Origin of the sequence: Sphingopyxis sp. Root1497, assembly GCF_001427085.1 — a bacterium.
In the GTDB taxonomy this organism is placed as follows: Bacteria; Pseudomonadota; Alphaproteobacteria; order Sphingomonadales; family Sphingomonadaceae; genus Sphingopyxis.
This window is the reverse complement of the sequence record NZ_LMGF01000004.1, coordinates 390,957-446,976: the sequence shown is the minus strand read 5'-3', so window position 1 is coordinate 446,976 and position 56,020 is coordinate 390,957. Positions and strand designations below refer to the sequence as shown.

Here is a 56,020-nt window from a genome sequence, read left to right as displayed (position 1 = left end):
GTCTCCCATCAGCGCTTCGCTGGTCACGATGGCTTCGGCGATTTCCGAAATCCGGCGGTTGGTGCGCATCGCCTGCCCACGCAGCAGCGCATAGGCGGCGGGCTCGTCCACCTCGCGACGCTTCATCAGGATCGCCTTGGCCTTGTCGATCACCGCGCGTTCGGCGAGCGCGTTCCTGGCATCGTCGAGTTCGCGCTGGAGCCGCGAGAAGGCCTGGAAGCGGCGGACGGCAAGCTCGACAACGGGCTTGATCCTTTGCTTCGACAGGCCGTCGACGACATAGGCCGAGACGCCGGCATCGATCGCCGCGCCCGTCACCTCGGCATCGCTCTGGTCGACGAACATCGCGATCGGGCGCGCAAGCGCGCGCGACATCGCGAAGAAATCCTCAAGCAGGTCACGGCTGGGGTTTTCGAGGTTGATCAGGACAACCTCGGGCTTCGCGGCCTCGACCTGCGCGACGAGCGGCCCGGCGGGATCGATCAGCACCAGATCGTCGAGTCCGGCCTCGCGCAGGCCATCCGAGATGATCGCGGCGCGCGTCGTGCTGGTGTCGATGATCGCGATCCTCATGGCCGCGCCTTTACGGTGCGGCGTTCGAATTCGCCAGAGCTAAGCCGATATGGCGACATATAGACGCTGTATCATGGCCGATATGCGGAGTTTTCGAACCTGCGCTTTGGTTTCGCGCCGCGTCAAGGTCTCCACATCGACCAAAAAAAGGGGAGCAACGCCGGCTCCCCTTTCTCCCTTGGTTGGATGCGCGTCAGTCCAGCTTGAACCGGACGCCGACGCGGTAGGTACGGCCCAGCAGGTCCGAAAAGGTGCTGTTCGCCGCGAGGCCCGTTTCGGGCAGCAGCAGCGGGTTGGCATCGAACAGATTGGTGACGTTGAAGAAGAACTCCGCCTCCGATGCGTTGCCGACCTTGATCTTCTGAGTCAGGTTGAGGTCGACGTAGAACGTCCCTTTGACGCGGTTGTTGTCATAGGTCGGGTTCTGGCTGGTCGAGGTCGGGCAGCCGCTTGTGCATTCGATCGCGTTCGCCAGATATTTGCCCGAGCTGACGCCGCGACCGGTCACGGTGCCCGAGAAGGTCGGGGTCGAATAATTGGCGTTGGCGCGGAAGATCCACTTCGGCGTACTCGCCTGACCGCCGTTCGCCCCCACCGTGTTGACCGGCGTGGTCCCGGCGATGCCCGTTTCCGCCAGATTCTCGATGTAGCGCGTCGCGGTCCCTTTCAGCGTGATACTGCTGCTTTCACCCACGGGCAGGCGATAGGCGGCGTCGAAGTCGATGCCGCGCACCAGCCGGCGCACATAGTTGAAGGGCTGGGTACGGATCAGCAGATAAGGCACCGTCGGGGTCGAGCGCGTCGGATCGGTGGTGATCGCGTCGCAGAACGCCTGGACCCCTTCGTCGCAGCGGTTGACCACTTCCTGCGCGCTGATCGTGTCGATCGCATCCTGCAGGTTGATACGGAAATAATCGACCGATGCGCTGAAGCCCGGCAGGAAGCGCGGCGTGATCACGCCGCCGATGTTCCACGAATCCGCCTTTTCGGGTTCCAGCGCGAGGTTGCCCGTCGTCAGGCCCGAATAGGGAAAGAATTGCGGACCGCTGTTCGGATCGGCCGAATTGAACTTGGGATTGCGTACCGAATCGCTGTTCGCGGTGCCGGCCTGGAACAACTCGTTCAGGTTCGGCGCGCGAATGTCGCGCGACCGCGTCACGCGGAGGCGGATGTCCTCGATCGGCGCCCAGGTCGCGCCGAGTTTCCAGGTGGTGACATAACCCGACGTCGAATAATCGGTCGCGCGCACCGCGCCATTGAATTCGAGGCCGAAACCCAGCGGGATCAGCGTTTCGAGATAGGCTTCCTTCACATTATAGCTGCCCTTGAACGGCAGATAGTTGCCGACCGACCAGGCGTTGCGGAAGCCGGGCCGGCCATTGGCGTCGACGGTCGCGATCGGCTGGAACTCGGTCGGCACGCTGCCGCGGATCTTCTCTTCGCGATATTCGCCGCCGATCGCGATGCTGACGTCGCCCGCCCAGGTGGCGAAGGGCGTCAGCGACAGGTTGGCGCCCGTGACATATTGTTCGAGCACCTGTTTGCGGAACGGATCGCCGAGCACATAGTCGATCGCCGCCGGATTGGCGACGCCGATGCCAAGGCGATTGAGCGGCACGCAGGTCGGGTCATTGTTGGTGGTGTCGGTGTCGACGTTGATCAGGCACTGGATCGATCCGACGGCGTAGCCGCCCGCATTGCCGGCGGGCGCAAACGCCGCATTCGTCGCATTCGCCATGCGCGTGACATGCATGATGTTACGGAGCTGTTCGCGCACATCCGAGCGGCCATATTGGCCGAAGATGTCCCAGCGTGCCGCCTTGCCGAAGGCGTCGAACTCGCCCTCGGCACCGATGACGTAGCGTTGGACCTGGCGCTTGTTATTGATGCCGCGGAACGGCAGGTCGGCCGCGGTGGTCGTGATGCTGATGCTGTTGACGCCGGTGAGCCGTGCCGCGCCCAGCGTCTGCAAGGCGAAGGCGTTACAGGTGGTCGGGACCGGGACGGTCGTGCAACCGACGGTGTTGAGAGTCGCCGACCCCAGGTTGGGGCCGGCGTTGAAGAAGACTTCCTGCTTGTTGTACGACCCTTCGGCGAACAGCGTGAGGCCATCCGATACGTCGAAGCTGGTGCGGCCATAGACGCCCCAGCGGTCGTCCTTTGGCGCGAGGCCGATGCGGCGGCCCGAATCGTTGACGCGCCAGTCGCCGCCGACCGTGCGCGTGACGGGGGAGCCAGTGCCGTTGGTGTTCAGCACCGGCGAGTTGAACGACCCATATTGAAACGGGATGACTTGGCCGTTCTGGCCGAAATAATTGCCGCGCAAAGCATTGGTCGAGGTCCCGGTCGATGCGGTGATGAAGCCGCCGGGGGCCTGATTGGTCTGACCAGCATTCTCGCGGAAGGTGATGAAGGCGGGCTGGCCATTGGTCGTCGTATATGCGGGGTTGGCAATGGCCAGATAGCCCTTGTGGTTCCACGGCCGATCCCCGGGGTCGATTTCGTAGATGCCGTCCTGATGTGCGATTTCGGCGTTGAAGACGATATGCCCGCGGCCGTCGGCGAAGGAGGTGCCGCCAGCGACGCTGCCCGAATAGTTGAAGCCGTCGCCCTTGTCGGTGAGCCCTATGTCGCCGCTGATGCGCAGCCCCTCCATCTTCTTGTTGAGGATGAAGTTCACCACGCCGGTGACGGCGTCCGAACCATAGGCCGACGATGCGCCGCCGGTCACCAGTTCGACGCGCTCGATCAGCGCCTGCGGGATAGTGTTGATATCAACCCAGCCGAAGATCGTCGAACCGACCGACCGGCGGCCATCGACGAGGACCAGCACGCGGCTCTCGCCCAGGTTGCGCAGGTTGAGCGCGTTGATGCCCGCCGAGCCGTTGGAGATGTTGAGGCGCGAGTTGCCGGGCTTCGTCGATCCGGCGAGTTGCGGCAGCTGGTTGACGAAGTCGGCGATGTTGTTCGACGGCGAGGTGTTCTGGATATCTTCCTTCGTCAGCACGATCACCGGGGTGGGGGCCTGGAACCCGTCGCGGGCGATGCGCGAGCCGGTGACGACGATCTGCTCGCTGGGGGCCGCTTCGCCGCTGTTCGGCGTGGCGGTGGTCTCCTGTGCCAACGCCGGCGCGCTGTGAACCAGCGCCAGCGCGGTCATCACCGCGCCGAAGCGGCATGTACGGCCCAGCGGCCGACGAATTCGTCCAAGATCACGCATGTAAACAGTCCCCTTATTTGCCCAAAAGCTGCGCCGCACACCGCCAGTGCGTGCCGCGGCTAGCCCCATTGTCCCACCTGATCGCGTGGCGGGCTCTTGGCTCCGCCTTCTTATGTTTTCGTGATATTCATCGTATCGGCCCGGCTATCGCCGCGTTCGAGGTGCGCGGATAGACCGTTCCGTGACGGGGAGGTTACAGGGTGGTTACCGCCGGTCAACAGCTTCGCGATTACCCTGGCGATATGGACCTATAGCCCCAAGGCATGGCGTCGCCGAAATCGATGAAGGCCGGGCGCGGAATAGCTTGCAGTTATAGGGCGCAGCCCGCTTGCTATGGCATGGCCGCACTCCGCTGCGATAGGGTCGCCTCGTCATCTTCAATCCTTATCGGGGAGGCTCTGTTGATCCAGCGCCGTGCGTTTCTGCTGGCTTCGGTTGCGCTTGTTGCGCTGCCCGGAACCCTTTTGGCGAAACCCGCGGTAAAGGGTGGCAAGAGCCCGCGCACCGTCAGGCTGTCCGGCGCGCGGGCGCCGGTCGAGGTTATCGAAGACGAACTGGGCGTGCCGCACGTCCGCGCCGCCTCGTTGCACGACGCCTTCTTCGGGCAGGGGTATCTGGTCGCGCGCGACCGTCTGTTCCAGATCGACATGGAGCATCGCCGCGACATGGGCCGGATGGCCGAGGCGTTCGGACCGCGCTTCGTCGCCGCCGATCGTGCGGCGCGGCTCTTCCTTTATCGCGGCGATATCGAGGCTGAGCTCGCGTCGCTGCCGCCCGATGTGCTCGAATGCGCCGAGGGTTATGTCGCGGGCGTCAACGCGCGCATCGACGAGCTGGCGGCCGATCCGTCGCAACTGCCGCTCGAATATGGCATATTGGGGATCGCTCCATTGCGTTGGGACGTGCGCGACCTGGTGCAGGGTCGCGGCATCGGCATGGGCGACGCCGACGACGAGGTGCGCCGCACGATGCTCCACGCGCGCGGGCTGCTCGATGCCGACCTGCTGATGGCGCCGCTGCGTCCGGCCTGGTCGTTCACCGTGCCCGAGGGACTCGACACCGCGGCGGTGAGCGAGGCCGACCTCGGCCTGCTCGACCCCGCCAACCGGCCGGGGGGCTTCGAGCCGCTGCAGGAAGCGTGGTTCGATCCCGAAACACGCCGCGAAGACCGCTTTGCGCTGGGCAGCAACGCCTGGACCGTCGCGCCGTCGCGCACCGCAACCGGGCGCCCGATCCTGGCCAACGATCCGCACCTCGGCATCGGGCGGTCGAGCCCGCGGCACATGTGCCACCTGTCGGCGCCGGGGCTCGACGTGATCGGCGCAGGTGCGCCGGGGCTGCCCGGGATCATGCAGGGGCACACCGACCGCTTCGCCTTTGGCCGCACCAATTTCCACATCGACCAGAGCGACCTGTTCATCCTGCGCACCAAGGAGGGCGACCCCGGCCGGTATTGGCACAAGGGCGAATGGAAGGCGTTCGAGAGTTTCGAGGACGAGATCCTCATCAAGGGCGCCGCGGCCGAGCGCGTGACGCTGCGCTATGCGGGTGGCCGCCCGATCGTGTCGTCGGACGCGGCGCGAAATCGCGCGGTCGCCTTTGCCACCGTCGCGATGCTCACCGGCGCCAATTCGCGCTTCGCGATGATCGCGATCAACCTGGCGACCGACTGGGCGTCGCTGCGCAAGGCGTTCAAGCTGCACGTCTCGCCGACCAATTTCCATTACGCCGATATCGACGGCAACACCGGTTGGCAGACGATCGGCTTTACGCCGCGGCGGCCGAAGCATGACGGGCTGTTCCCCGCGCCGGGCGACGGCGATTTCGACTGGACGGGAATTCTGCCTGTCGAGGATATGCCGCACGTCTATAACCCCGCCGAGGGCTGGTTCGCCTCGGCGAACCAGATGAACCTGCCGGCGGATTATCCCTATCGCGAGCGGATCATCAGCTTCGGCTGGAGCGATCCCTTCCGCTACGATCGCTGCGCCGAAGTGCTGCGCGCGCAGCCCAAGCACCGGATCGAGGACAGCATCGCGCTGCAGCACGACGTCCAGTCACTGCCGGCGCGGGCGCTCGTCAAGATGCTGCCCGCCACGCCGTCGGCCGAAGCGGCAGAGGCGGCGGCGCTGCTCAAGCGCTGGGATTGCGGGATCGATGCCGACAGCGCTGCGGCTTTGCTCTATGAGATGGTGCTGCCGTTGCTGTCGACTGCGGTCTATGATCGCGTCGTGCCCGCCGCCGCTCGCGATCTGGTGACTTCGCTCAACCTCGCCGAAATGCTGCGCATGCTCGCTGGTCCCGACAAGCGCCTCGGCGACGATACCGCCGTGGCGCGCGATGCGTTGGTCGATGGCGCATTGGCCGCGGGGTGGAAAAAGGCGGTTGAAGTCGGCGGACCCGATCCGGCGAGCTGGCGCTGGGGCGACCTGCACCGCGTGACGATCGAGCATCCGCTCGCGGCCTCGAACCGCGCGATTGCGGCGGCTTTCCCGAAGATCATGGGCGGGCGCTCGGGCGGCGACTGGAACACGCCGATGGCGCGCGGCTTCAATCCTCGGCGCGGCTTCGATGTGACGCATGGCGCTAGCTATTTGTTCGTCGCCGACGTCGGCGCGTGGGACAACAGCCGCTTCCTGCTGCTGCCTGGCCAGTCGGCCGATCCGCGCTCGCCGCGCTACCGCGACTTCTATCCCAAATGGCTCGCGGGCGAGATGCAGCCTATGTGGTTCAGCAAGGCGGCGGTCGACCGTCATGCCTCCACACGGCAGGTCCTCGCGCCCGCCTAGAGCGCTTCGGCGATCGCGACGAGGGCGCGGTCGACTGCGGCGGTGGCCTGGCTGTCCAGTTCGTCGGGTATGTCGTTGGCCAGCGCCGAGAAGATGAGCGTCTTGCCGCTGCGTGTTACGAGGTAGCCCGACACGGCGCGCGAGGCGTTGAGCGATCCGGTCTTGGCGAAGAGCTTGCCTTCGAGGATCGTGCCCTTGAAGCGGTTCTGCAGCGTGCCGTCGCGCCCGGCGATCGGCAGCGTTTCGCGCCACGCCATGCTCCACGGCTGGCGCGATATCCAGCTCAGCAGGCCGACCGCGCCGCGCGGGGTGATGCGGTTATAGCTCGACATGCCCGACCCGTCGGCGAAGAAATAGCTGGTGGCGGGCAGGCCCGCTTCGCCCATGACCTTGCGCATCACCGCCTGACCGTCGGCGATCGATCCGCTGCCGGCTTGCCGCGCGACGCGGCGCAGCATCAGTTCGGTATGGAGATTCTGGCTCTCCTTGTTGATGCGGATCATATTTTCGGCGAGCGACGGCGCGGGGAGTTCGGCGAGCATCGCCGGCTCGGCGGGCAGCGCGACCGGCGCGCCATCACGGGTCTTGGGATCGTCGGCGGCGGTCAGCGGCCGGTGGCGGGCCGCGATGTCGCCGTCGACGCGTACGCCGCGCGCGCGCAGCAATTCGCTGAGGCGCCACGCGGCATAATGCGCCGGATCGTCGATGCCGTAGCGCAGCGTCATCGGCGCGGCCTCGGCGCCGATGGTACCGGTCAGGCGCAGGATGCGGCTGTTAGGCATCCGGTCGGCGGCGACCTTGTCCTCCTTGCCCGCGACGGTCGTGACGTGATTTTCGATGCTGTAATAGCCCGGGGCCTGAATGGCGGGCGTCGCACCCAGCGCGCCCGGTGCGAGTTTGACCACCAGTTCATTGTCGTCGAGCGTCAGCGCCGAAATGCCGGTGCCGTAACGCGACTGGATATTGTTCCAGCTCATCCCCGGGCTCCAGCGTTCGTCGGGGAACCAGCTGTCGTCGCCGACGATGTTGCGGACATGGCGCGTCTTCGCGGCGACCGCGTCGGCGAGCGTCTGGAGGCAATCGGTCTTGCAGTCGTCGGCGCTGGAAAGCACCGCGTCGCCGCGGCCATGAAGCACGACGTCGACCTTGCCATCGGCGGCCGTTTCGAGCCGCACGCCCGCGCCTTTTGCGGTCTGCTGGAGCAGTGGCAGTTCGGCATAGGCGATGGCGGTCGTGAACATCTTGGTGTTCGACGCCGGAATGAAGCGCTGGTCGGGGGCGATCGACACGAGCGTTTCGCCGTCGAGCGTCGTGACGAGCAGGCCGTAGCGCGTGCCGGTGGGACCGGCGGCGAGCGTCTGTTCGACGGTGGTGAGCAGTGGTGCGGCCGGTGCCGTCTGGGCGTGGACCGTGGCAAGCGACAGCGCGAGGGCGGAGGCGAGGGCGAAGCTCTTGATCGTCATTTTCATCGGTCTGTCCGTTCGTCCCATGCAGTGATGAGGGCGTTGCCCGTGGCGGCGCGTAGCGCCACGATGCCGCTGTCGAAATGGCGGGTCGGATGGACCCGGTTGGTGAGCAGGGTCCAGGCGAGGCCGCGCTCGAAATCGATCCACAGGCCGGTGCCGGTGAAGCCGGTGTGGCCGATCGTTTCGGCCGAACAGGCATCGCCGCCGTGCCAGCCGGCAAAGGCGCGTTCCCAGCCGCAGGTCCGGTGGTTCTCGCCCGCCGTGCGGATCTCGGCCATCATCGCGGGCGACAGGATTTCGCCGCGCAGCATCGCGGCCGCGAAGCCCAGCACGCCGTCGACGGTGCCGAACAGCCCGGCATGGCCGGGCGCTCCGCCGAGGGCATAGGCGTTTTCGTCGTGGACCTCGCCCTTCATGACGCGCTCGCGCCAGCTGCAATGCTCGGTCGCGACCGCCGGGCCGGGCGGCGGGCCGAAAGCCAGTGCTTCGCCGAGCGGCCAGGCGGAGAGCGGCGCGCCGGTGATCCGCTCGATCGCGATGCCGAGCAGGATGAAATTGATGTCCGAATAGACGGGCGGCCCGTGGCGCCATTCGCGCTGGAGGACGAAGGCGCGCAGCCGCGCCGGATCGTCGCCATAGGTATAGATCGGCTCGACCGCAGGCAGGAAGCTGCGGTGCATCAGGCAGTCACGGAAGGTCAGCCGGCGCTCGGCGGCGCCCGCGACGTCATATTGGCGCAGGTCTGGGATCGCGTCGGTCAGCGGCCGGTCGAGGTCGAGGCGGCCCGCTTCGGCGAGGGTGAGGATGATCGTCGTCGTCGCGATCACCTTGCTGAGTGACGCTAGGTCGAACCAGTGGTCGCGGGTCAGTGCCTCGCGCTCGGGGACGAGCGCGGCCATGCCCGCAAAACGGACGGCGGTGCGGCCCTCGGCATCGACGACGCCGAGCGCCGCGCCGGGGATGCGGCCGCTTTCGACTGCTTCCAGCGCCGGGGCAAAGCCTGCCGCGCAAATCGTCTCGGCCGTCATGTCGCTACGCGTCCTTTCACGCGAACGATGACCGGCAGCAGGAAAATCGCGGCGAAGCTCAGCGCCCCCGACAGCAGGAAAAAGCCGTCATAGCCGATCTGCGTCTGCATCGACCCCGATGCACCCGCGAGCAGGCGTGGCAGCAGGAAGGCGAAGCCCGAGAGCAGCGCATATTGCGCCGCGGGATGGGCCGGGCTGACCAGCATCGACAGATAGATGACGAACACCGCACCCGCGAAACCATTGCCGAACTGGTCGATCGCAACCGAGGTATAGAGGACGAAGGCGGACGCTTCGCTGTGCCACAACCAAACATAGATCCAGTTGCCCGCCGCCGCCGTTACCGCGCCGATGCCCAGCGTCCAGCCGAGCGACAGCCGCGTCGACAGAAGGCCGCCGAGCGCGACCCCGGCCATGCTCGCCGAGAGCGCGACGACGCCGTCGGCAAAACCGATCTGTTCGAGGCTGTAGCCCGCTTCGTTCCACAGCGGGTGCGACAGGGTGAGCGTCAGCACGTCGCCCATGCGATAGAGCGAGACAAAGGCGAGCACCGCGAGCACCGCATAGCCATAGCGCCAGAACAGTTCGACATAGGGGGCAGCAAAACCCGATTTGCCCGCGAGCGCATCCGCGCTGAGGCGATTGATGCGGGGGAGCGCGAGTGCGAGCAGGACGAAGGGGAGCAGGGCGACGGCGAGGACGACCGGGGTGACATTGGTCTTGGCCGAGATGCCCGCGCCTTCGGCGGCTGACAGCAGCAGCCAGCCGGCGGCCGCCGTGACGAGCGCCGCGACAAGCAGGATCAGGAGGCTGGCGCCGATGCCGGCGAGGAGCGCCGGCACGCGGCCGGTCGCGCCGTCGCGTTCGGCGCGCATCGCGGCGAGGATCGGAAAGGGCAGGAAGGCGGCGAAGGCGATGACCAGATAGGCGATCGTCCAGTCGGCACGCGCCGCGACGAGGATCGCGCCGCTGCCCGCCGCGACCATCGCGCTGCGATATCCCCACAGATTGGCGGCGACGATCGGCGCCTGTTCGGCCTGCGTCGGCGCAAGCTCGATGCGCCAGCCGTCGGCGGCAACCTCCAATGTCGTCGTCCAGAAGGCGAGCAGGACTGCGAACAAGGCGGTCAGCGGCAGGCTCTTGTCGTTCGAGGTGAAGGCCATGGCGACCATCGCGGTGAAGATGCCGAGTTGCGACAACATGATCCACCCGCGCCGCCGCCCCCAAAAGCGCGCGAAACCCGGCACGTCATAGCGCTCGACCAACGGCGCCCACAGGAATTTGAAGGTCGGCAGCAGCGCGATCCAGGCGAAGAAACCGATGATGACGATATCGACGCCGTGCTTCGACAGGCGAAGCGTAAGCACCGCGTTGAACATGTAGAAGGGCAGCCCGGCGGCAAAGCCGAGCAGCAGGTAGAGGCCGAACAGACGCCGTGCGGAGGGCCTGGCGGGTAAGGGGAGCCCTTCGATCGGGCTGCCGGCCGCGAGCGTCGTCGTCATGGCGGGGGTCTTGTGTCAGCGGGCGGTGGTGTCTCATCCGCCTTCTCCCAGCGTGCGACGATGGTGGTGACGGTCAGGTTAGCGCTCGCACTCGCGACGGTGCGCGTCATGTCGAGCAGGCGGTCGAAGGGCAGGACGAAGCCGACGACGAGCGCGGTCTGTTCGGGCGACACGCCGACCGCCGAAAGAACCGCAGCGAGCATGAACAGCGAGGCCGAGGGGATGGGCGCCGTTCCGAAGGCCGCGAGTGCGCCGGTGAGCAGGACGACGAGCAGCATCTGCAGGTCGGGCTCGACCCCCACCGCCTGTAACGCGAAGATGCTGAGCAGGCCGACGTACATGGCAGTGCCGTCCTTGCCGATGCTGGCGCCGATGGGCAGGACGGTCTTGGCGACGCCGGGTGCGATCTTCAGATCCTCGAGCGCGATGCGCAGCGCCACGGGCAGGGTGGCGGCGGAGGAGGCGGTCGAGAAGGCGACCGCGAGGGCATCGACGATCGTGCGGTAGAAGAGCAGCACCGGCCGCCGCGCGACGAGGACGAGCAGCGGTATGTGCACGAGCAGGATTTGCAGCAGCACGCCGACGGCGACCCCCACCGCGAGCCAGCCGATGTTGGCGAAGACCGCGACGCCATTGTCCGCCACGGCCTTGGCGATCAGCGCGAGGACACCGAACGGCGTGACCTCCATGACGATCCGCACGACGTGGAACAGGGCCTTGCCCGCCGATTGCAGCAAGTCGGCCATAGGCTTCCCCTCGTCGCCCGCCAGGATGACGCCGAAGCCGAAGAGGATCGAGAAGAAGATGATCGCCAGCATGTCGCCGTCGACCAGCGACTGGACGATGTTGGTGGGGATGATGCCGACGAGCTGGTCGTGCAGCGATTTGGGTTCGCCCAGCGCATGCGGGACCGCACCGGCAAGCGCTGCGCCCTTTCCGGGTTCGAGCAACAGGCCGACGATGATGCCGATCGACACTGCGAAAAAGGTCGTCGCCGCGAACATCCCGACGGTGCGTGCGCCGACCGATCCAAGCTTGCGCGGGTCGGCGAGCGCAGTGACCCCCGATGCGATGCTGATGAAGACGATCGGGACGACGAGCATCCGGATCAGCCGGACGAAGAGTTCGCCGACGATGGCGATCGCTCCGGTTGCGGCGGGCCAGACGAGTCCCAGCACCACGCCGATCGCGAGCGCGCCAAGCACCCTTTGCCACAGCGGCACCGCGACCCAGCGGCGAAGCAGTCCCGTCATTCGCCCCTGTGCCCCGATCCTGTCAAATGCCACCCCAGAAGCCGGGCTGCGGCGGCGACATGATGCCGTGCGCCGCGCTGACCCCGCCCACGCGATCCTCTGCAAGCCAGAGCGGTCCGTCAAGGTCCGCGAAACTGCTGTTGGCCGCGATGGCCCAGGCGGGCGCGATCGACAGCGACGAACAGATCATGCAGCCCGTCATCACATCGAGCCCGCGCGCGCGCGCCGCCTGCGCCAGGTCGAGCGCGGCGGTCAGCCCGCCCGTCTTGTCGAGTTTGATGTTCACGACGCGGTAGCCGTCGGGCAGCGTATCGAGATCGGCCGCGACATGGACGGCTTCGTCGGCGGCGATCGGGATGGCGGACCGGAATCCGGAAAGATCGCTATCGGCGTCGGCGGGCAATGGCTGTTCGAGCAGGTCGATGCGCAGATCGGTCAGCAGTCCCTGCAAATCGCGCACCTCGGCGATCGTCCAGCTTTCATTGGGGTCGACGATCATCCGCGGCTTCGGCGCCGCGGCGCGGACGGCGGCGATCTGGGCTGCCGGGTCGGTGCGATCGACCTTGACCTTCACCAGCGGCGCGTCGGCAAGCGCCGCAGCGGCGGCGGCCATGCGATCGGGCGCGTCGAGACCGACCGTCATCGCGGTGACGATCGGGCGCAGCGGACGCTCGAGACCGAAGGTGGCTGCGAAATCGGCGCCCGACAATCGCAGTTCCAGATCCCACAGCGCGCAATCGATCGCGTTCCGCGCCGCGCCGGCGGGCATCAGTTGCAGCAGCTCCTGCCGGCCAGCTCCTTGCTCGATCGCGCCGCGCGCCGCTTCGATCGCCAGAATCGTGCTTTCGGCATTCTCGCCATAGCGCGGGTAGGGGACGCATTCGCCGCGTCCGGTCACGCGATCCTGCGCGATGGCGACGGTCACCACCTGCGCGGCGGTCCTGACCCCGCGTGATATGCGGAACGGCGTGTGCAGTGGCAGGATTTCGTCCGCGACGATCAGGGTGCGCATGGGGATCAGGCGGTTTCGGCGACGCTGTGTGTGGCGGCGTCGGTTTCCAGCAGCCGGTCGAGGATCGTCTCGACCCCGAAGCGATAGGGATCGCTGGTCGGCAGCCCGAATTCGGCCTCGGTCGCGGCGCACAGGGCACGTGCCTCGTTCTCGGGCATGGCCGAGGTGTTGAGCGCGATGCCCACAACCCGGACATTCGCGTTGGTCAGCCGGGCTACGCGCAGATTGGCTTCCAGTGTTTCGGCAATGCCGGGCAGCGGATAATGGGGCAGGCCGCGCATATGCGGGCGCGCCGGGTCATGGCACAGGACGAGCGCGTCGGGCTGCGCGCCGTGCAGCAGCCCCGTCGATACGCCGGCGAACGAGGGGTGATAGAGCGATCCCTGCCCCTCGATCAGGTCCCAGCCGTCATCGCTGCGTGCGGGCGAAACCTGTTCGATCGCGCCCGAGATGAAGTCGGCGACCACGGCGTCGAGCGGAACGCCGTCACCCGCGATCAAGATGCCCGTCTGTCCGGTCGCGCGGAAATCTGCCGCCACGCCGCGTTTGTCGAGCGCGCTGGCGAGGCAGAGCGTCGTGTACATCTTGCCGACCGAACAATCGGTGCCGACGGTGAGAAGCCTTTTGCCCGCGCGGGGCTTGCCGTTGCCGATCGGGATATCGGGTCGCGGGTCGCGCACATCGTGCAGCTGGCGGCCGCGCCGCGCTGCGGCCTCGATCAGCCGCGGTTCGGCGTTCAGCCGATGGTGCAGCCCCGAAGCGATGTCGAGCCCGGCCTCCATCGCGGCCAGCGCATCGACGATCAGATCCTCGCCCAGCCTGCCGCCGGCATTGGCGATGCCGAGCACCAGCGTCCGCGCACCGGCGGCGTAGGCTGCGGCGAAATCCATCCGCGGCAGGTCCAGGGTCAACGGGCAATCGTCGTGACGATATTCGCCGATGCAGATGTCGGGCCGGAACACGGCCAGTCCGCGCGAAGTCTTGATGTCAGCGGGGTCGCTGGAATGGCCGAGATAGAGAAGATAGGGCGTTTCGATCATGGATCCGGGAACCTGCCTGATGGTAATGGGGCCGATAATAGCTTCCCCTGTCGCAACGCCCCAATATCCAGCGCCCCATATCCTATAGCTTGACGCTATAGACCTTCGATCACCGTCGCGAGCACGGCGAGGAATGCCGACGCTGTCCGCGACGGCGGGCGATTCTGCAGATAGACCGCGTTGATGTCGAAAGTGATCGCGGGCTGCAGCGGCCGGCTCGCCAGCCCGGGCGGCAGCGCGGCGTGCGCCGTGAAATTGTCGACGATCGCCATGCCGACTCCCGCGCTGACCAGCGCTGCGGCGACATAATAGGTGCGGGCCGAAACAACCTCGTCCAGCACGACCTCCAGCCGATTGAGCTCGCTCGACAGCATCCGTCCGATCGGGCCGCTCTGCGCCGGGCTGATGAACTTGTGCCCGCACAGTTCGTCAAGGCGCAGGCGCGGGGGCGCGGCCGGCATATCCTCTTCGCGGTAGATGACCACCAGTTCGCCCTCGCCGATCACCTGATGGGCGACGGGAGCCGACAGCGGTACTTCGAAACTGATCGCGATGTCGGTTTCATGTTCGTACAGTTTACGCACCATTTCATCATGGTGCAGCGTCTGGAGATCGAACATGACGTCCGCATGATCGTCCAGAAACCGGGCGACAGCCGTCGGGATCGCGCCGAGCCCCAGCGACGGAAGCGCCGAAATGCGGAGCAGACCGCCGCGCCCGTGGCGCAGGTTCTGGCACGCCTGGCGCAGCGACCGCACCCGGTCCTGGATGTCGGATACTTCGGCGAACAGGGTGCGCGCGTCCTGCGTCGGGATCAGCCGTCCTTTTGACCGCTCGAACAAGGTCAGCCCGATCGAGCGTTCGGCGTGGCGCAGCACCTTCGTCACCGAGGGCTGCGAAACGTTGAGCGACCGGGCGGCGGCACTGACCGTGCCGTGCAGGAAGACCGCGTGAAATATCTCGATCTGGCGCAGGTTCATCGCGTGTTGGCTCCAAAGCTGCGGTTGTCGGGCAAGGATTTGCCGCTGTTTCGGCCGAATATCGACGCTGGTTTTCGATCTTATGCCATTGGGTTATAGGGGCTGCAACTACACTCTCTGGACGCGGGGCGCTTATTCGAGACATCCTCATCGCCGGAAAAAGCCGACCGAGGGTGCGCCCCGGCCGGCGGTCGCGACTGCCCACAAGAAGGATCACGCCGATGCCGTCGTCGCTTGCTTCGCTTTCCGTTCGCCGGACGATCGCTTCGCTGTCGGCCGCTGCGGCGCTGCTTTGCGTGGCCGGCGCCGCAGCGCGGCCGGACGAGGCGGTCGACGTGATCATCCGGGGCGGGACGATCTATGACGGCGGCGAGGGCGAACCCTTTGTCGGCGACGTCGCGATCCGCGGCGATCGGATCGTCCATGTTGGGCCGTCCGGCGGCTATTCGGCGCCTCGGATCATCGACGCGAAGGGGTTGATCGTCGCGCCCGGCTTCATCGATCCGCACACCCATGCCGACAGCTTCCTCCGCTCGCCCGACCCGACGGTGCGCGTCAATGCCGCCTGGCTGGCCCAAGGGGTCAGCACGGTGATGATCGGGGTCGATGGCTATGGCACGCCCGATGTCGCGGAGGATGCCGCCAGGCTGACGGGATCGGGGATCGGCACCAATATCGTGCCGTTCGTCGGCTTCGGACCAGTTCGCCAGCGGGTGCTGGGTCAGGATGCGCGCGCGCCGAACGCAGCCGAACTCGACGCGATGAAGGCGTTGGTCGCCAAGGGCATGTGCGAAGGTGCGGTAGGCCTTTCCACTGGACTCTTCTATGCGCCGCAAAGCTTCGCCACCACCGGCGAGGTCGTCGCGGTGGCGCGCGAGGCGGCGATCCGCGGCGGCCTTTACGACACCCACCAGCGCGACGAATCGAGTTACAGCATCGGCCTGCTCGGGTCGGTGGAGGAAGCGATCGAGATCGGCCGGCAGGCCGGAATGCCGGTCCATTTCGCCCATCTGAAAGCGCTCGGCGTCGATGTCCACGGACAGGCCGGCGCGGTGATCTCCGCGATCGACGCCGCGCGCAAGGCGGGGGTCGATGTGACCGCCGACCAATATCCCTGGCTGGCGTCGGGATCGAGTCTCGACGCGTCGCTGCTGCCGCGCTGGGCGGTCGATGGCGGCGGGGCGGCGTTGCTGAAGCGGCTCGACGATCCCGTCACGCTGGCGCGGATCCGGGTCGAAATGCAGGACAATCTGCGTCGGCGTGGCGGAGCCGGCGCGTTGCTCCTGATCGCGCAGGGCTTTCCCTGGACCGGCCGGACGCTGGAACAGGTTGCAGAGGAGTGGAAGGCGGATCCACGCGACGCGGCACTGCGGATCATCCGGCAGGGCATCGAGGCGAAGGATGAAGGACAGAAGGGCGGGGGCGCCGCCGTCGCGTCCTTCAATATGGCGCAAGCGGATGTCGACCTGTTGATGACGCAGCCGTGGATGGTGACATCGTCCGACGGGTCGGACGGCCATCCCCGCATGTTCGCGACCTTCCCCGAAAAATATGCGCGCTACGTTCGCGAGCGCAAGGTTATCGACCTGCGGACCTTCATCCGTCAATCGACCGGGCGTACCGCCGACATCTACAAGCTCGACGGGCGTGGTTACCTGCGTCCAGGCTTTTTCGCGGACGTGCTCGTCTTTGATCCCGTCCAATATGCGCCGCGCGCCGATTATATGCACCCGCGCGAACTGAGCGTCGGCGTCCGGAAACTCTTCGTCAACGGCGCATTGGCGGTCGATGACGGTCAAGCAACGGGCGCCGCTGGCGGTCGCGCTCTGCTGAGGCCCCGTCCGCCCGGCTGCACCGGGCGCGATTGAACGGTTAAAACGCCAAATCTGGATGCTTGCCCATGCGGGCAATGACCATCGCGCAAAGACGCTCGGTCTCGACACGATTTGCACACGCGATCCGCGCGAAACCCTTGCCGCCGTCGCGTCCGTCGTCGATTGCCTGAAACGATACGGGGTTCGTGGAAACCCTGCCCCTCTTGGCCCAGGCGTTGCTCAAGGCGTCGCAGGCGGATCAGCGCCGATGACAGCAAATTCATTCGACAGTCCGAACGGCCTTCGTCAGAAGGTCGGATGCGTCTGCCAATTCCTGGGTGATCGGATTGTTCCAAAATCTGCTTGAACATGTCGACACGATGCATGCGACCGCGGGTTTGCTGGTCGGCATCATGGTCGGGCTGACGGGCGTCGGGGGCGGGTCGCTGATGACGCCGCTGCTGGTGCTGATGTTCGGCGTCAATCCCAAGACAGCCGTTGGCACAGACCTTCTGTTCGCCGCGCTGACGAAGACGGTGGGGAGCACCGTCCATGGCTGGCGCGACACCGTCGACTGGCATATTTTTCGCCGTCTCGCCGCAGGATCGATCCCGGCCGCTGTCCTTTCGGTCGTCGCGTTGCAGGGGCTCGGCAGTATCGGCGACAGTGCCGAGCATGTCATCATTTTGTTTCTGGGCTTTATGTTGATCCTTACGGCGTTCGCGGCGTTTTTTCAGGGGCGTCTCATGCGGTTCGCGCGGCGGCACGAAGGTCCCGACGATCAGCGGGCACTGCTGCCGACCGTGATGCTCGGGGCGTTCATTGGAATTGCGGTCTCGATCTCGTCGATCGGGGCGGGGGCGATCGGCGTGACCGCCCTGCTGATGCTCTACCCGCACCTGCCGGTCTCGCGGATTGTCGGCACCGATATCGTGCACGCGGTTCCGCTGGCCCTGGTGGCGGGTTCGGGGCACTGGCTCTATGGCGATGTCGATCCGACGCTGCTCATCAGCCTGTTGGTGGGATCGATCCCCGGCGTGATCGTCGGCAGCCTCTTGTCCAGTCGCGCGCCCGATCATCTGTTGCGTCCGGCGCTTGCGGCCGTCCTGCTGTTTTCGGGCCTGAAACTGCTGACCAGTTGATAAGGGGCCTTTGGCGCCAATCGACTGCTTTCGGCCAGCTTCGGACTTGCGAAGTCACGGCCGTAACGACCCGCGCGGAATCCCGATGACCCCGTGGCTTGAAACCGCGCCATTGATCGTTGCGGCGTCGAGCCGCAGCAAGGCGGCGTGGGTCGCTGCCGCCAACGGCACGTCGGCCGGCGGGTCGGCGGGGACCACTTCGCCCGCCATGAAGAGCGCGTCGAGGGCGTTGAACAGATCGGCCTCGCCAATGTCAGGCACGGCGGACAGCGGTTGCGGCCCGTTTTCGAGCGCGCGCAGGATCGCATGCGCCGCATCGTTGTCGAAACGGATGGTGCCGGCGGCGGTGCGGGCCTCGAAACTGGCTTCGCCGAGCGGGCGCGCGGCCGACCACCAGCCCTGCATACGCGCCTCGGCCTGTACGGTCGCTGAAAGCCGCGCGTAGGGCTGTTTCACGAACAGGTCGGTGCGGAACCAGTTGCGGGTGAGCAGGTCGAGCGCGCATTCGCGCGCGGCGGGATTGGCGATCGTGGACAGTGTGTCGCGCCAGGCCGCCTTCAGGGCAAAATCGGCGCGCAGGCGGTTAGGCCTCGCCTGGCCGGCCAGCGCCAGTCCGCGCTCCGCCGCAGCTTCGAGAACAGCGCCTGACCAGAGCGGCGTCCAGTGGCGATTGAGATATTCATGCGCGAAATAATCGGTCGGCAGGCGGCCGCGCATCTCGTCGATCCATTCCCAATGGCCCGCTTCGAATATCCCGGTCGCGCGTAGCTGTTCAAGCGCGGTTTCGAACCGCTGGGTCGGCGTGCCCGGCAGGCCGTCCGCCAGTGTCCACAGCATTTGCTGGAACGCGACCATCGGCGTCCAGCCGGGCAGGCAATTATAGCCAACGGCCAGCGCCCCGCCGGGTTTCAGCATATGGGCGGCGAGGTCGAGGACATGGCCGCGATTGGTTTCACTGACCCACGCCAATACGCCCTGGCATTGCACATAATCGGCCGCGCCGCCGGCCTGTGCCGCCAGCGCGGCGTCGAAATATTGATGATGGAGTTCGATGTTATCGAGGCCGATTTCCGCCGCCATTGCCGCGCCGCGTGCGACATGGCCCGGATTGCCGTCGATGCCGATGAAATGCCCCTCGGGATGCGCGGCAGCGTTGAGGATCAGCCCGATGCCGTCGCCGCAGCCGATATCGACCATCGTGAAGGACGAGCGCGTGGCATGACCGCGCGGCGACGCGATCCCGACATGCGCCAGCATCGCGTCGATGTTCGGCGGGGCGAAGCTCGCATGAAAGCTGCTCGGATAGAGCGAGTCGCCGACATAGCCGTCGATGCTGTCGGACGGACCCGCCGTCGTGTCGTGCGGCGCCATGCGCGCGATCCTCCGCTACGCCGTCATAACTTCACCGGGTTGGGCGTATATTTGTTCGCGGCGGTCGCAGGGCTGAGCTTCACCTCGTTGACCTTCTGCACGACGCTGCCAAAGTCGGGGTCGAGCTTGATATAGGTGGGGCCCGCGCCGCCCGATGCCTGGTCGAGCGCGTCCTCGCTCAGCGCGACGGCGCCCGCCCTGGTCACTTTGTCGGTCTTTCTGGTCATCGCAATTCTCCTAACAACGCCGCGCGGAGGCGGCGGTTCGACAGGTTGCGGCCCGAGTCGGAATATCCTTCCCGACAGGCGTCCTGCATAGCCGATTCCGCGCGTGATAGTGTGCCTTGCGTCACAGCGATGCCGACACCCTTGTCACAACGGGGAAAATCGGTTCATGTGCGCGGATAGAACAATATGGGTCGCGTGCGCATGGCAACAGGGGCGGCACGCGGATGAGCGAAACCATCTATCGGCAGACGGCGCTGGATCGCATGGCGAATCCAGAGCGGCTCGACGCCCCGGTGACGCTGGTGCCGCGCCCCTCGTGGATCCTGCTCGGCGCCTTCGCCGTCGCGCTGGTCGCGGCGCTGGTCTGGGCCAGCGTTGCGCGCGCGCCGGTGACCGTTGGCGCGAGCGGCATCCTGATCAACCGGTCGGGCCTCGCCGAAATCGCCGCCGCGCAGGATGGCCGTATCCAGACCATGCTGGTCATCCCCGGCGATGCGGTGCGGATCGGCCAGCCGATCGCAACCATCGCCCGCACCGAGCTCACCCGCGAACTGGCCGACGCCCGCCTCGACCTGCGCGATGCCCAGGCGCGGCTCGCGCGGTTGCAGGGTTTTTATGGCGAGCAGGGCGGGCGCGAACGCGGCGCCGACAGCGCCCGGCTCGCGACGATCGCCGAAAGCCGCCGCGCGCTCACCAGTCGCGCCAGCTATCTCGAGCAGCGCGCGGGCCGGATGGAAAAGCTGATCGCACGCGGCTTCATCACCCAGGACCAGCTGGTCGATGTCCAGATCGAACTGGCGGCGGTGCGCGAGCAATTGTCGAACCTGGGCGAGGCGGCGCTGCGCGTGCGCGTCGACGCCGACGCACGATCGGGCACCAGCGGTCTCGCCCTGCTCGACGAGCAGCGCGAGGTCGATACGCAGCAGCGCCTGATCGAGCGGCTCGAGGCGCGGCTCGGCGACGAGGAAGTGATTCGCGCCACCGTTGCCGGGCGCGTCACCGAGGTGAAGCTGGGCACCGGCGACATCGTCGCTCCCGGCACCGCGCTCGCGACCGTCGCGCCCAACCAGGGCGGGCTCGTGGCGCTTCTCTATGTTCCCGCCGCCGAAGGCAAGCGCATCGCGCCGGGGATGCGCGCGGAGATCACGCCGACCGCCGTCGAGCGCGCAGTCTATGGTCATATCCGCGGCCGCGTCGCCTCGGTCGCCCCGTTGCCCGCGACCCCGGAGGGCATGCGGCGCATGCTGCGCAACGACCAGCTGGTAGCCGAACTGACCGCGCGCGGCGCGCCGATCGAGGTGCGGATTCTGCTCGACCGCGACGCCGCCAATGCGAGCGGCTTTGCCTGGTCGGCGTCGAAAGGGCCGCCGGGGGCGATCAGCGCGGGATCGATCGTCGCGGGCAGGGTGGTGGTCGCCGACCGGCGCATCATCGGATTGCTGGTGCCGGGCGCCGGTAACTAGCGAATGGCACGGCGCCGATCCACGCCAACGGTACTCCAGCTCGAAGCCGCCGAATGCGGCGCCGCCTCGCTGGCGATGGTCCTTGCCGCGCATGGCCGCCACATGGGGCTCGACGAACTGCGCGCGCTGTGCGGGGTGTCGCGCGACGGGACCAAGGCGTCGAGCCTGCTGCGCGCGGCGCGCGCGCTGGGGCTGGAGGCCAAGGGGCTAAAGGCCGAGCCCGAGCATATCGCCGACCTGCCATTGCCGGCGATCGCCTTTGTCCATTTCAACCATTTTCTCGTCGTCGAGCATATCGACGCGCGCCACGTCTGGCTCAACGATCCGGCGTCGGGTCGCCGCCGCGAGACGATCGCCGAATTCTCCGATGGCTTTACCGGTGTCGTGCTGACCTTCGTCCCCGGCGCCGGTTTCGAGCGGGGCGACAGCCGCCCCAGCCTGGCGCAGTCGCTGCGTCAGCGGTTCGACGGGGTGCGCACCGCCTTGTGGTTCGTGGTCCTGACCGCGTTGGCGCTGGTGGTGCCGGGGGTTGTACTGCCGGTGTTCAGCCGGATTTTTGTCGATTATGTGCTCGTCCGCGGCCTGTCCGACTGGTTGCTGCCGCTCCTGATCGGGATGGCGCTGACCGCACTGGTCCGCTTCATCCTCCTCGAACTGCAGGAGCGCACATTGCTCCGCGCGCGCATGGCGATGAGCCTCAACACCGGCGGGGCGCTGATGCGCAAGCTGCTGACGTTGCCGGTGGCCTTTTTCGACCAGCGCTTCGCCGGTGAGATCGCCGACCGGGTGAAGCTCAATGAATCGCTGGCCACGCTGCTGACCGGCCATCTGGCGCAGGCGGCGGTCAATCTGGTCAGCGCGCTGTTCTTCCTGATCGTGCTGCTTTTTTATCATTGGGCGCTGACGCTGGCGATCGCCGCGCTAGCGCTGCTCAACGCTGCCGTCCTGCTGCTGTCGAACCGCCTGCTGTCCGACCGCTATCGCAAGATATCGATCGACCGCGGCAAGCTCGCGGGTGCGCGTGTCGCGGGTTTGAAGGATATGGAGACGTTCAAGGCGTCGGGCGGCGAGGATATGCTGTTCGCGCGCTGGACCGGCCTGACGATCGCGGTCCAGAACGGCGAGCAACAGGTCGCGCGGCTGGCCGCCTTCGTGCAGCCGATGCCGGCGCTGATCAGTGCGCTGATTATCGCCACCATATTGGTGTGGGGCGGCTTTGCCGTGATGGGCGGGACGATGACGCTGGGCGAACTCGTCGGCTATCAGACGCTGGCGGCAAGCTTTGTCGCGCCGGTCGCGGCGCTTGCGGGTTTCGGGGCCGAACTGCACCAGATCCGCTCCTACACCGGGCGGCTCGACGATGTGCTGGCCGAAGCGAGTGATCCGCGTTTCGACCGCGCCGATCCTGCCTCCGACGGACGGCTGCCGCAGGGAGGGGTGAGCGCGCGCGACCTGTCCTTCGGCTATGCGCCGCTCGATCCGCCGCTCATCGACGGGCTCAGCTTCGATCTGCTACCCGGCGAACGCATCGCGCTCGTCGGGCCGTCGGGGTCGGGCAAATCGACCGTCGGCAAGCTGATCGCCGGGCTCGAACAGCCGCGCGGCGGCGACCTGCTGCTCGACGACCGCGCGCTGCTCGACTGGCCGCGCGCCGCGCTTGCGCACCGGCTCGCCTATGTGCGGCAGGATGTGATGCTGTTCGAAGGGTCGGTGCGCGACAATCTGACCTTGTGGAACGACGCACTGCCCGAACCCGACATGATCCGCGCGGCGCGCGACGCGATGATTCACGACGTCATCGCGGCGCGGCCCGGCGGCTATGACGCGCGGATCGCGCAGGGTGGCGGCAATTTTTCGGGCGGCGAGCGGCAGCGGATCGAAATCGCACGCGCGCTGGCCAGCGATCCCAGCCTGATCATCCTCGACGAAGCGACAAGCGCGCTCGATCCGGTCACCGAACATGGGGTGATGGAGGCGATCCGGCGGCGCGGCATCACCTGCATCATCATCGCGCATCGCCTGTCGGCGATCCGCGACTGCGACCGGATTTTCGTGCTCGAACAGGGACGGGTGGTCGAGGCGGGTGACCATGGCGAACTGATGGCCGGGCGCGGCGTCTATGCGCGGCTGGTCGAGGCATGACGGACGCGATCGCCTTGCCGGCTGGCGCGACCCGGGCGCTGCCGCATGGCGGCACCGGCTGGCGCGTCGCGGCGGGGCGGCTCGAACTCTATCTGGTCACCGCCGAGCGGCGGCGCTTCGTCGAACTCGTCGAGGCCGAGGGGCGCGTCGCGCCGCTGCCCGAGGGCGCGCGCCGCTTCCTCGTCGTCGCGCTCGACGATTGCGAACTCGCGCCGCTGCTCGCCGGGACGTTCGACGATGGCGACCCCGGTGCAGTGCTCGACGCCGCTTTTGCCGCCGAAGCGGCGCAGCGCGACGCGTCGCTGATCGATCGCCTTGGCGCGGGGCCACCCGGCGGTGCCGAGGGCAACCGGCTGGCGCACGCATTCGCCGCGCTGGGCGACGCGCTGGGCCATCCGGTCGACCCGGCGATCTTTCGCGGTGCGCGCATGGATTTCGCGCAGGCCCCGGTGCTCGCGCGCATCGCCGGGCTGCGCGCCGGACGGACGATCCTCGCGCCGGGCTGGTGGAAGGACGATGCCGGGCCGATGCTGGTGCAGGTCGGGGAGCATGGCACGAGCGCGGCGCTGTGGCGGGGTGGCGCGTATCGCGATGCCGATGGCATTCCGCTCGATCCGGGCGAGGTGCAGCCCTTGTGCTGGCGCGTCTATGCGCCGCTTGCCGGCGACCTGTCGTCGTTCCGTCCCATGGCGGTGAGCGTCGCCGTCGGCATCCGGCGCGAATGGCCGCTGATCACCGGCGCGGGGCTGGGCGCGGCGCTGCTCGGGCTGATCGTGCCGCTCGCCACCGCCTGGATTTTCGACGAGATCGTCCCCGGCGGCGCGGGCGGGCTGCTGATCGGCATCGGCATCGCGCTCGTCGTCGCGGCGCTCGTCGGCGCCGCCTTCACCACGGTGCGGACGCTGGCCATCGCGCGCGTCACCGGGCGCGGGCAGGTCGCGATGGCGGCGGGGGTGGCCGACCGGGTGCTGCGGCTGCCCGCGCGCTTTTTCAAGACGCTGTCGCCGGGCGATTTCAACCAGCGGATCGAGGCGCTGGAAGGCATTCGCGCGCTCGTCGCCGCGATCCTGCTCAGCGCCGGGCTGACCGCCTTTTTCTCGCTTTTCTATCTTGTCCTGCTCTTCGCCTATGAACCGCGCATGGCGCTCGCCGGGCTGGGCGTAACGCTCGTCTATATCGGCGCGGTGGCGGTCAGCCGCGTGGCACAGGCGGCACCGCTGCGCGAGGCGGCCGAACGCGACGGCAAGCTCGCGGGTCTCACCTTCGAGATATTGGAAGGGCTGCCCAAATTGCGCTCGGCGGCGGCGGAAGACCGCATGCTGGATCGCTGGACGGGCGCCTACACGCTCGAACGCGCGGCGGATGCGCGGGGACAGCGCATCGGCGTGCATTTCGGCGCTTTCGCCGATGCCTGGGGGATCATCGGCCTGATCGCGCTGTTCGCGACCGCGGCGCTGCTCGTGTCGGGCGATGTGCCGCCGGGGCAGTTCATCGGCTTCCTCGCCGCTTTCGCGATCTTTCAGGGCAATCTTGTCGCGCTGTGCGATTCTTTGCTCGCGATCTACACCGCGCGCCCGCTGGCCGAGCGCGCACGCCCGATCCTGACCGCCGAGATCGAGGCGGCGGGCGGCCGCGCCGACCCGGGGCGGCTGACTGGCGATATCCAGGTGTCGGGGCTCAGCTTCGGTTATGACCAGGCGATGGCGCCGCTGCTCGCCGACCTGTCGCTGAGCGTCGCGCCGGGCGAGCATGTCGCGATCGTCGGCGGGTCGGGATCGGGCAAGTCGACCGTCCTGCGGCTGCTCCTCGGCTTCGAGACGCCGACCACGGGGTCGATCGCCTATGACGGGCAGGAACTCGCCAGCCTCGATCCGGCACGGCTGCGCAGCCAGATCGGCGTCGTGCTCCAGTCGAGCCAGCTGTTCGCGGGGACGATCATGGAGAATATTCGCGGCGCGAGCGATGCCGGGCTCGAACAATGTCAGGCGGCGGCCGATGCGGCAGGGCTGGCCGACGACCTCGATCAGATGCCGATGGGGCTGCACACGATGGTCACCGAAGGCGCTGGCACGCTGTCGGGCGGGCAGCGCCAGCGCATCCTGATCGCGCGCGCCCTCGCCGGAGGGCCGCGCCTCTTGTTCTTCGACGAGGCCACCAGCGCGCTCGACAATGCGACGCAGGCGATAGTCGCGGCGACTCTCGACGCACTCGACGCCAGCCGGATCACCATCGCGCACAGGCTGTCGACCGTGCGCAATGCGGACCGCATCTGCGTCCTCGAACGCGGGCGCTTTGTCGAAAGCGGGACATTCGCCGACCTCATGGCGCGAAATGGCGCCTTTGCCGCGCTCGCGCGCCGCCAATTGCTGGAGGACTGATATGCGCAAGGCGCTCTATATCCTGGGCGATCTGGAGGACAGCGACATCCTCTGGCTGTCGCGTCACGGCAGCGTCCGCAGCCTCGCGCCCGGCGATGTGCTGATCAAGGCGGAGCAGGCGATCGGCGAATTATTCTTCGTCACCGATGGCACGCTGGCGGTCACCAGCCCTGCCGGCGCGCATGTTGCCGACCTCGCGCTCGGCGATGTGGTCGGCGAGATGTCCTTTGTGGAAAAGGCGCTGCCGTCGGCAACGGTGACCGCGCGCGACCATGTCCGGGTGCTTGCGGTGCCGCGCGCGGCGATCCTGGCCGAATTCGCGGCGGACAGCGGCTTCGCGGCGCGCTTCTATCGCGCGCTGGCGGTGTTCCTGTCCGATCGGCTGCGCAGCCTGTCGACCCCGGCGGGCGGGCAGACCGAACTCGACGAAGGCCTACTCGACACGCTCAGCGAGGCGGGCGACCGTTTCGTTCGCCTGATCGCGCTGCTCGAGGGGCGCGAGCATTAGAGCCCGACCGTGGGCCGAGGATGGCTGAGAGCTTAACCGCCGACGGCGGGCTTGACCGACCCGTCACCCGGCTTCACCGATCCGTCGCCGGCCTTGACCGATCCGTCCGCCATCACGAAATTGACGCTGGCCCGGCGCGCCGCCTCGCGCGCGGCCTGCACGGCGGGCAGGCCGCCGCTGACCGCGTCGAGCGCTTCGTCACTGATCGTTTCAGGGGCGTCTTTTCTATCGCTCACTTTTCATCTCCTTGCCGTCGCCTTTTCATCCGATGCCATCCCGATAGGCGATGCAGACGGACGATGCTGTGACGCGAGACACACGCAAAACCCGTTCGGCGCCAACGCAGGGCCGTCCACCCACGGCCCAGGTGCATCCGCGATGCACTTTTCACCCACGGCGCTGATTTCCGGCTGGCGCCGGCTATGATCCGCGTTCGGTTGCGATCCGGATGGCGCCGGTCAACGTTTTGTGAACGGGGCATTTTTCGGCGACGTCAAAGAGCTTTTGGCGTTGCTCCTCCGACAGGTCGGGGGCGATGATGGTGACGGTCTTGTGAAACTCGTCGATCATCTGCTCCGATCCCGCTTCCATCTTTTTGCCATGACGAACCTCGACATCGACATGTTCGACCGGCCAGCCTTCGCGAATCGCGTACCAGCGAATGGTTATCGCGGTGCATTCGCCAAGCGACGCGGCGAGCAGGTCATAGGGCGACGGACCCAGATTCTTTCCGCCCTTGGACAGGGGTTCGTCCCCGAAGATATGATGACCGGACACCTCGATGGCGACCGCGAGCGGGCTGCCCTGAGCATCGGAAACATGGGCCATGGTCTTTTGCGCCATCGTGTCAGTCGTCCTTTTGCCGAATGAAGCCGGTGTAGCCAGCAAGGAAGGTCGCGAGCTGATTGCGGACGGCGGGATCGCCCATCGCGCCATTCTCGTCGAACATCCCCGATGCGCGCGAGACGAGCATCCGGCCGCCGGTCCACAAGGTCGCACCAAGGGTGCGCAGCACCGGCAACCAGTCGTTCTGCGCCAGCAGCGTACCGAACCCACCCGGCGATGCGCCCAGAATCGCGAACGGACGCCCGCCGAACACCCGCGCAATGTCGCCCGGCGGGCGCGAGGCCCAATCGATGGCGTTCTTGAACACGCCGGGTATCCCGTTGTTATATTCGGGCGTCGCCAATATCACGCCATCGGCCGACGCAATCGCCTCCTTCAGATCGACCACCGCATCGGGCAGGCCGCTCGCTGCCTCCGCGTCGGCATCGTAGAGCGGAATGCCGTGCAACGTGCGGATATCGAGCGATACGCCCTCGGGCACCAGCCCGGCCGCGTTGCGGAGCAGGGCGGTGTTGAACGAGCCTGTCCTCAGGCTGCCCGAAATGCCGAGCAGGCGGGTCATGGGTGCGGCCTTGCGGCGATGCTCGGCTTTTCGCCCGGGCCGACGGTCATCACATCCTGCCAATCGGGGTACTTCTCGTATCGCGCGCGGACATAAGGGCATAAGGGAATGATGCGAAAGCCATTGCCCCGTGCATCGGCGATGAGGAAATCGACCAGCGCCGCCGCCGCGCCCGTGCCCCTCAGGCTCTCCGGCGCGCCGGTATGGTCCGCGCTGATAAGGCCGGGGCCGCGATGGGTGAAGACCAGTTCGGCCGCATCCTCGATCCCGGCGACCCGCGCCAGGTAGCGGCCATGGCGGCCATCGTCTTCCTTGGTGATCGTTATTTCGGCCATAGCGGCAGCTTTCCTTGTTCGGCTATCATCGGACGGTTCCGGCCATCCGTATATGGAGGATTTCGGGCCCGGCCCAAGCCATTCGACGTCCGGTGATGTCCCCGCGTTTCCTGGATGCCGGCGGTCATTTCGCAACCTCGGGAAACGGGATGAATTCGGCGTGGTCCGCGTCGGGCAATTTCATGCGCCCGGCCGTCCAATCCTCGCGCGCCTGTTCGAGCCGGTCCTTGCTCGAGGAAACGAAGTTCCAAAGCAGGAACCGCTCGCCGATCGGCTCGCCTCCCAGCACCATCACCGTGGAGGGCTGCTTCGCAGTGACATCGGCGCCGTCGCGTCCGTTCAGCACCGCCATCTGGCCCGCGCCCAGCACCGTTCCGCCAATCTCGATCTGTCCGGCGGCGCAATAAACCGCGCGTTCGGGATAAGCGGTGGTGACGCTACGCCGCGCGCCGGCCTGCATCTCCCAGTGCTGGTAGAAGAGCGGCGAATGAACCGTTACATTCGACGAAAGGCCATCGGCCTCGCCCGCGATCAACCGGCCCTTGACGCCATGCTCGTCCCATTCGGGCAGGTCGGCCCCGGCGTGATGGTGGAAGCTGGGATCATTTTCCTCCGCCTCGACGGGCAGCGCCACCCAGGCCTGGATCCCATGCATGTTCGCACCATGCGCGCGCGCATATTCAAGCCGTTCGCTGTGGGTGATGCCGCTGCCCGCGACCATCCAGTTGACTTCGCCGGGGCGGATTTCCTGCTCGAAGCCCAAGCTGTCGCGATGGGTGATCTGGCCCGAATAGAGATAGGTCACGGTCGAAAGGCCGATATGCGGATGGGGGCGCACATCCAGCTCGCGCGGGATGCCCGGTGCCAGGTCGAGCGGACCCAGATGGTCGAAGAAGATGAACGGCCCGACCATCCGGCGCGCGTGGAAGGGCAGAACCCGTCCGACGACGAAACCGCCGCCGAGATCGCGTTCCCGTTTGTCGATGATGCGTTCGATCGTCATGGTCTTGGTGTTTCCCTTGCTCTGAAATCAGCCATGCGGCGACGATATCGCCCTATTCAGGGCGGCGTGCGGACCAGCCACCCGGGAACGGACAACGCAGGATCAACTGAACACCATCTCTCGGCGGTCAATCTCGAAAATCCGCTTCGCAAGTCGCCAGCTGATCCCTTGTCCCCGTCAGCCTTGCACCGCCTCGATTATCAGTGCGGCAACCGCATCGGGCTGCGACGCCAGAGATGCATGGCTCGCGGCGAGCCGGATCAGTTTTTTGGGCGCCATCCGCGAGGCCATCATCTCCTGATTGGCCGGTGCAATCATGCGATCCTGTTCCGACAGCTGGTACCAGCACGGCTTGCTCTTCCATGCCGGTTGAGAGATCGTGTCGCCGAAGGTCGAGCCAAGCGGCGCCTTTTGCGTCACCGCCATCACCAACGCCTGATCCTCGGGCAGATCCTGGCAGAAGTTGGCGTGATATTGGTCTTGTGCGATCCACAAAAATCCATCGCTGTCGGGCGCGATGGCTGCCGCGCCCGCCGGGGGATTGGCTTGCGTTATGCCGCCCGGGCTTTCACCCGCGTCGGGAGCGAAAGCGGCGATATAGACCAGTCCGACAACGTCGGGAGGGGTGCCGGCTTCGGTGATGACCGCGCCGCCATAGCTGTGCCCTACCAGCAGCACCGGGCCACCGACCTGTGCAATCATCTTGCGGGTGCGCTCGGCATCGTCGGCCAGCGAGGTGAGCGGCATTTCGACCGCTTTCAGCTTGGTGAGTCCCGCCTGATGGAGCAGCGGAATGACGCCGGCCCAGTGAGCCGCGCCACCCCAGAAGCCATGAACGAGGATGATGGTCGGTGCGTCGGTCATTTCGTCTCTCCTGATTCTCGTTGGGGCCCTCGTGCATCATGGTCTTGTTGCGCTTGATGGCAAATCGATTCTCATTGTCGTCGCGAGCGAAAAGTGCCGGCCAGCGAACCGCCCCTATGCTGTTCCGGCCTGCCGATTGAACGGGCGGATAGCGGGCCGGGATGCGATTGCCTCGAACGCGCTGTGAATCGAGTTCTTAGCGATCGTTCGCGACCTGCTGGGCCTTGGCGTAGCATTCGATCCGCAACTGATATGGCGGGAAGATCTTCGTATTGACCTGCGCCCATTCGGCGGCATCGTCGGGGTCGATCACCGGGCGGGCGCCGTTGAAATTGGCGGGCGTGGACATGGGTTTTCTCCTTGCTGAGCGGGGTGGACAGCCCGCGCCCCACCGGCGCGCGGGCTGTTTGTGCGATGCTATTCGGTGCGGTCGTAGGAAAACTGGATGCCGGCGGTGCCGCCCGTCTCGATGAACAGGTTCATGAAGGCGGGAACGGTCTCGCTACGTTTCCAGTCGCGCTGTAGTTCGCAGAAGAGTTGGGGGACGGAAATCATCTTGCCGCCCGCCTGTTCGATGCGGCGCAGCGCCGCCTCATGCGCGGCGAGCGAGGTGCCGCCGACCGCGTCGACGGGGACATAGACCTCATAACCGGCCGCGAGCGCGTCGAGCGCCGGGAAGGTCAGGCAGGCTTCGGTCCACAGCGCGGTCATGATCAGCTTCTTGCGCCCGGTGGCCTCGACGGCCTTCCTGAACTCGACATCTTCCCAACTGTTGATCGTCGTGCGGTCATAGGTCGGATAGTCGGCCAGAACCTTGGCGACGTGCGGCACCGGGGGCTTGTTGAGGCCGGTCTGGACATTGACCGTCGAATGGATGATCGGCAGGTCATAGACGACCGCGGCCCGTGCGCAGCCGGCAATATTGTTGAGCATCAATTGCCGGTCCATCGAGGCGATCGAGTTCACCTGCACCGGCTGATAGTCGATGATGATGAAAGCCGCGTTCTGCGGCGTCAGCAGATGGTCGGCCCTTGGGTCCCGGGTGGCTTCACTGGTCATCGTCGTCCTCCTGTAAAATGCCCGCTATCGGGCCGCAAAAATCACTCTCAACGCTGGCCGGTCCGGCGCGGGTCAAAAAAGCCCGGCTCCGTGTCGAAAGGAGCCGGGCTTTCAATCAGGCCGCCGTCGCAAACCTGCCGCTGTTGACGTCGTCGATCGCCTGGCGGATTTCCGCCGCGGTGTTCATCACGAACGGGCCATAGCCAACGATCGGTTCGTCGATCGGCTCGCCGGTCAGGACCAATATGGTCGTGTCCCCGTTGGCGCGCAGATGCACCTCGCTGCCTTCGCGGCTCAGCATCAGCATCTCCGCCTCGCCGACGTCCTGATTGCCCTCGACGGTCAGATGTCCGCCAAGGACCACCAGCATCGCCGTGTGCCCTTCGGGCAACGACAGCGTCATGTCGGCGTCGCGGGTGAGGCGCAGATCCCAGACATTGATCGGCGTGAAGGTCTTGGCGGGACCTTTGGCATCACCGAAATCGCCGGCGATTACGCGCGCCATCCCGGCACCGCCGGCCAGTTCGACCACCGGAATGTCGGCGTTGGTGATGCCTTGATAGCCGCTGGGCGCCATCTTATCCTTTGCGGGCAGATTGACCCAGAGCTGGATCATCTTGAATGGGCCGCCGGTCTTTGCAAAGGCTGCCGAATGATATTCCTCGTGGAGGATGCCGCTGGCGGCCGTCATCCACTGGACATCGCCGGGGCCGATCACACCGCCGTTGCCTGCCGAATCCTTGTGCTCGACCTCGCCGTCATAGACGATGGTGACCGTCTCGAACCCGCGATGCGGATGCTGGCCGACGCCGCGCCGATCGGTCGTCGGTGCGAAATAATGCGGTCCCGCATAGTCGAGCAGCAGGAAGGGGCTGATGTGCCGATCCAGCATATTGTAGGAAAAGAGCGAGCGGACCGGGAAGCCGTCGCCCACCCAATGGCCGTGCTCATTGCCATAGCGGCCGAGTATCGTCTTGTTCATCGTTCATCTCCTCGGGGAGCGACCCCAGACGGGGCGCTCCTGACTTGCGAGGAAGATGCTCCTGCATCGCCGGGCGCGAAAGATTGCGATTCCGGACGCAGCGTCCTATGAATGGAACGATGAAGGATCTGAACGACCTCTATTATTTCGTCCAGATCGTCGATCATGGCGGCTTTGCGCCCGCCGCCCGCGCGACCAGTCTGCAGAAATCGAAGCTCAGCAGGCGGATCGCGGCGCTTGAGGACCGGCTCGGCGTCCGGCTGCTCAACCGCTCCTCGCGCCGTTTCTCGGTGACCGAGGTTGGCCAGGAATTCTATCGTCACTGCGTCGCCATGCTGGCCGAGGCCGAGGCGGCCGAGCAGGCCATCGCCGAATTGCGGGCCGAGCCGCGCGGCGTGATCCGCATGGCGTGTCCGGTCGGGCTTCTGCAATTTCAGTTCAGCGGCCTGATCGCCCGTTTTGTGAAGGCGAACCCGGCGGTCGAGGTCCATCTCAAGACCTTAAACCGGCCGGTCGACGTGATCGCGGAGGGGTTCGATCTGGCGGTTCGCGTCCGCTTCCCACCCCTCGACGATACCGGCCTGGTCATGCGCAAACTCGACGACAGCCGGCAATGCCTGGTCGCAAGCCCCGAACTGATCGCAGGCCCCGCCCGATCGCCCGCGGACCTGAATGGCTTTCCCAGCCTCGACCTGGGGCCGGTACGATCGGATTATCGATGGGACCTCGAAAGTGCCGATGGCCAGAAGGCAAGCGTGCCGCACACGCCGCGCATCATCACCGACGATCTGGCGACGCTGCGTGCGGCCGCGATCGAAGGGCTGGGGATCGTACAACTGCCGACGTTGCTGATCTGGCCGGACGTCCAGGCCGGGCGGCTGGTCCATGTCGTGCCGGATTGGCGACCGCCGGCCGGCATCGTGCACGCCGTATTCCCGTCCCGCCGGGGCCTGCTGCCGTCGGTTCGAGCGCTTCTCGACTTCTTCGCCCGCGAATGCGCGCTGCAGCGGAGCAAGGCCGACGATGTCCTGCGGCCATGAGAAATCCGGGCCTTTGGACTCCTTGGTGAGATGCTGGCGATGCTGCGACCCGCGCGGCCGCGCCCGACAGCGTCAGGCCGACGGCGAGCGCCGGCAAGCTGCGTAGAATTGCTATGGGGACTCTCGCTCAATAGACCATGTTCCAGCCTTCGGAGCCCGCGAACTGGTTGGCATAGCCCCAGCAGATCAGGCCCGGACGTTCGGCGGAGGCGCCGCCCTTGGTCAATCGGTAGAGCAATTGGCGGCAGCGGAAGCCCTGGACCGGCTCTTCGCTGACGATCGTCAGCGATCCTTGCGTTTCGGCGCCCTGCCATGTGTGGACATGGCCGATCGCGAATTCGCCGAGAATATGCTTCGATCCATTGTAGGGGCGCGGGGTTTCGTCGCGGGGGAAGACCGCCCAGCCGTCATAGGCATAGCCGCCCTCGCAGCCGGTGCAGCGGACCTTGCCGAAATCGTCATAGGCCTGTTTGACCGCGGCGAAACCGTCGGGGGGCGGCATCTGGCTGGGATATTGCACCGTCGACGCGGATTGTTTCCTGGCGGCGGGCTTCGCGGCGGCGGGTTTGCCGCCCGTGTCCGGCGCCGCGTCCGGCTTTTCCTTGTCGGTGGTTTCGGAAAGACGATTGGCGATGCTCTTGAACAGACCCTGGCCAATCGCGGGAGCGGGCAGGGTCAGCAGCAACGCGGTGCAGGCCGCCGCTTGGAAAAGGGTTCGCATATCATCGCCTCGTTTCTGGATAGTGTGGGGAGGGGCCGGGGAGAGCCTTGACGATGGCTTCGGTCGCGCGCGGAGAAGGAGTGCCGGCGAACCGGGGGGACGCCGCCGGCACTCGCTGTCCCGTTGCGGTCAGGCTTCGGGCTTGGCTTCGGCCTTGGCACGGGCTTCGGGCTTGGCTTCCGCCTTGGCACGGGCCTCGGGCTTGGCCTCGGCCTTCGCACGCGCTTCGGGCTTGGCTTCGGCCTTGGCACGGGCCTCGGGCTTCGCTTCGGCCTTGGCGGCCAGCGCCGACGCGGGCAGGCTGAGCGCGATCGCCGCGGCGAGGAGGGGGAGGGTTTTCTTCATCTGTCTCTCCATCATGAGGGGGAGAGCAGAGGCGCCGGGCCTTGCCGGGGGTGGGGAAGGGGACCGGCCACCTCTGCTCGCGGCTGGATGCCGCAACCCGTGGCTAGGACAGGCGGCGCGGTTGCGCCTCGGTGGTGCTTCGAAAGCCGATCGCGGCGCGACAGGACGGGCGGTGCGTCGACGAAGGCGGCCGCTCGCGCGACGAAGGCGTCAGGCGAGCCCCAGCCGTTCGAGGACGGCGTGGACATAGCTCGGCCCGACCTGCACCACCGCGCCATCCGCCATCTCGAGCGCGATCAGCCCTTTGCCGAGCCGCTGGACGCAGCTCACCAGCGCCGGGCGGATGAAGGTCGAGCGATGCACGCGCATCAATTGCTGCGGATCGAGCAATTGTCCGAGTGCGGCCATCGAGATGCGGTGGATGTAGCTGCGCGTCGCGGTGTGAAAGAGCACATAGTCGCGCGCGGCCTCGACCCATTCGATCTGCGCGATCGGCAGACGCAGGTTGCCGGTGGCGACCTGGACCCATATCGCCTCGTCGCGCGCCTCGGCCACTGGCGCCTCAGCCAGCCGGTCGGCGGCGTCGCGCATCGCGCGGCGGCGGCGCGCGCGCTCGACGGCCTGGCGCAGCCGGTCGAAGCGCACGGGCTTGAGCAGATAGTCGGCGGCGTCGACCTCGAAGGCGTCGGGCGCATATTGTTCGAAGGCGGTGACGAAGATGATCTCGGGCCGCGGATTGGCGACCAGGTCGGCGGCGACCCGGATGCCACTTTTCTGCGGCATCGAGATGTCGAGCATGACGAGGTCGGGCGTAAGTGCCGCGATGCGCTCCTCGGCTTCGCCGCCGGTCGATGCGGTGCCGATCACCGCGACATCGTCGATGTCGCCGAACAAAGTTTCGAGCCGGCGCAGCGCGAGCGGTTCGTCGTCGACGAGCAAGACGGTGAGCGCGCTCATGTCGCCGCTCCCTCGACATGGGTGTCGAACGGCAGGCGGGCGACCGCGACGAAGCCGCGCGCCCTTTTTTCGGTCCGGAGGCTGCCCGCCGCGCCATAGAGCGCTTCGAGCCGCTGGCGGACATTGGCGATGCCGACGCCGGTGCCCGGCCGCATGTCCTTTTCCTGCCCGTTGCCGTCGTCCTCGACGGTGACGACCAAAGTGTCGCCCTCGCGCGCCGCCTCGACGCGGATCGTCACCGGCACTGCCGATGGCGCGAGCGCATATTTGATCGCATTTTCGATCAGCGGCTGGAGCAGGAAGCTCGGCACCAGCGCGGCGTTGAGCGACGGCGGGCAGACGAATTCGACCGCGAGCCGCTCGCCGAAACGTACGCTCTCGATCTCCAGATAATGTTGCAGCGTCGCGAGTTCGTCCTCGAGCGGCAGCAGCGCGTCGGGTTCGGAGGACAAGGTCGCGCGAAGGAATTCGGACAGCTTCGCCAGCATCGCGTCGGCGGTGGCATATTCGCGCGTCACGATCAGCGACGAGATGGCGTTGAGCGTGTTGAACAGGAAATGCGGATTGAGCTGGTAACGCAGCGCCGCGAGGCTGGCAGCGCTCGCCGCGGCCTCGGCACGGCTCGCGGTCTCGCGCGCCGCCGCGAGTTCGAGTTCGCGCTCGCGGGTGAGCCGGTTCGCCTCGATCACCGTGAAGGCGGCGCCGAGCAGCGCGAACTGCCAGATAAGCGCGATGAAATTATTGGTGGCGCGCAGCCCGAAGGGCGCCGACATCTGTTTCGACACCACCAGCCGCCCGATCCATTCGCCCGTCGCGGCGTCGATCAGCGCGAGCGTGCCCGACGCGAGGCAGACCGCGACGCCCATCGCGGCGAGCCGCACCGCCATGTTGCGTCGGCGCGTCCGGCGCACGGTCCACCAGACCCCCCACGACAACAGCGTCCCCATGACGCAGATGTTGACGACCGACACCAGCACATAGGTGCTGGCGCCGCTGAAGATATGATAGGGGATGAGGTAGAGGATCCCGGACAGGGTCCAGGTCGTGATGACCAGCCAGATGGTCTGACGATGTTCGGGCTTCAACGGCATGGCGGTTCCATTGTGTAGTTTGCGCCCAGCATAAGGGAAGTGGGCGCGGCTGACGTCCTCGCTCGTCGCATCCATGTCCGCCTTCGTCGCGCCGGATCATGCCTGGCGACCGCCGATCGGCCTTGGTCGCACGCCGATGGCGCCGCCGGCGCCCGCCCGATAGCCGGCCTCCATCGCGGCAGCTCGCCGCCCAGGAGACACGCTATGGCACATCGTTATCGCACGGGGCTGGCCGCCTTCGGCCTGCTCGGCGCCCTCATCCTCGCCGAGACGCGCTCAGCCGCCGCCGAACCCGCGCCGGCCATCGCGGCGCCCGCCGCGGCCGCGCAGCCGCTCGAAATCCTGCCCTCGGGCCACCCGGTGGTGCTCGTCCGCATCGACGACGGCGCGCCCCGGCGCTTCGTCATCGACACCGCGGCGAGCAGCACGACGATCATGCCCAAGCTGCGCACCGAAATGCCGGGGCTGGTCGCCAAGCTGTCGGACGACCCGCTCGATGGCGCGGCGGGCCGCAGCGATGTCGAAACGACGATCGTCAGCCAGGTCGAGGTCGCGGGCCATGTCTTCCGCGCGCCCGAACTGATGCTGCTGCCCCCCGGGCCGACCGACCATCTGGGCGTCGACGGCATCCTCGGCGCCGACATCATCGCCGATTTCGTGGTCGAACTCGACATTCCCGGCCGCCGCTGGCGCATGACGCGAAAGGTCGAGGCCGACGGGCTGGACGGCCTCCCGGCCTCGGTGCCCTTCACCCTCGACGACATGCGCGCGCCGCGGTTGACGATCCGCCTCAATGGCGTCGAAGTCCCCGCGATCCTCGACACCGGCGCGCGCGGCACGATCATCAACTGGGCGGCGGCGAAGGCGATCGGGATCAGCCCCGACAGCCCCGGGGTGGTCAAGGCGACCGACATCAAGGGCGCGACCAACCATGCGATGCCCAGCGTCGAGGCGCCGATCGCGGCGCTGACCATCGGCGAAGCAAAGGTCGAGGGCAGGAAGGTCCGTATCGCCGATCTCTCGATCTTCAAGATCCTCGGCTTCACGCTCGAACAGCCCGCGGTGATCCTGGGTATCGACATGTTCGCCGACCGGCGCTTCGTCATCGATCATCCGGGCCTGCGCCTCCACGTCTCGCCGCCGATTGCGACCCCCGCCGCGACCCGGCAGCCCTGACCCGAAAGCGATATTGATCATGAAGATGCTCCTCACCGGCAGCGCGCTCGCCGTGCTCGCCATCGCCGCGACCGCCGCCACTGCGCAGCCCGCGCCCAAGCAAAAGATCGACGCGGTCTATTGGCTCTCGGCCGAAACCGTGTCGGGCATGGCGACCGGCCAGCCCGCGGGGGTCGAAAAGACTCTCATGCTTCAGCTCGGGTCGGTGCGCCGCAACCCGGCGCCGAGCGCCGACCATGTGCCGCCGCAGGGGCTGCGCGCCGGCGATCGCCTGCCGCTGCTGACTCCGGCGGTTGGAACGCCCAAGCCCGACGGGCGGCCCGATTTCCGACCCGGCCCGGCCGACAAGCCCAAGGGACGGATCGAGCTTTATTGGGGCTGCGGCGAAACCACGCCCGCCGGGCAGCCGGTGGTGATCGATCTCGCGACGATGAAGCCCGGCGCCGCCTCGCCCTTTGGCGTCCTGCCCGATGTGCGCACGATGACGCCGCCGTCGACCGCGAGCCACGCGACCTATGGCGAATGGCCGAACAGCCGGGGTGGCACGCGCGTGCCAGGCGGTGGCTCGCTGATCGGCGATCATGTCGTACAGGGCAATTATACGCCCGAGATGCGCTTTGCCGTCGCCGCGGGGAATGACTTCCTCGCGCCGCTCGCGCCGCGGAGTGGCCCGCTCGCCTCGGGCGCGGTCAAGGTCAGCTGGCCCGCGCTCGCCAATGCGCGCGGTTATCTGCTGTCGGTCACCGGTGCCAAGGAGGACGGCACCATCGTGATGTGGACGTCGAGCACGGTGCGCATGCCCGCGATGGCGCTTCCCGACTATCTCGAACAGGGCGATATCGCGCGCCTCGTCCAGCAACGCGTGTTGCTCGCGCCCGCGGCGACCGAATGCGCGGTGCCCACGGCGGTCGCCACCGCGGCGGAATCGGCGATGCTGATGATGACGGCTTATGGCCCCGAGGCGAATTATGGCTCGCCGCGCGAGGCGCCCGCCGGCTGGAGTGTCAAGCTGCGCACCCGGGCGAGGCATATGAGCCTGCTCGGGGTCGATCTCGCCGCGATGATGGCGGGCGAGGAAGACGAGGGTGTGCCCGCCGCTGATGAAAAGCCGAAGAAGAAGCGCGGGCTGCTGCGCGGTCTCGGCGGCGCGCTCGGCCTGCCGGGTTGATGGCTATCCTCTCCGTTCGAAAGTCCGACCGATGAAAAATCCCCTGATCCGTCTTGCGATGCTCGGCTTGTTCGCGGCTGCGCCCGCCATTCTTGCGGCGCACGCCGCGCCCGGCGACAGCCGCGCGCCCAAGAAGCTGATGGCACGCTGGTCGGGCACCGCGCCCGAACCCGGTGCGGGCCTGCCCGGCTGGGCGTCTAAGGCGCCCGACGTCCATGTCCACCAGCCGCGCAATCTGGCGCGGATTCCGATCGCCGAGATCGACCTGCTGCGCCGCCGCGCGATGGTCGCGTTCGACGCGCTGATGCGCCAGCCGTCGCTGCGCGACGTGCGCGGCACCAGCCTGCACGCCGACATCAACATCGCGGTCGTGCCGACGCTCGATGGCGTGCGGCTGGTCGGGGCGACCTTCACCCTCCGCGCCAAGAGCGTGATCGAGGGCAGTTCCGACACGGTCCAGCGCGACGGCCGCTACCTGACCCCGTCGGAGGAGGGCGCAGTGCTGAGCGTTTTCCTCAACCCCTATGACATGATGGCGCGCCGCCAGGTACAGGCTGAGGGCGTGCAGCGCGGGGGATTCCAGGTCCGCACCGGCGCGGCCTATGGCCTGTATGTCGCCGACCGGCTCCCCGACTATGATCCCGATTCCGAATATGCCTGGGGTCCGCGCCCGCTCGCGCTGCAATTGCAGCACGACCGCAGCTGGTATCAGCCCGGCGCGGCGGGGATCCACCCGCTGCTCGTCCATATGTCGAGCTACTCCCACGAAAATGACGACCTGCGCGGTGATCGGCTGAGCCCTGAACGCCCCGCGGCACGCCTCGCCGCGGCGATGTTCATGACCGACTGGGACGATGTTCAACGCCGTATGAAGGAGGTGAAATGATGCGCCGCTTTACCCTGACCACGCTCGGGCTGGCGCTCGCCGCCGCGCCCGCCCCCGCGCTCGCCCAGCGCACCGACGACAATGCGACGACCAGCGCCGAGGATGCCTTCGGCACCTCGATCGGCGGCGAGCAGATCGGCATCTACAATCCCAATTATGTCCGCGGCTTCTCGGCCGCGGAGGCGGGCAATATCCGCCTCGACGGTCTCTATATCGACCAGCAGGCGAGCTTCACCGATCGGGTGATCGCGGGACTGCAAATGCGCGTCGGCCTGTCGGCGCAGGGTTATCCCTTTCCCGCGCCCACGGGCATCGCCGAATATGAGCTGCGCAAGCCCGGTGAAAAGCGGTTGCTCAGCGTCAGCGGGCGGCTCGGGCCCTTCGGCGCGAAGGTGGTCGAACTCGACGGCCAGCTGCCGGTGACCGACCGGCTGTCGCTCGGCGCGGGCTATGGCTATTTTTCCGACCGCAACCATACGGGCGGCAGCGCGCAATTCCGCACCATGGCGGCGATCGCGCGCTGGGAGCCGATCGACGGGGTCGAGGTCACGCCTTTCTGGAGCCGCATCGGCATCGCCGACGAGGAATTGCCGCCGTTGCTGCTTACCGCCGGCGACTATCTGCCGCCGCGGCTCGAGCGGGTGAAGCGGATCGGGCAGAAATGGGCGGCCAACGACGGCCAGACCATCGCCACCGGCCTGACGACGACGATCCGGCGCGGCGACTGGACGCTCAAGGCCGGCGCCTTCCGCTCGATCGTCGACCTCGACCGCTCGCACACCCAGCTCTTCCTCAACGTCCGCCCCGACGGGACCGCCGACGAGGTGGTGATCGCCGAGCCCGGCCGCCGCTCGGCCTCGACCAGCGGCGAAGTGCGGCTGTCGCGGCGTTTCGCCGACGGGCCGCGCCTGCATACGCTGCACCTGTCGCTGAAGGGCCGCGACAGGTCGCGCACCTATGGCGGCAGCCGCGAGATCTTCATCGGCAACCATCCGCTCGAGGACCCGGTGACCGTCCCCGAACCGGTCACCAGCTTTGGCCCGCAGACGCGCGACACGGTCGGACAATGGACCGCGGGCATCGCCTATGAGGGGCGGTGGAAGGATGTCGGCGAAATCAGCGTCGGGCTGCAAAAGACCGATTATCGCAAGCGCGTCTTCGGCCCCGGCGCGCCGGTCATCACGACCAAGGACGGCCCGTTGCTGCTCAACGCGACCGCCGCCGTCTATGCGTCGCCGTCGCTCGCCTTTTACGGCAGCTATACGCAGGGGCTGGAGGAAAGCCCGGTTGCGCCCGGCCACGCGGTCAACCGCGACGAGGCACCCCCCGCCATCCGCACCCGCCAGTTCGACGCCGGCGTGCGCTGGTCGATCACCCCGGCGATCCGCCTCGTCGCGGGCGTGTTCGAGGTGTCCAAGCCCTTCTACTCGGTCGATACGGCGCGGGTGTTTCGCCAGCTGGGCGATGTGCGCCATCGCGGCGCCGAATTCTCCTTATCGGGGCAGATCGCGCCGGGACTCACCGCGATCGCGGGCACCGCGCTGATCGACGCGACGCTGTCGGGCGACGCGGTCGACAGCGGGCAGCTCGGCCGGAAGCCGCTCGCAAGCTTCGGTCGCCTGTCGACCGCCGTGCTCGATTACCGGCCGCCCTTCGCGCCCGCCGTCTCGGTCGACCTCGTCGTCGAAAGCACCTCGGACCGCGTCGCGAGCACCGACGGCAAGCTCGTCATTCCGGCGCGCGCGATCGCGTCGATCGGTGGGCGCTATCGCTTCAAGCTTGGCAAGGCGCCCGCGACGCTGCGCGTCCAGATCGCCAATGTCGGCAACAAATTCGGTTGGGCGAACGGGCCGTCGGGCATCTACCTCTACAATTTGCCGCGCCGGCTGACCGCCACGCTGACCACCGACCTCGGCTGACCCTTTCCCCCGGCATCACGACAATCAGGAGACCCTCATGCGACAGGTTTTTCGCACGATTGTGGCGGCCGCCACGCTGTTCGGCATCGCCCACGTGGCGCAGGCCCAAAGCTTGCTCAAGCGCCTCGTCGATCGCACCGCGCAGCAGGCCGAGGAAGAGGTCCAAAGCGTCGTGCGCGACACGATCGCGAGCGGGCTGCGCGGCGGCGGTGGAAGCGAGCCGTCTCCCGACGGGGCAGAGGAGGGCAGCGAAACGGGTTCGAACGACCCCGCGCCCGCACCGGAACCCGCTCGCGCGACGTCCGTCAGGGCGGCCTATATCGACGATCTTCGCGTGCCGCCCGAGATCGAGGCGCAAAAGGTCGGCTACAACAAGTTCGGCGAGGTCAGCTGCAACGATTGCGAGGGCGGGATCGACTTCGATGGCCGTCCCAAATTTCCCTACGACCAGTTCAGCGGCCAATATGGCGAACGCGCGAAACGCGCCGGCAGCTGGCGGGTCGGCCATGTCCACCGCTGGCAGGGGCGGGCCGCGAAGGGCATGCTGACCGTCACGCGCGAGGAGCAGGTCGAGGGTTTCCGCTGCCGACGCCTCGAATACCGGCTGGAAAAAGGTTCGGCATCGGCCAGTCGCCCTGGGCTTATCTGCTTCGGCCTCGCGAACCGCTCGTCCGAAATCGAGAATTGGCACGAGATCTATTGATCGGCGTAGCATGTCGGCGTTCGAGAGGGCTTGCCCGTCGAGAGCGATCATTCCAACCGAGTTGTCCGCAATCTTCTGCTAGGGAAGCGCGCCCGCTGACTTGTCGGAATGCGCAAATGACATTGTCGGAATGAAAGGAGGAAGTGGCCGTTAAGTCATTGAGAAAATGGTGGACGCACTAGGGCTCGAACCTAGGACCCGCTGATTAAGAGTCAGCTGCTCTACCAACTGAGCTATGCGTCCACTACCGTATTCCGGCGCGCTTTGGAGCGTTGGGAAGGACCCTTTGCTGCGAAGCGAGCGGCCCGCTATCATGGCCTTGCGGGGATGGCAATGCCTCCTGCGCATTTTTCTCGACAATTTTCGTCAGCTGAGGCGGCTGCTCTGCTTTTTGCTGTCATTCTCGATCGCCAGGACGATGCCGACGCAGGTCATGATCGTCAGCATCGACGAGCCGCCATAGGAAAAGAGCGGCAGCGGAATGCCGACGACGGGCGCTAGCCCCATCACCATCGCCAGGTTGATCGCGATATAGAAGAAGATCGTCATCGTGAGGCCCGTCGCGGTCAGCTGCCCGAAGCGCGTCCGCGCCTTCAGCGCGACGCGGGTCGACCAGCGCAGCAGCAGGAAGAAGCCGAGCAGCAGCGCGAGCCCGCCGATCAGCCCCCATTCCTCGGCCATCGTCGCGAAGATGAAATCGGTATGCCCCTCGGGCAGGTAATCGAGGTGGCTTTGCGAGCCGTTGAGGAAACCCTTGCCGCCAATGCCGCCCGACCCGATCGCGATCTTCGACTGGCTGATATGATAGCCGGCGCCGAGCGGGTCGCTTTCGGGATCGAGGAAAATCAGGACGCGTTTCTGCTGATAGTCGTGGAGCATCGAGAAGAGCACGGGCAGGGCGGCGGCGCCCGCGGCGGCGGCGCTGCCGAACCACCAGAAGGGCAGGCCGCCGACGAACATCACGATGACGCCGCCGGCGCAGATGGCGAGCGCGGTGCCGAGGTCGGGCTGGAGCATCACGAGCGCCGCCGGCAGGCCGATCAGGACAAGCGCCGGCCACAGCGCGGTCCAGGTGCGCGTGTTGCCCGGCGGCAGCTGGGCATAAAAACGCGCGAGCGCCAGCACGATCGCAACCTTCATCAGTTCCGAGGGCTGCAGGTTCATGAATCCGAGGTTGAGCCAGCGCTGGCTGCCCCCGCCGACGAAGCCGAGCAATTCCACCGCGACCAGCAGCACCAGCACGCCGATATAGCCGATATAGGCGAAATCCTCGAAGATCCGGATCGGAAAGCGCCCGATGATGAGCGCGACGCTCAGGAAGACGACGAAACGCACCCCCTGCTGCAGCGCCCAGGGCGACCAGTTGCCGCCCGCCGCCGAATAGAGGACGAGCAGGCCGAAACCGGTGATGCCGGCCAGGATCGCGATCAGCTTCCACGGAATCCGCTGTATGGCTGGCGGGACCGGGATCATTGCGGAACTCCGGGCTCGGGGTCGCTCGATGCGCCCGATTTCCACGCCGCATAGTCGCGGTCCATCCGCTCCTTGATCGTGCCGCCCCAGCCGGCCTCGAAGGTATCGAGCGCTTCCATCGCCTTTTCGCGATCGAACAGAAAGGTCATGAAATCCTTCGCTATCGGCGCCGCGGCGCGCGCGCCGCCCATGCCATGTTCGATCACGACCGCGGTCGCGTAACGTGGATTGACGACCGGCGCGAAGCCGATGAACAGGCCGTGGTCGCGAAATTTCCATGTCCCGCTTTTGCCGTTCCCCGTGCCCAGTCCGCGCACCTGCGCGGTGCCGGTCTTGCCCGCCATGGTGATGCCGTCGAGCGGCAGGCGGCTGCGCACCGCGGTTCCGGCGCCATTGACGACAAGGTCCATGCCGTGGCGGGCGACGGCGAGCGCTTCGGGGGAAAAGGGCAGGGGCTCGTTCTTGAATTCGCGGTTGATCAGGCGCGGATACAGCCGGCGCCCTGACGCGATCCGCGCCGCCATGACGGCGAGCTGGAGCGGGTTCACGCTGACATAGCCCTGTCCGATAACCGAGTTCAGCGAGTCCGAGGCCGACCATTTCTGGTCGTATTTCTTCATCTTCCACGCGCTGTCGGGAATGGTGCCGTAACGCTGGCTGCTGCCCGCAAGCTGGAATTCCTCGCCGAGGCCCATCAGCCGCGCGGTCGGCGCGATCGCGTCATAGCCCAGCCGGTCGGCGAGCCAGTAGAAATAGCTGTTGCAGCTTTTCATGATCGCCGACGGCATGTCGAGACTGCCATGGGTGCCGAGGCAGCGGAAGAAGCGGTTGCCGAGGCGGTAGCCGCCGATGCAGGTGTGACGTTCGCTCGGGTGAACGCCATGTTCGATCGCGGCGATCGCCGCCATCGGCTTCAGCGTCGACCCGGGCGGATACAGGCCGCGCGTCGCCTTGTTGATCAACGGCTGATGATCGTCGGCACGCAGCCAGGCATATTCGCTGTTGCTGATCCCGTCCGAAAAGCTGTTCGGATCGAAGCTCGGCATCGAGACGAAGGAGAGGATATCGCCGTTTTGGCAGTCGATAACGATCGCAGCGCCCGACTCGCGCCCCATCCGCCGCGCGACATATTCCTGCAGGTCTGCGTCGATCGTCAGGTGGACGGTCTTGCCCTGGATGTCCGACGTGGTCGTCAGGTCGCGCACGACCTTGCCGCGCGCGGTGACCTCGACGCGCTTCGCGCCCGGGGTACCCTTCAGCATCGGCTGGAAATATTTCTCGAGCCCGTCCTTACCGATCTTGTACCCCGGCGTGATGTAGAGCGGGTCCTTGTCCTTTTGATATTCCTCGGCATTCGGGGCGCCGACATAGCCGATCAGATGGCCGACCGCCGCGCCGGTGGGATAGTTGCGCGCAAAGCCGCGCTGCGGCGCGACGCCGGACAGTTCGGGCAGGCGGACGAGGATCGATGCATAGTCCCCCTCGGACAGATCCTCGGCGACCGCCACCGGCTGAAAACCCGAGGCCGCCTTGAGGTCGCGGTTGATCCGGTCCATCGCATCGCCGTCGAGCCGCAGCAGGGTACGAAGTTGGCCGAGCACCATATCCTTGTTGTGCAGTCGGTCGGGGATGAGGTCGATGCGCAAGGACACGCGGTTGTTGGCGAGCGCCTTGCCATGCCGGTCGACGATCCAGCCGCGGCGCGGCGGGGTTAGCGTAAGATTGACACGGTTGCTTTCGGATTCAAGCACATAGCGGTCGTTTTCAACAACCGATATATAGGCCATGCGCGTCGCGAGCGCGGCACCGATGACCATCTGTCCGCCGCCGACGAGCAACGCGCGGCGCGTGAAGGTCATGCCCCTCCAGGCTTCGGTGATCGGTGGACTTTTTTTCCGGGGCATGGGTGGGAACTATCGGCGTTTCAGGCGGAAATTGTCAAACATGCCGGTCAGCCGCATGAACAGCGGGACGAGCAGCGCCGACACGATGATCTGCGGGGCCACAAGGCCGAGAACCTTGCCGGTGTGCGCATCGGGATGCGCGATCAGCGCCGCGAGCGATTGAATGATCGCGACGAGCAGCGCGGCGATCGCCCAGTCGTGAAAGAAGCCGCGCCAATAGATACGCTGCGAAAAATACTGGATCGCGATGCTGACAAAGGTCCACAGCGCGATCGCCGAGCCGATCGGCGCGCCGCTGAACAGATCGTCCCACAGGCCCAGCGGCAGGCCGATCCACACCGGCCACATTTCGATGCGCAGCAATTGCCAGCACAGGAAGAACAGCAGCCCTAGCGGCGGCAGCACCGGCGAACTGGCGACCATCGGCAGCATCAACGGCAGCGCAGAGGCGATCATGACGCTGGCCACGGGCACCATCCGCATCCGCCACAGCGAGGCGGGCTCGCCCAGCCGGCGCGTGTCGGTGCGGTTCATGGCGCGGGCGCCGGAGCGGGGGCCGCCTGCGCCTCGATATTGTCGGGGGTGTAGGCGCGCAGCACGGATACGGCGTCGACCTGGGCCGGGTCTGCGAGCGGGCGAGCGAGAGCGCCGTCAGCGGTACGCCGGACGACGATCGCGACGGGAATATTAGGCGGATACAACCCTCCCGTGCCCGAGGTGACGAGGATATCGCCGGGTTTGAACGGATTGTTCGCGATGTTGAGGGTGCGGATATCGAGGTCGCCGTTGCCCCGGCCGTTGGCGAGCGCGGGGAGCCCGTCGCGAGCGCGGCGGATCGGCACGACATTGTCGATGTCGGTGAGCAGCAGCACCTGCGAAACCGAGGGGCCGCTCGACAGCACCCGCCCGATCAGCCCATCGGCCCCGCGAACCGGCTGCCCCGACGCGACGCCGAGGTTGCGCCCGATGCTGAGCAGCGCGATGCGCTTGCTGCTTGTCGAGGTGGAGGTGAGCAGATAGCCGTTAGCAAAGGCGGCCTTGTCGGTTTCCTGCAGCTTGAGCAGTACCTTGAGCTGGCGATTCTCTTCCTGCAGCGCGCTCGTCGCGACCAGCTGGCGCCGCGTGTCGGCGAGTTCCTTGCGCAAGCGGCGGTTCTGCGACCCCGCGCCGACATAGGCCGACACCCAGTCATCGATGCCCGAGATCGAACCGATGATCGAACGGCTGCCGCGCGCGACCGGCGCGGTCACCTCATGGCTCGCGACGCGCAGCGCCGCGAAACCCACGGGATCGGCAACCGACAGGATCGCCAGCAACAGGCCCGCCACCGCCCCGGTCACCGCGATGACATAGGCGACGAACAGGCTCGTCTGGGCCTTGCGGGATTGCCCCGGACGTCGATGTGCCGGGCGGACCATGATGCAGCTTTACCCTATCAGGCTTGCTGGAGCACGCCGCGGAAGGCGGGGTCTTCCATCGCGCGGCCGGTGCCGATCGCGACGCAGGTCAGCGGATCCTCGGCCACCGTCACCGGCAGGCCGGTCGCGTCCTTGAGCAGTTCGTCGAGCTCGGCGATCAGCGCGCCGCCGCCGGTCAGGACAATGCCCTGGTCGACGATGTCGGCAGCGAGTTCGGGCGCGGTGTTTTCGAGCGCGATGCGCACGCCCTCGACGATCGTGCCAATCGGTTCGGACAGCGCTTCGGCGATCTGCGCCTGGTTGATCGAGATTTCCTTGGGCACGCCGTTGACGAGGTCGCGGCCCTTGATGTGGATGGTCAGACCGACGCCATCCGCGGGAATCCGCGCGATGCCGAAATCCTTCTTGATCCGCTCGGCGGTCGCCTCGCCGATGAGCAGATTATGGTGGCGGCGGACATAGGAGACGATCGATTCGTCCATCTTGTCGCCGCCGGCGCGGACCGAGGTGGTGTAAGCGAGACCGCGGAGCGAAAGCACCGCGACTTCGGTGGTGCCGCCGCCGATGTCGACGACCATCGAACCGATCGGTTCGGTCACCGGCATGTCGGCACCGATCGCGGCGGCCATCGGTTCTTCGATCAGCCACACTTCGCTCGCGCCGGCGTTCGATGCGGCATCGCGGATCGCGCGGCGTTCGACGCTGGTCGAGCCCGAGGGGACGCAGATCACGATTTCGGGGCTGCGGAACGCATTGGGCTTGCCGCCATGCACCTTGGTGATGAAGTGCTTGATCATCTGTTCGGCGACGTCGATGTCGGCGATGACGCCGTCGCGTAACGGGCGGATCGCTTCGATGCTGTCGGGGGTCTTGCCCATCATCAGCTTGGCGTCGTCGCCGACCGCCTTGACGCGCTTGACCCCGTTGATCGTCTCGACCGCGACGACCGATGGCTCGTTGAGCACGATGCCCTTGCCGCGGACGTAAACCACCGTATTGGCAGTGCCGAGGTCGATCGCCATGTCTTGGGAATTGAACTTAAACCAACGCGAAAAAAAGGACATCGATCGTCATTCCTGTCTTCATGCGGACGGACCGCCCCGTCGCCAATATTCAGCGCGCTTTCCCGTCCGTCAACAGGACCAAATCTGAGGGAGATTCCGGCCGTCCCTGGTGGGGCTGGCTGGACGGGAAGATAAGGCTGTGCGGGTGGGTCGCGATTTGCGCCCGACTGCGCTAGGAGAGGGACTATGTCAATACGCCGCCTGCCCGAAACCCTCGTAAATCGGATCGCAGCCGGTGAAGTGGTCGAAAGACCGGCTGCGGCGCTAAAAGAACTGGTTGAAAACGCCATCGACGCGGGTTCGCGCCGAATTTCGGTGCGAATCGCCGATGGCGGAATCGCGCGAATCGAGGTCGAGGACGACGGGTCGGGCATGACCCCCGCCGACATGGCGCTGGCGCTCGAACGCCATGCGACGTCGAAGCTCCCCGACGACGCGATCGAGGCTGTGACGACGCTCGGGTTTCGCGGCGAGGCGCTGCCGTCGATCGCCAGCGTCGCGCGGCTGACGCTCGAAAGCCGGACGCCCGGCGCCGACGGCTGGCGGCGGGTCGTCGACAATGGTGCGGTGGTGGCCGAAGGGCCCGCGGCGCTGGCCAAGGGCACCCGCGTGCTGGTCGAGGACCTGTTCGCGCGCGTCCCCGCGCGCCGCAAATTCCTGCGCAGCGGGCGCAGCGAATATGCCGCGTGCCTCGACGTGGTGAAGCGCCTCGCCATGGCCAATCCGGAGGTCGGTTTCACACTGGAGCATGACGGACGCCGGGTACTCGACGTGCAGGCTGGACAGGACCGGCTGGCGCGCGTTGCGGCGCTGACCAGCCGTGACCTGGCCGGCAACAGCATCGGGGTCGATCTCGACCGCGGCGACGTGCATCTGGGCGGGGTGATCAGCCTGCCGACCTACAATCGCGGTATTTCCGACCACCAATATCTCTTCGTCAACGGCCGACCGGTGAAGGACCGGCTGCTCGTCGGCGCGCTGCGCGGCGCCTATGCCGACCTGCTCGCGCGGGATCGACATCCCGTCGTCGCGCTGTTCCTCGACGTGCCGACCAGCGAGGTCGACGTGAACGTCCACCCCGCCAAGACCGAGGTGCGCTTTCGCGATCCGCAACTGGTGCGCGGCATGATCGTCGGCGGGCTGCGCCGCGCGCTCGACGAACATGGCTTCCGCAGCGTCCAGCGCCCCGCCGAGGCGGCGCTCGCGGCCTGGCAGCAGGAGCCGGTGGCGCCGGCGCCGACGACCGGCTTCCTTTTCGGCGCCGCGCCGCGCACCGAACCCGCGGTGCACCTGTTCGGCGCCGACATCGCGCCGCCCGCCGCCGATGTCGCGCGCGTTTATGACCGGCTTGTGCCCTTCGCTTCGGCGCCCGCGCCGCTCGCCGGCCGCGCCGAGGTTGCCGCCGCCCCCGTGCCCGAAGCCGAAGCCCATCCGCTCGGCATCGCGCGCGGTCAGATCGCCAAAACCTATATCGTCGCCGAGGCCGAGGACGGGCTCGTCATCGTCGACCAGCATGCCGCGCACGAACGGCTGGTGCTCGAACAGCTGCGCGGCGGCATGACGGGCCGCGCGGTGCCCTCGCAAGGGCTGCTCCTCCCCGAGGTGGTTGAACTCGACGAGCCCGCCTGCGACCGGCTAGAGGCGGCGGCGGGCGAACTTGCGGCGCTCGGCGTCGAACTCGAACGCTTCGGCCCCGCCGCGGTGATGGTCCGCGCGACTCCCGCGATGCTCGGCAATATAGATTGCATCAAGCTCGTCACCGACATCGCCGACGATCTCGCGGGTTATGACGCCGCGCTGGGACTCAACGAAAAGCTCGAACTCGTCGCTGCCACGATGGCCTGCCACGGCTCGGTTCGCGCCGGCCGCACGCTGGGTGTCGCCGAGATGAATGCGTTGCTCCGCCAGATGGAAATCACCCCGCATTCAGGCCAGTGCAACCATGGGCGCCCGACCTGGGTGAAGCTCGCGATGGACGATGTTGAAAGGCTTTTCGGGCGGAAATAGAATTTTTTGCTCGGCTTTGGGACGAAATCGGGGCTAGGGGGCGAGCTCCCCTCCATGGAGTATCCATCAATGAAATTGACGATTGCTGCGCCGCTTGGCGTTGCCCTCCTCCTCGCGGCCTGTTCGGGCGAACCCCAGGCTGAAAAGGCGGCCGCGCCGGCTCCGGTTGCGGAAAAGGCCGATGTGCCCGACACCGGCAGCGAAAAGCCGATCGAACTGGCCGCGATCGGCAAGGGCGAATTGCTCGCGCTGCAGGGCGAGCGCGCGTGCCGTTTCACGATCGACGGACAGGATGCGCCCGCGCTCGTCGTCAAGACCGACGTTGACGCGAACGCGACCGCACAGGGTGCGGTCAAGGTCGGTAGCCGCGTTCAGCGTATCGCGGGGCCCGGCGGCTTCGACGAACTTAAGAAGGGCATGGACCTTTCGGGTCCGGGCCTCAGCCTGACCGTCGAACCGTCGGAAGGCGGCACGAAGGCCAAGCTGGCGGCCAGCCGCCCGTTCGGTAAGCCGACCAGTTTCGACGGTGACTGGAGCTGCGACGCCTGAGGCGTCTCAGCTCATCTTGATCCCGGCGACGCCGTTTTCGACCACGCCGGTCGCACGCTTCGACAGCGTGTTGACCGGCGTCGTCACCTTGTCGACCACCATGAAATGCGTCTGCCACGCCTCGCGATTGACGTCACAGACCATATAACCGCGCTGGTCATTGGCGAATTTCAACTCGGGGTTGAGCGCGAGCCATTCGTCGGTGCCCTGGCGCTTGTCGCTGCCGTCGCCGCCGCTGGTGATCGATGTGCCGACGAACTCGCCGCCGACGACCTTGTCCTTGAGCACCAGGTCGCCGCAGAAATTCTGATGCTCGTCGCCGGTCAGCACGACGCAGTTCTTCAGCCCCGCCATGCGGGACAACACCCGCTCGCGTGGCTGCTCATATCCCGCCCAGCTGTCGAGGTTGAGGATTTTCGCCGGCTCGTCGGGTTTGCGGCGCCGGTCGAGCGACATCATCGTGATCTGCTGTGCCAGCGCGTTCCACGTCGCGCCGCCCTTCGCCAGGTTGCGCCCGAGCCATTCTTCCTGCGCTTTGCCGAGCACTTGCGCGTCCTTGCCGTTCACTTCTGGGCAGGCAGGCTTGAACCCGTCGCCGCACGGCTGGTCGCTGCGATATTGCCGCGTGTCGAGCAACTGCATCGCCATCAGGTCGCCATAACGGAACTCGCGGTTCATCGCGACCATGCCGCCGCGCGGCAGCAACGCCCTGCGCACCGGCATATGTTCGTACCACGCCTGCATCGCCGCCTGTTTCTTCAGCATGAAGACTTCGGGCGGCGCGGCATCGGGGTCGTTGCCGGGTAGGCCCATCTTCCAATTGTCAATGTCCGACACCCAGTCGTTGCGGATCTCGTGATCATCGAAACTCGACAGAAAGGCGTGGACCGACCGCGCCGCCTGCAAATCGATGTCGCCGAGTTGCTGGCTATAGGCGGTGCGGAAATCTTCGAGGTCGACCAGCGCGCGAAACGCATGCTTGCGCACCGGGCGCGTCGGCAGCCCGGTGTTGAACAGATATTCCTCGCTATATTCGTAGATGAAGTCGCCATAATGATAGACGAAGGCGAGGTCCTCACGCGCGAGGTGGCGGTAGGCGCCGAAGAAGCCCGCCTCGAAATGCTGGCAGCCCGCGACGCCGAATTTCAGCGCCTCGGCCCTGGCGCCGGGGGCGGGCAGGGTACGTGCGCGCCCGCGCAGGCTGCGTTCGCCGCCCGCGGTAAAGCGGTAAAAATAGGGCCGGTCGGGCTGCAATCCCGCGACCTCGACATGGACGCTGTGCGCGAGTTCGGGGCGCGCGAGGTCGGTGCCCTTGGCGACGATTTCGCGAAACCCGCTGTCGGGCGACACTTCCCAGTCGACCGGGATGTTGGTCAGCGGCATGCCCCCGTGGCGCTCCATCGGTTCGGGCGCGAGCCGCGTCCAGATGACGAACCCGTCGCTCGCCGGATCGCCCGCCGCGACTCCCAGCTTGAAGGGAAAATCGCGGAACAGTCCCTGCGCGCGCACGATCGCCGGTGCGGCGAGTCCGGCGAGCGTCGCTCCGGCGAGAAAAGAGCGGCGATTATACATGGCAGTTCCCATTGTCTGATGATTCGGCGTTGCGCCGGACATAGCCCAGCCGATGCGGAAATCCCATGTACCGCGATCATGACAAAAGGGTTGCGGGCTGCGGCGGGATCGGGCTTGCGGTGCGCTGGTCTTTCTGGAACTAGGGACTCATCTATCCGGGGGGAAGATCATGATCACATTGCTGAAATCGCGTGCAGTTCTGTCCGTCGCCGGCGCCGTGGCGCTCGCGGTGCTGATGCCCGCCGCCAGCGCGACCACCGCGCCCAGCCCTGCCGCCGAACAGGCGGCGATCGCGGCGCAGCGACAGGCGGCCGACCGCCTGACCAAGTCGATGAAGCGCCAGACGGGGACGATCCATATCGCGGTCGCGAACGCCGACCTCAATCTGGGCGACGCCTATTATTTCGTGGGTCCTGAGGAGGCGCGGACGATCCTCGTCGATGTCTGGCGCAACCCGCCGGGGGCCGCGACGGGAGTGCTCGGCATGGTCTTTCCGAAAGGCAAGAGCTTCACCGACGACACCTGGTCGGCCGTCATCACCTTCGAGGACACCGGCTATGTCTCCGACGACGATGCCAAGACGATCGACTACAACGAGATGCTGGCGAATATGAAGGCCGCCGACGAGGAACAGGCGCCCGCTACGCGTGCCGAAGGCTATCCGGCCGGCATCCTGCAGCGCTGGGCGCAGGCGCCAACCTATGACGCCCAGAAACACTCGCTGGTCTGGGCGCGCGACATCAAATTCGACGGCATGGCGCAGGACACGCTCAACTACGACATCCGCCTGCTCGGCCGCTCGGGGGTGCTCAGCATGAACATCCTCGCCGACATGGGCCAGCTTGCCGAGGTCCGCGAGGCGGCCAAGACCTTCGCCACAGTCGGCAGCTTCCGCACCGGCGCGCGCTATGCCGACTATAATCCCTCGACCGACAAAAAGGCCGAATATGGCCTTGCCGGGCTGGTCGCCGTCGGCGCGACGGCGGCGGTCGCAAAGAAGGTCGGACTGCTCGCGGTGCTCCTCAAATTCGGCAAGTTCATCGTGATCGGCGTCATCGCCCTGTTCGCGGCTTTCCGCAACGCGATCGGCGGCTTGTTCGGGCGCAAGCCGGCGCTCGATGCCGCCGAATGGCAGGACGAAAATCACGTCGCGCCCGCCGAACCCGCCGAAAGCGATGATCCGGCCGACAAGCCCCCGGCGCAATAGTCCCGATCAGCCGACGAGCATCCAGGCCGCCATGCCGATCATCGCCAGATTTTCGGTCAACGAAACAAAGCCCAGCGGCACCTTGCTGCTGCCGCCGACGCAGGCGCATTTGAGCTCGCGCTTGTCGATATAGACCGCCTTGAACACCGACACCGCGCCGATGGTGCCGATGAACAGCGCGACGGGGATCGACAGCCAGGGCAGGGCGTGCGCGGTCATCAGCACACCCGCCAGCCCCTCGGCGAAGGGATAGACTTTGCCATAGGGCACCCATCGCTTTGCGAGCAGGTCATAGTTCAGGAACATCGTCGAAAAACTGTCGACATCCTGCAGTTTGAGTAGGGCAAGCACGACCATGCTGAACGAGACGAACCATTCCGCCGCCTGCATCGTCAGCGCCGTGCCGAACGCCGCATGGCTGGCGGCCACCGCCATCAGCGCTGTCATCGCGAACAGCGCGATCACCGGGCGGTAACTGACCGCGTCGGGATCGCGCACGCGCAGGCCGAAATGGCGGCGCAGATCGTCATGGCCGCCGATCCGCTCGCCGTCGATGAAGGTCTGCGGCGTCGTCTTGACGCCGTGTTCGGCCTTGAAGGCATCGACCGCCTCGCGCGTCGTCAGCCAACGGTCGTCGACCGTGAAGCCTTTCCGTTCGAGCAGATATTTGGCCTTCAGGCCATAGGGGCAGGTGTGGCCGGGCATGACCATGCGATAGAGGGTTGCTTGTCTCGTCATGCCCCCCATATCGCATCCGTACCATGGTACGGAGTCAAGCGATGCAGATCACCATCGGGAAATTGGCCGCCGCCGGCGGCGTCGGGGTCGAAACGATCCGCTATTATCAGCGGCGCGGCCTGCTCGCGACGCCCGCGCGCACTGGCGGCGACGGCTGGGGCGGAGGAATCCGACGCTATGATGCGGATGATCTGAGGCGCCTGAAATTCATCCGCGCGGCGCAGGGTGCGGGCTTCACGCTCGACGAGATCGGTGAATTGCTCGAACTTGAGGTGGGCGACGATCGCGTGCAGGTGCGCCACCTCGCACGTCAGCGTATCGAGGCCCTCGACGCCAAGATCGCGCAGATGACCGAAACCCGCGCCGCGCTCGCGCGCCTCGCCGACCAATGCGTGGCGAGCGACAAGGGGCCGTGTCCGATCCTGAGAGCTTTTGAAGCCTTTTAACAATCATAAGTCTTCGTACGGAAATATAGTCCTATCTGTCTCTTGCGCAAGGTTCATTGGAAGCGCAAAGTATAACAATGAAATCACTGATATCCGAGTTTTCTTATGGGTTCGCTCTGACTCATGAACTGGTTTTGTCATTAGGTAGTTTGTCCGCCGCTCCGATTTTCCCATCGTTGATTGAAGAAGGACGGGAAGGCGGAGGCTACGATGTGAAACTAGAAGCGCCTGGCGTTCCGATGTTTATTCAGTTTAAGCGGTCCGAATGCCTGAAAAGAAGTAGCGCAAAAGAAATTAAGGCAGGCGCACGATTGGACGTTCCATATTACAGGATGAAAATAACAGGAAAATCTGATTCATTTCAGCATGAAATGCTAGTGGAGCTGGATCAGAGTCCAAACATAGTTTTCTATGCGGCGCCGATGTTCCACCAAAAACATGAGTTCGATCAAGCGTTCCTCTCGGGGGCGGTTCGCCAGCGCTCATTTTTCACAAGACCACAGGATATAGGCCATTTTTCAGATGATAAGGAGCATTGCGTTTCGTTCGATGGTGGAACCTGCGTAGTAATGTCAGAACCGCGAGTCATCGAAGGTCTTGGGATATTTGAGGTAGAAAGCCTTCTCAGGGATCGTCTTTCCGAAGATAAGCGACCTCTGCGGGAGGTCGCTGATGAGGCTGTGCTCGAGGCATCTTACGCAAGGGAAAGGCTTAGCAAGCGTATTCGCGAGAAACAGAGCGCGCGGCAGATGATCGAAGATGTCTTCCAAGAGCAGATTATCAAAGAGGTTTTGCCGATATCGGCTGCCGATACCTTTATTGAGCGACAAGAGGCCAATGTTCCTGCAATTCCAACGTTCTCGTCTGTCGCTGATAGCGATATGAAAAGCTTACAAATCTTGGCTGATGTCGGTTTGCGGGAATTCAATGCACAACTCTATGTGGTGCAAGAGTCCTAAACTAGTAGTTCGTATCGATTCTCTATCCTAGCTATGCAAAAAATGCATCACGTCGCCGTCGTGGACGACATAGGCCTTGCCCTCGGCGCGCAGCTTGCCGGCTTCGCGCGCCTTGGCTTCGCCGCCCAGCGCGACATAGTCGTCGTAAGCGATGGTTTCGGCGCGGATGAAGCCCTTCTGGAAATCGCTGTGGATTTCGCCCGCCGCTTCGGGCGCGGTCGCACCGGTGTGGACGGTCCAGGCGCGCGCTTCCTGCGGCCCGACGGTGAAGAAGGTCAACAAGTGGAGCAGTTCGTAGCCGGCGCGGATGACGCGGGCGAGGCCGGTTTCGTGCAGCCCCATTTCCTCGAGGAATTCCATCCGGTCGGCCATCTCCATCGTCACCAGTTCGCTTTCGATCGCGGCGGAGACGACGACGGCCTGCGCGCCCTCGGCGGCGGCCTTGGCGAAGACTTTCTCGGAGAAGGCGTTGCCGTTGGCGGCGCTGCCTTCGTCGACGTTGCAGACATAGAGGACGGGCTTGCTGGTCAGCAGCTGCGCGGTGCGCAGCACGCGGGCTTCCTCCTCGTCCTTCGGCTCGGTCAACCGTGCCGGCTTGCCTTCGCGCAGCAGTTCGAGCGTCTGGCCCAGCACCGAGGCCGCGATCTTTGATTCCTTGTCGCCCTGCGCGGCTTTCTTCACAAAGGCGGGGACGCGCTTTTCGAGGCTTTCGAGGTCGGAGAGCAGCAGCTCGGTTTCGACCGTCTCGGCATCGGCGACCGGATCGACGCGGTTTTCGACATGCTGGATGTCGTCATCCTCGAAACAGCGCAGGACATGGACGATCGCATCGACTTCGCGGATGTTGCCGAGGAACTGGTTGCCGAGGCCTTCGCCCTTCGACGCGCCGCGCACCAGGCCCGCGATGTCGACGAAGGCGAGCTGGGTCGCGATGATCTTCTTGCTGCCCGCGATGGCGGCGAGCTTTTCGAGCCGCGCGTCGGGCACTGCGACGTTGCCGATGTTCGGCTCGATCGTGCAGAAGGGGTAATTGGCCGCCTGCGCCGCTGCCGTTTCGGTCAGCGCGTTGAACAGGGTGGACTTGCCGACGTTGGGCAGTCCGACGATGCCGCATTTGA

At 66.3% G+C, this 56,020-nt stretch carries 51 protein-coding genes and 1 tRNA gene (1 of these 52 running past the window's edge); 18 read left to right on the top strand and 34 right to left on the bottom strand.

All coding sequences use genetic code 11. The features are described from left to right. Both ASD67_RS13675 and ASD67_RS13670 read right to left on the bottom strand, forming a co-directional pair. Window positions 1–573, bottom strand: partial view of an ANTAR domain-containing response regulator gene (locus ASD67_RS13675; RefSeq protein ID WP_056348073.1) — the 5' portion only. It extends 9 nt beyond the left edge of the window; only the first 573 of its 582 coding nucleotides appear in the window; its start codon is at window positions 571–573; its stop codon lies off the left edge, out of view. Between the two features lie 193 nt (window positions 574–766). Then, window positions 767–3,793: a TonB-dependent receptor plug domain-containing protein gene (locus ASD67_RS13670; RefSeq protein WP_056348071.1), complete on the bottom strand. Its 3,027-nt coding sequence runs from the start codon at window positions 3,791–3,793 to the stop codon at window positions 767–769. A 401-nt stretch (window positions 3,794–4,194) separates the two neighbouring features. On the opposite strand from ASD67_RS13670, the gene ASD67_RS13665 reads away from it, so the two are divergent. Continuing rightward, window positions 4,195–6,582, top strand: a complete 2,388-nt coding sequence (locus ASD67_RS13665) for a penicillin acylase family protein (RefSeq protein WP_056348069.1) — start codon at window positions 4,195–4,197, stop codon at window positions 6,580–6,582. On the opposite strand, the gene dacB is transcribed toward ASD67_RS13665, so the two are convergent. The 7 genes from dacB to ASD67_RS13630 form a co-directional block, all read right to left on the bottom strand. Beyond that, window positions 6,579–8,051 (bottom strand): D-alanyl-D-alanine carboxypeptidase/D-alanyl-D-alanine endopeptidase, encoded by a 1,473-nt coding sequence (gene dacB / locus ASD67_RS13660; RefSeq protein ID WP_235535679.1) that lies wholly within the window; start codon window positions 8,049–8,051, stop codon window positions 6,579–6,581. The genes ASD67_RS13665 and dacB overlap by 4 nt on opposite strands. Beyond that, window positions 8,048–9,076 (bottom strand): serine hydrolase domain-containing protein, encoded by a 1,029-nt coding sequence (locus ASD67_RS13655; RefSeq protein ID WP_056348062.1) that lies wholly within the window; start codon window positions 9,074–9,076, stop codon window positions 8,048–8,050. Before ASD67_RS13655 ends, dacB begins: the two co-directional genes overlap by 4 nt. Next, window positions 9,073–10,578 carry a hypothetical protein gene (locus tag ASD67_RS13650; RefSeq protein ID WP_056348060.1) on the bottom strand — a complete coding sequence of 502 codons (1,506 nt, stop codon included), beginning with the start codon at window positions 10,576–10,578 and terminating at the stop codon, window positions 9,073–9,075. Before ASD67_RS13650 ends, ASD67_RS13655 begins: the two co-directional genes overlap by 4 nt. Further along, window positions 10,575–11,831, bottom strand: a complete 1,257-nt coding sequence (locus tag ASD67_RS13645; RefSeq protein ID WP_056348058.1) for a dicarboxylate/amino acid:cation symporter — start codon at window positions 11,829–11,831, stop codon at window positions 10,575–10,577. The genes ASD67_RS13650 and ASD67_RS13645 overlap by 4 nt, the downstream gene beginning before the upstream one ends. Window positions 11,832–11,853: 22 nt before the next feature. After that, complete coding sequence (dgcA, locus tag ASD67_RS13640) at window positions 11,854–12,843, bottom strand: N-acetyl-D-Glu racemase DgcA (protein WP_056348056.1); 990 nt, start codon at window positions 12,841–12,843, stop codon at window positions 11,854–11,856. 5 nt (window positions 12,844–12,848) lie between these two features. Next, window positions 12,849–13,883 carry an N-acetyltransferase DgcN gene (gene dgcN / locus ASD67_RS13635; protein WP_056348054.1) on the bottom strand — a complete coding sequence of 345 codons (1,035 nt, stop codon included), beginning with the start codon at window positions 13,881–13,883 and terminating at the stop codon, window positions 12,849–12,851. 95 nt (window positions 13,884–13,978) lie between these two features. Then, window positions 13,979–14,863, bottom strand: a complete 885-nt coding sequence (locus tag ASD67_RS13630) for a LysR family transcriptional regulator (RefSeq protein WP_056348052.1) — start codon at window positions 14,861–14,863, stop codon at window positions 13,979–13,981. Between the two features lie 221 nt (window positions 14,864–15,084). Here ASD67_RS13630 and ASD67_RS13625 point away from each other — a divergent pair, with 221 nt between their 5' ends. Beyond that, a complete protein-coding gene (locus ASD67_RS13625) occupies window positions 15,085–16,731 on the top strand; it encodes an N-acyl-D-amino-acid deacylase family protein (RefSeq protein ID WP_056348050.1) in 1,647 nt (548 codons plus the stop codon). 4 nt (window positions 16,732–16,735) lie between these two features. On the opposite strand, the gene ASD67_RS23110 is transcribed toward ASD67_RS13625, so the two are convergent. Continuing rightward, window positions 16,736–16,921: a hypothetical protein gene (locus ASD67_RS23110; RefSeq protein ID WP_156377712.1), complete on the bottom strand. Its 186-nt coding sequence runs from the start codon at window positions 16,919–16,921 to the stop codon at window positions 16,736–16,738. A gap of 136 nt (window positions 16,922–17,057) precedes the next feature. Between ASD67_RS23110 and ASD67_RS13620 the strand changes: the two genes are divergently transcribed. Continuing rightward, window positions 17,058–17,819 (top strand): sulfite exporter TauE/SafE family protein, encoded by a 762-nt coding sequence (locus ASD67_RS13620; protein ID WP_056348546.1) that lies wholly within the window; start codon window positions 17,058–17,060, stop codon window positions 17,817–17,819. Window positions 17,820–17,873: 54 nt separating this feature from the next. On the opposite strand, the gene ASD67_RS13615 is transcribed toward ASD67_RS13620, so the two are convergent. Further along, window positions 17,874–19,190, bottom strand: a complete 1,317-nt coding sequence (locus ASD67_RS13615) for a class I SAM-dependent methyltransferase (RefSeq protein WP_056348048.1) — start codon at window positions 19,188–19,190, stop codon at window positions 17,874–17,876. A 23-nt stretch (window positions 19,191–19,213) separates the two neighbouring features. Then, window positions 19,214–19,417, bottom strand: coding sequence for a hypothetical protein (locus tag ASD67_RS13610; RefSeq protein ID WP_056348046.1), 204 nt, complete (start codon window positions 19,415–19,417; stop codon window positions 19,214–19,216). A 224-nt stretch (window positions 19,418–19,641) separates the two neighbouring features. On the opposite strand from ASD67_RS13610, the gene ASD67_RS13605 reads away from it, so the two are divergent. Genes ASD67_RS13605 through ASD67_RS13590 form a run of 4 tightly spaced genes read left to right on the top strand, consistent with a single transcriptional unit; the run spans window position 19,642 to window position 25,908 of the window. After that, a complete protein-coding gene (locus tag ASD67_RS13605) occupies window positions 19,642–20,880 on the top strand; it encodes an NHLP bacteriocin system secretion protein (protein WP_056348044.1) in 1,239 nt (412 codons plus the stop codon). 3 nt (window positions 20,881–20,883) lie between these two features. Further along, window positions 20,884–23,022, top strand: a complete 2,139-nt coding sequence (locus ASD67_RS13600; RefSeq protein ID WP_056348042.1) for an NHLP family bacteriocin export ABC transporter peptidase/permease/ATPase subunit — start codon at window positions 20,884–20,886, stop codon at window positions 23,020–23,022. Next, window positions 23,019–25,400 carry an ATP-binding cassette domain-containing protein gene (locus tag ASD67_RS13595; RefSeq protein ID WP_056348039.1) on the top strand — a complete coding sequence of 794 codons (2,382 nt, stop codon included), beginning with the start codon at window positions 23,019–23,021 and terminating at the stop codon, window positions 25,398–25,400. The genes ASD67_RS13600 and ASD67_RS13595 overlap by 4 nt, the downstream gene beginning before the upstream one ends. A 1-nt stretch (window position 25,401) precedes the next feature. Then, on the top strand, window positions 25,402–25,908 hold the full coding sequence (locus tag ASD67_RS13590; protein WP_056348037.1) for a cyclic nucleotide-binding domain-containing protein: 507 nt from the start codon (window positions 25,402–25,404) through the stop codon (window positions 25,906–25,908). A gap of 32 nt (window positions 25,909–25,940) precedes the next feature. Here ASD67_RS13590 and ASD67_RS13585 read toward each other — a convergent pair whose 3' ends face one another. The 9 genes from ASD67_RS13585 to ASD67_RS13550 all read right to left on the bottom strand — a co-directional run bounded on the left by ASD67_RS13585 (window position 25,941) and on the right by ASD67_RS13550 (window position 31,559). After that, window positions 25,941–26,144, bottom strand: coding sequence for a hypothetical protein (locus ASD67_RS13585; protein ID WP_056348035.1), 204 nt, complete (start codon window positions 26,142–26,144; stop codon window positions 25,941–25,943). Window positions 26,145–26,328: 184 nt separating this feature from the next. Then, window positions 26,329–26,751, bottom strand: a complete 423-nt coding sequence (locus tag ASD67_RS13580; RefSeq protein ID WP_056348033.1) for an OsmC family protein — start codon at window positions 26,749–26,751, stop codon at window positions 26,329–26,331. 4 nt (window positions 26,752–26,755) lie between these two features. Further along, window positions 26,756–27,316 (bottom strand): NADPH-dependent FMN reductase, encoded by a 561-nt coding sequence (locus tag ASD67_RS13575; protein ID WP_056348032.1) that lies wholly within the window; start codon window positions 27,314–27,316, stop codon window positions 26,756–26,758. After that, a complete protein-coding gene (locus ASD67_RS13570; protein WP_056348031.1) occupies window positions 27,313–27,651 on the bottom strand; it encodes a GNAT family N-acetyltransferase in 339 nt (112 codons plus the stop codon). Before ASD67_RS13570 ends, ASD67_RS13575 begins: the two co-directional genes overlap by 4 nt. Window positions 27,652–27,775: 124 nt before the next feature. Further along, window positions 27,776–28,654, bottom strand: coding sequence for a pirin family protein (locus tag ASD67_RS13565; RefSeq protein WP_056348030.1), 879 nt, complete (start codon window positions 28,652–28,654; stop codon window positions 27,776–27,778). Window positions 28,655–28,831: 177 nt separating this feature from the next. Further along, a complete protein-coding gene (locus ASD67_RS13560) occupies window positions 28,832–29,518 on the bottom strand; it encodes an alpha/beta fold hydrolase (RefSeq protein ID WP_056348029.1) in 687 nt (228 codons plus the stop codon). A 196-nt stretch (window positions 29,519–29,714) separates the two neighbouring features. Then, window positions 29,715–29,867: a hypothetical protein gene (locus tag ASD67_RS23105; RefSeq protein ID WP_187138782.1), complete on the bottom strand. Its 153-nt coding sequence runs from the start codon at window positions 29,865–29,867 to the stop codon at window positions 29,715–29,717. A gap of 68 nt (window positions 29,868–29,935) precedes the next feature. Continuing rightward, window positions 29,936–30,577, bottom strand: coding sequence for a hydrolase (locus tag ASD67_RS13555; protein ID WP_056348027.1), 642 nt, complete (start codon window positions 30,575–30,577; stop codon window positions 29,936–29,938). A gap of 115 nt (window positions 30,578–30,692) precedes the next feature. Beyond that, the gene (locus ASD67_RS13550) at window positions 30,693–31,559 is read right to left on the bottom strand and encodes a pirin family protein (protein WP_056348025.1); all 867 of its coding nucleotides are present in this window, start codon (window positions 31,557–31,559) and stop codon (window positions 30,693–30,695) included. Between the two features lie 119 nt (window positions 31,560–31,678). Here ASD67_RS13550 and ASD67_RS13545 point away from each other — a divergent pair, with 119 nt between their 5' ends. Further along, on the top strand, window positions 31,679–32,599 hold the full coding sequence (locus ASD67_RS13545) for a LysR substrate-binding domain-containing protein (RefSeq protein WP_056348543.1): 921 nt from the start codon (window positions 31,679–31,681) through the stop codon (window positions 32,597–32,599). Between the two features lie 127 nt (window positions 32,600–32,726). Here the strand turns inward: ASD67_RS13545 and ASD67_RS13540 are convergent, their stop codons facing one another. The 4 genes from ASD67_RS13540 to ASD67_RS13525 all read right to left on the bottom strand — a co-directional run bounded on the left by ASD67_RS13540 (window position 32,727) and on the right by ASD67_RS13525 (window position 35,713). After that, window positions 32,727–33,320: a hypothetical protein gene (locus tag ASD67_RS13540; protein WP_056348023.1), complete on the bottom strand. Its 594-nt coding sequence runs from the start codon at window positions 33,318–33,320 to the stop codon at window positions 32,727–32,729. 129 nt (window positions 33,321–33,449) lie between these two features. Beyond that, window positions 33,450–33,665 (bottom strand): hypothetical protein, encoded by a 216-nt coding sequence (locus ASD67_RS13535; protein WP_056348021.1) that lies wholly within the window; start codon window positions 33,663–33,665, stop codon window positions 33,450–33,452. 210 nt (window positions 33,666–33,875) lie between these two features. Beyond that, complete coding sequence (locus ASD67_RS13530; RefSeq protein WP_056348019.1) at window positions 33,876–34,622, bottom strand: LytR/AlgR family response regulator transcription factor; 747 nt, start codon at window positions 34,620–34,622, stop codon at window positions 33,876–33,878. Next, window positions 34,619–35,713 (bottom strand): sensor histidine kinase, encoded by a 1,095-nt coding sequence (locus tag ASD67_RS13525; protein WP_056348017.1) that lies wholly within the window; start codon window positions 35,711–35,713, stop codon window positions 34,619–34,621. Before ASD67_RS13525 ends, ASD67_RS13530 begins: the two co-directional genes overlap by 4 nt. Before the next feature lie 204 nt (window positions 35,714–35,917). On the opposite strand from ASD67_RS13525, the gene ASD67_RS13520 reads away from it, so the two are divergent. From ASD67_RS13520 to ASD67_RS13500, 5 genes are read left to right on the top strand one after another with little or no spacing between them, the layout of a single operon-like run. Then, complete coding sequence (locus ASD67_RS13520) at window positions 35,918–36,889, top strand: aspartyl protease family protein (RefSeq protein WP_056348015.1); 972 nt, start codon at window positions 35,918–35,920, stop codon at window positions 36,887–36,889. A gap of 19 nt (window positions 36,890–36,908) precedes the next feature. Further along, window positions 36,909–38,057 (top strand): hypothetical protein, encoded by a 1,149-nt coding sequence (locus ASD67_RS13515; protein ID WP_056348013.1) that lies wholly within the window; start codon window positions 36,909–36,911, stop codon window positions 38,055–38,057. A 31-nt stretch (window positions 38,058–38,088) separates the two neighbouring features. Further along, the gene (locus ASD67_RS13510) at window positions 38,089–38,943 is read left to right on the top strand and encodes a hypothetical protein (RefSeq protein WP_056348009.1); all 855 of its coding nucleotides are present in this window, start codon (window positions 38,089–38,091) and stop codon (window positions 38,941–38,943) included. Continuing rightward, the gene (locus ASD67_RS13505; RefSeq protein WP_162248581.1) at window positions 38,943–40,862 is read left to right on the top strand and encodes a TonB-dependent receptor domain-containing protein; all 1,920 of its coding nucleotides are present in this window, start codon (window positions 38,943–38,945) and stop codon (window positions 40,860–40,862) included. The genes ASD67_RS13510 and ASD67_RS13505 overlap by 1 nt, the downstream gene beginning before the upstream one ends. A gap of 37 nt (window positions 40,863–40,899) precedes the next feature. Then, the gene (locus ASD67_RS13500; RefSeq protein WP_056348006.1) at window positions 40,900–41,565 is read left to right on the top strand and encodes a hypothetical protein; all 666 of its coding nucleotides are present in this window, start codon (window positions 40,900–40,902) and stop codon (window positions 41,563–41,565) included. 167 nt (window positions 41,566–41,732) lie between these two features. Here ASD67_RS13500 and ASD67_RS13495 read toward each other — a convergent pair. The 6 genes from ASD67_RS13495 to ASD67_RS13470 form a co-directional block, all read right to left on the bottom strand. Beyond that, window positions 41,733–41,808, bottom strand: a tRNA-Lys gene (locus tag ASD67_RS13495). A 123-nt stretch (window positions 41,809–41,931) separates the two neighbouring features. Then, window positions 41,932–43,038, bottom strand: coding sequence for a rod shape-determining protein RodA (gene rodA, locus ASD67_RS13490; RefSeq protein WP_056348005.1), 1,107 nt, complete (start codon window positions 43,036–43,038; stop codon window positions 41,932–41,934). Further along, window positions 43,035–44,897, bottom strand: coding sequence for a penicillin-binding protein 2 (gene mrdA / locus ASD67_RS13485; protein ID WP_235535678.1), 1,863 nt, complete (start codon window positions 44,895–44,897; stop codon window positions 43,035–43,037). The genes rodA and mrdA overlap by 4 nt, the downstream gene beginning before the upstream one ends. 54 nt (window positions 44,898–44,951) lie before the next feature. Continuing rightward, window positions 44,952–45,476, bottom strand: coding sequence for a hypothetical protein (locus tag ASD67_RS13480; RefSeq protein ID WP_056348003.1), 525 nt, complete (start codon window positions 45,474–45,476; stop codon window positions 44,952–44,954). Further along, window positions 45,473–46,360 carry a rod shape-determining protein MreC gene (mreC, locus tag ASD67_RS13475; protein WP_056348001.1) on the bottom strand — a complete coding sequence of 296 codons (888 nt, stop codon included), beginning with the start codon at window positions 46,358–46,360 and terminating at the stop codon, window positions 45,473–45,475. The genes ASD67_RS13480 and mreC overlap by 4 nt, the downstream gene beginning before the upstream one ends. A gap of 17 nt (window positions 46,361–46,377) precedes the next feature. Continuing rightward, on the bottom strand, window positions 46,378–47,424 hold the full coding sequence (locus tag ASD67_RS13470) for a rod shape-determining protein (RefSeq protein WP_056347999.1): 1,047 nt from the start codon (window positions 47,422–47,424) through the stop codon (window positions 46,378–46,380). 186 nt (window positions 47,425–47,610) lie between these two features. Between ASD67_RS13470 and mutL the strand changes: the two genes are divergently transcribed. Further along, window positions 47,611–49,431, top strand: a complete 1,821-nt coding sequence (mutL, locus tag ASD67_RS13465; RefSeq protein WP_056347994.1) for a DNA mismatch repair endonuclease MutL — start codon at window positions 47,611–47,613, stop codon at window positions 49,429–49,431. 69 nt (window positions 49,432–49,500) lie between these two features. Further along, window positions 49,501–49,980 (top strand): hypothetical protein, encoded by a 480-nt coding sequence (locus ASD67_RS13460; protein ID WP_056347992.1) that lies wholly within the window; start codon window positions 49,501–49,503, stop codon window positions 49,978–49,980. Window positions 49,981–49,986: 6 nt separating this feature from the next. On the opposite strand, the gene ASD67_RS13455 is transcribed toward ASD67_RS13460, so the two are convergent. After that, window positions 49,987–51,552, bottom strand: a complete 1,566-nt coding sequence (locus ASD67_RS13455; RefSeq protein ID WP_056347991.1) for an alkaline phosphatase D family protein — start codon at window positions 51,550–51,552, stop codon at window positions 49,987–49,989. A 169-nt stretch (window positions 51,553–51,721) separates the two neighbouring features. Here ASD67_RS13455 and ASD67_RS13450 point away from each other — a divergent pair, with 169 nt between their 5' ends. Beyond that, window positions 51,722–52,759 (top strand): DUF2167 domain-containing protein, encoded by a 1,038-nt coding sequence (locus ASD67_RS13450; RefSeq protein WP_082545048.1) that lies wholly within the window; start codon window positions 51,722–51,724, stop codon window positions 52,757–52,759. A gap of 6 nt (window positions 52,760–52,765) precedes the next feature. Here the strand turns inward: ASD67_RS13450 and ASD67_RS13445 are convergent, their stop codons facing one another. Beyond that, window positions 52,766–53,497, bottom strand: coding sequence for a MauE/DoxX family redox-associated membrane protein (locus tag ASD67_RS13445; protein WP_200938029.1), 732 nt, complete (start codon window positions 53,495–53,497; stop codon window positions 52,766–52,768). A 41-nt stretch (window positions 53,498–53,538) separates the two neighbouring features. On the opposite strand from ASD67_RS13445, the gene ASD67_RS13440 reads away from it, so the two are divergent. Together ASD67_RS13440 and ASD67_RS13435 are read left to right on the top strand one after the other, a co-directional pair. Continuing rightward, window positions 53,539–53,943, top strand: a complete 405-nt coding sequence (locus tag ASD67_RS13440; protein ID WP_056347989.1) for a MerR family transcriptional regulator — start codon at window positions 53,539–53,541, stop codon at window positions 53,941–53,943. Window positions 53,944–54,020: 77 nt separating this feature from the next. Then, complete coding sequence (locus tag ASD67_RS13435) at window positions 54,021–54,902, top strand: hypothetical protein (RefSeq protein ID WP_156377711.1); 882 nt, start codon at window positions 54,021–54,023, stop codon at window positions 54,900–54,902. 27 nt (window positions 54,903–54,929) lie between these two features. On the opposite strand, the gene ychF is transcribed toward ASD67_RS13435, so the two are convergent. After that, on the bottom strand, window positions 54,930–56,020 hold a 1,091-nt coding region (ychF, locus tag ASD67_RS13430), incomplete at its 5' end, for a redox-regulated ATPase YchF (RefSeq protein ID WP_056348542.1).

What these genes read in the sequence shown, in the direction of transcription:
- ASD67_RS13620 (WP_056348546.1), top strand. Translation starts at nt 17,058, where the DNA reads ATGCATGCGACCGCGGGTTTGCTGGTCGGCATCATGGTCGGGCTGACG.
- ASD67_RS13670 (WP_056348071.1), bottom strand. Translation starts at nt 3,793, where the DNA reads ATGCGTGATCTTGGACGAATTCGTCGGCCGCTGGGCCGTACATGCCGC.
- ASD67_RS13450 (WP_082545048.1), top strand. Translation starts at nt 51,722, where the DNA reads ATGATCACATTGCTGAAATCGCGTGCAGTTCTGTCCGTCGCCGGCGCC.
- ASD67_RS13530 (WP_056348019.1), bottom strand. Translation starts at nt 34,622, where the DNA reads ATGAGCGCGCTCACCGTCTTGCTCGTCGACGACGAACCGCTCGCGCTG.
- ASD67_RS13505 (WP_162248581.1), top strand. Translation starts at nt 38,943, where the DNA reads ATGCGCCGCTTTACCCTGACCACGCTCGGGCTGGCGCTCGCCGCCGCG.
- mrdA (WP_235535678.1), bottom strand. Translation starts at nt 44,897, where the DNA reads ATGACCTTCACGCGCCGCGCGTTGCTCGTCGGCGGCGGACAGATGGTC.
- ASD67_RS13500 (WP_056348006.1), top strand. Translation starts at nt 40,900, where the DNA reads ATGCGACAGGTTTTTCGCACGATTGTGGCGGCCGCCACGCTGTTCGGC.
- ASD67_RS13535 (WP_056348021.1), bottom strand. Translation starts at nt 33,665, where the DNA reads ATGAAGAAAACCCTCCCCCTCCTCGCCGCGGCGATCGCGCTCAGCCTG.
- ASD67_RS13515 (WP_056348013.1), top strand. Translation starts at nt 36,909, where the DNA reads ATGAAGATGCTCCTCACCGGCAGCGCGCTCGCCGTGCTCGCCATCGCC.
- ASD67_RS13580 (WP_056348033.1), bottom strand. Translation starts at nt 26,751, where the DNA reads ATGGCGCAAAAGACCATGGCCCATGTTTCCGATGCTCAGGGCAGCCCG.
- ASD67_RS13455 (WP_056347991.1), bottom strand. Translation starts at nt 51,552, where the DNA reads ATGTATAATCGCCGCTCTTTTCTCGCCGGAGCGACGCTCGCCGGACTC.
- ASD67_RS13510 (WP_056348009.1), top strand. Translation starts at nt 38,089, where the DNA reads ATGAAAAATCCCCTGATCCGTCTTGCGATGCTCGGCTTGTTCGCGGCT.
- ASD67_RS13570 (WP_056348031.1), bottom strand. Translation starts at nt 27,651, where the DNA reads ATGGCCGAAATAACGATCACCAAGGAAGACGATGGCCGCCATGGCCGC.
- ASD67_RS13600 (WP_056348042.1), top strand. Translation starts at nt 20,884, where the DNA reads ATGGCACGGCGCCGATCCACGCCAACGGTACTCCAGCTCGAAGCCGCC.
- ASD67_RS13610 (WP_056348046.1), bottom strand. Translation starts at nt 19,417, where the DNA reads ATGACCAGAAAGACCGACAAAGTGACCAGGGCGGGCGCCGTCGCGCTG.
- ASD67_RS13525 (WP_056348017.1), bottom strand. Translation starts at nt 35,713, where the DNA reads ATGCCGTTGAAGCCCGAACATCGTCAGACCATCTGGCTGGTCATCACG.
- ASD67_RS13550 (WP_056348025.1), bottom strand. Translation starts at nt 31,559, where the DNA reads ATGAACAAGACGATACTCGGCCGCTATGGCAATGAGCACGGCCATTGG.
- ASD67_RS13645 (WP_056348058.1), bottom strand. Translation starts at nt 11,831, where the DNA reads ATGACGGGACTGCTTCGCCGCTGGGTCGCGGTGCCGCTGTGGCAAAGG.
- ASD67_RS13435 (WP_156377711.1), top strand. Translation starts at nt 54,021, where the DNA reads ATGAAATCACTGATATCCGAGTTTTCTTATGGGTTCGCTCTGACTCAT.
- ASD67_RS13555 (WP_056348027.1), bottom strand. Translation starts at nt 30,577, where the DNA reads ATGACCAGTGAAGCCACCCGGGACCCAAGGGCCGACCATCTGCTGACG.
- rodA (WP_056348005.1), bottom strand. Translation starts at nt 43,038, where the DNA reads ATGATCCCGGTCCCGCCAGCCATACAGCGGATTCCGTGGAAGCTGATC.
- ASD67_RS13480 (WP_056348003.1), bottom strand. Translation starts at nt 45,476, where the DNA reads ATGAACCGCACCGACACGCGCCGGCTGGGCGAGCCCGCCTCGCTGTGG.
- ASD67_RS13590 (WP_056348037.1), top strand. Translation starts at nt 25,402, where the DNA reads ATGCGCAAGGCGCTCTATATCCTGGGCGATCTGGAGGACAGCGACATC.
- ASD67_RS13440 (WP_056347989.1), top strand. Translation starts at nt 53,539, where the DNA reads ATGCAGATCACCATCGGGAAATTGGCCGCCGCCGGCGGCGTCGGGGTC.
- mreC (WP_056348001.1), bottom strand. Translation starts at nt 46,360, where the DNA reads ATGGTCCGCCCGGCACATCGACGTCCGGGGCAATCCCGCAAGGCCCAG.
- ASD67_RS13625 (WP_056348050.1), top strand. Translation starts at nt 15,085, where the DNA reads ATGCCGTCGTCGCTTGCTTCGCTTTCCGTTCGCCGGACGATCGCTTCG.
- ASD67_RS13460 (WP_056347992.1), top strand. Translation starts at nt 49,501, where the DNA reads ATGAAATTGACGATTGCTGCGCCGCTTGGCGTTGCCCTCCTCCTCGCG.
- ASD67_RS13595 (WP_056348039.1), top strand. Translation starts at nt 23,019, where the DNA reads ATGACGGACGCGATCGCCTTGCCGGCTGGCGCGACCCGGGCGCTGCCG.
- ASD67_RS13630 (WP_056348052.1), bottom strand. Translation starts at nt 14,863, where the DNA reads ATGAACCTGCGCCAGATCGAGATATTTCACGCGGTCTTCCTGCACGGC.
- mutL (WP_056347994.1), top strand. Translation starts at nt 47,611, where the DNA reads ATGTCAATACGCCGCCTGCCCGAAACCCTCGTAAATCGGATCGCAGCC.
- ASD67_RS13650 (WP_056348060.1), bottom strand. Translation starts at nt 10,578, where the DNA reads ATGACGACGACGCTCGCGGCCGGCAGCCCGATCGAAGGGCTCCCCTTA.
- ASD67_RS13540 (WP_056348023.1), bottom strand. Translation starts at nt 33,320, where the DNA reads ATGCGAACCCTTTTCCAAGCGGCGGCCTGCACCGCGTTGCTGCTGACC.
- ASD67_RS13605 (WP_056348044.1), top strand. Translation starts at nt 19,642, where the DNA reads ATGAGCGAAACCATCTATCGGCAGACGGCGCTGGATCGCATGGCGAAT.
- ASD67_RS13565 (WP_056348030.1), bottom strand. Translation starts at nt 28,654, where the DNA reads ATGACGATCGAACGCATCATCGACAAACGGGAACGCGATCTCGGCGGC.
- dgcA (WP_056348056.1), bottom strand. Translation starts at nt 12,843, where the DNA reads ATGCGCACCCTGATCGTCGCGGACGAAATCCTGCCACTGCACACGCCG.
- dgcN (WP_056348054.1), bottom strand. Translation starts at nt 13,883, where the DNA reads ATGATCGAAACGCCCTATCTTCTCTATCTCGGCCATTCCAGCGACCCC.
- dacB (WP_235535679.1), bottom strand. Translation starts at nt 8,051, where the DNA reads ATGAAAATGACGATCAAGAGCTTCGCCCTCGCCTCCGCCCTCGCGCTG.
- ASD67_RS13445 (WP_200938029.1), bottom strand. Translation starts at nt 53,497, where the DNA reads ATGACGAGACAAGCAACCCTCTATCGCATGGTCATGCCCGGCCACACC.
- ASD67_RS13470 (WP_056347999.1), bottom strand. Translation starts at nt 47,424, where the DNA reads ATGTCCTTTTTTTCGCGTTGGTTTAAGTTCAATTCCCAAGACATGGCG.
- ASD67_RS13615 (WP_056348048.1), bottom strand. Translation starts at nt 19,190, where the DNA reads ATGGCGCCGCACGACACGACGGCGGGTCCGTCCGACAGCATCGACGGC.
- ASD67_RS13520 (WP_056348015.1), top strand. Translation starts at nt 35,918, where the DNA reads ATGGCACATCGTTATCGCACGGGGCTGGCCGCCTTCGGCCTGCTCGGC.
- ASD67_RS13560 (WP_056348029.1), bottom strand. Translation starts at nt 29,518, where the DNA reads ATGACCGACGCACCGACCATCATCCTCGTTCATGGCTTCTGGGGTGGC.
- ASD67_RS23105 (WP_187138782.1), bottom strand. Translation starts at nt 29,867, where the DNA reads ATGTCCACGCCCGCCAATTTCAACGGCGCCCGCCCGGTGATCGACCCC.
- ASD67_RS13575 (WP_056348032.1), bottom strand. Translation starts at nt 27,316, where the DNA reads ATGACCCGCCTGCTCGGCATTTCGGGCAGCCTGAGGACAGGCTCGTTC.
- ASD67_RS13545 (WP_056348543.1), top strand. Translation starts at nt 31,679, where the DNA reads ATGAAGGATCTGAACGACCTCTATTATTTCGTCCAGATCGTCGATCAT.
- ASD67_RS13655 (WP_056348062.1), bottom strand. Translation starts at nt 9,076, where the DNA reads ATGACGGCCGAGACGATTTGCGCGGCAGGCTTTGCCCCGGCGCTGGAA.